The sequence below is a fragment of the Rhizobium sp. LEGMi-198b genome, from assembly GCF_054114205.1.
This window is the reverse complement of record NZ_JBSYVH010000008.1, coordinates 283,988-339,757: the sequence shown is the minus strand read 5'-3', so window position 1 is coordinate 339,757 and position 55,770 is coordinate 283,988. Positions and strand designations below refer to the sequence as shown.

Sequence of the window (55,770 nt, the reverse complement as noted above, 5' to 3'; positions counted from 1 at the left end):
TCGGCGGTGATCTGCCGCGCGGCATTATCGAGGCGCTGATCCATCAGATGTCGATCGAGCGCCGCAATACGACCATTCGTCCATTCATCACGCCATGGATATCGCCCATCAGGCCGGCAAGCTTTGACGGCGGCGGGATTACCATCGGCGCTGCGCTGCTGCCCTTCTTCGACGCTTTGTTGCCATCGCCATCGGCGGGATAAACGGGGTGCCCGGCCGGTTTTTGACTGGGCACGTCGCTGGCTATGCGACCTGTTCGTCCCTATGGCTGAGATCGGAGGCGAGCGCCTTATCGAGCACCTTCTGGATATTGGCGGCGCGGCGGAAGGAGGGCTCCTGCGTCTTGCCAGCCCTAACGGCCTGGACAAAGCGCTGATAATTAGTTTCCACCGGGTCGAACGGGATATCGCGCCATGTGGCGGTATGGACGTCGTCACCGAGGCAGGCGCGCAAGGTCGACTTGCCCGTGTCGTAGATCATTTCGATCGAGCCTGTCTCGCCATAGACACGCAATCGCAACTGGTCGAGCTGGCCGGCCGCCGTGCGGGTTGCCTGAATCGTCCCGATTGCGCCTGACGTGAAGTCGACATTCATGGTGAAGCTGTCATTGGCATCGAGATCATATTCGTCGATCTTGTCGCCCGGCGCCTTGGTGAAGGTCTTCAGCCGGCCGAAGACATGTGCGACGTCGAGCCCAGAGCCGTAAGAGGTGAAATCGACGATGTGGATGCCGATGTCGCCCAGCGCGCCGTTGGAGCCGTGTTTCTTGCTCAGGCGCCACAGCCACTTGCTTTCCGTCTTCCAATCGCCCCAGGCCTTGCCGACCAGCCAACTCTGCAGATGCGACGCCTCGACATGGCGCACGGCGCCGATCTCGCCGGCAAGCACCATCTGGCGGCCTTTCTGCAGGGCAGGCGAGTTGCGATAGGTGAAATTCACCATGCCGACCTTGCCTGATTTCTCCATCGCTTCCGCCATCTCCATTGCCTTGATGGCATCGGTCGCGAGCGGCTTTTCGCAGAAGACATGCTTGCCGGCCGCAATCGCCTGCATGGTGGTGGGATGATGGACGCGGTCCGGAGTGACATTGGCGACTGCATCAAACTCGCCCCAGGCAAGCGCTTCCTCGAGAGAGCCGAAATGATTGGGTATGCCATGCAGGCTGCAGAAGGCCGCCAGCCGCTCGGGCATGATGTCGACGCCGCCGACAACGCTCACGCCCTCGATCGCCTTGAAACTCGAAGCATGTTTATCGGCCATTCCGCCGGTGCCGAGAATAAGTAAGCGCATATTACCCTCCCATAGGATCATCTCTCCGTGGCCGAGCATTCAAACTCGAACCCACAGTGGATTGCGGCAAAACAATTTCTACTTCGCCGTTCAGAAGTTGATGACGTGACGCTTGAACAATGTCGCCGGGCGCTATGTCTTCGCAAAGATCGCCATTTTCCGCTCCTCCTAGTTCCGGCTTGACATCAAAACAAAGTAACTTAATCTAATCAATGCAGCACGGAAATGAGGATAGGTCAACAGATCAAACCTGCTGTATTCGCCAAAATGGGGGAGGAGACCCATCATGATGAAGTCAATTGTCAGCGCCCTGGCGCTGAGCACGATGCTATTTGCAGTGCAGTCCGGCTATGCCCAGGAGTTGGCGACAAAAGACAGGATCGGGTTGGAGAATGCTCCGAAGTCTTTGGTTGTCCGCCTGACGAATGACAGTCCGAACAATGCCGATCCCAAGATTGCCGATGGCTACAAGCAATTGTTCGTGGACTTCATCAAGAAACATCCGGACTGGAAGCTGCAGATGCAGTTCATGTCTGCCGATATCGGCACCGAACAGGCGAAAATGCTCGAACAGGCAAAGGCCGGCAATGCGCCGGATTGTGCGGCGGTCGACTCCTTCGTGCTATCGCAATTCATGATCAACCATGTGCTTGCCGACTTCTCACCCTATTTCAGCAAGGACGAGATTGCCGATCTCTTCCCTTTCATTCGCAATGGCATCACCGACAAGGACGGAACCATCCGTGCCTGGTGGTGGGATACGGACTTGCGCGTTCTCTATCGCAACAAGTCGATCGTTCCCGACGCGCCGCAGACCTGGGACGATCTGAAGAAAGCCGCCCTTGCCTCCAAGGATCAGGGCATGGAAGGCGTTCTCTTCAATGCCTCCCGCTATGAAGGCTCTACCTTCGACTGGCTGGCGAATTACTGGGCTCTTGGTGGCAAGCTGGTGGACGACAGCGGCAAGCCGGTCTTCGGCGAAGGCGACAACAAGGAAAAATTCCTGAAAGCGTTGACCTATTATAAGGACCTCGTCGATACCGGCGCGGCGCCGAAGCGTGTTACGACGATCGGCAATTATGACGACCTGAACGCCGCCGCTGCAGCCGGCACCACTGCCCTGTTCATTGGTGGCAACTGGCAATATGCCCAGTTGAAGGCGACGCTCGACGAAGACGAGTTCAACAAATGGACCTTCTCGCCGATCCCGGGTCCGACGGCGGACAAGCGCTCGACCGGCACCGGAGGCTGGACGATCGCCTCCTTCAGCAAGGACAAGGAAAAGGTCGAGATGTGCGCCAATCTGGCGCGCGAGGTCTATATGGGGCCGGGCAACGCTTTGCAGCAGCAATTGCCGACGCGCAAATCTCTGTTCGACAAATATCCGGTCTTTGCAACTGATGCGAACAAGACGTTCGCGGCTGCGCTCGCCAACGGCCAGGCCCGACCGGGCGCACCGATCTATCCTGAAATCTCCAATCAGATTCAGATCATGATGGGCGACGTCCTGTCCGGCACAAAATCGCCGGAGGATGCCTTGAACGCTGCGTTCAATGCGACGATGGAGGCTTACAAGCGCCTCTAGCGCACCGCATGTTCAATTGAGTGCGCAACGATCGCATACTCTTTTGATTCCGGAGCACCTAGTCAGCCTGCGGGTGAACCACCACAAAGCCGGATGCTCCAGCCGAAAGATGATCGGGGGCGGCGCTCCAACATCGGCGGCGCCGCCAACGTCCATTTGAAACATTTGGACAGAGAGAGCAGATGAGCCCAATTGCAATGGAGGCCCCAACAGGCCGAAAACGCGGGTTCTTTCCGCGTGATTTTGCCGGCGCGCCGCTTCCATGGATCATGCCTGTCATCCTGGTCATCGGCGTATTCTACCTTTACCCGGTGCTCGACGTTTTCCGGCTGTCGCTGACCAACGCGACGCTGATCGGCGAGAATTCGAGCTACACGCTGGATTCAATCAAGAACGCAATCAACTCGCCGCAACTGCCGGACATTCTGTGGGCGACGTTGATCTTCGTCGGCGGCAGCGTGGTCGGTCAGCAGATCCTCGGCCTGGCGGTTGCGGTTGTCGTCATTCGCGGCGAAAAACGCGGATTGTTCGGCACGACCATCCTGCGCACGACCGCGCTCGTCGCCTGGGTCGTACCCGGCATTGCCGGCGGCATCATCTGGCAGATGCTGTTCAGCGAAGCGCCCTATGGCGCCCTCAACAGTATCCTGCGCATGATGCACATTCCGCCGGTGGCCTGGCTCTCCGATCCGGCGATCGCGCCCTGGTCGGCGCTGCTCTCCAATGTCTGGCGCGGCACGGCCTTCTCGATGGTGGTGATGTATGCGGCGCTGAAGGCAGTCGATCCGTCGCTGTACGAGGCGGCAGAAGTAGATGGCGCAACCTCAACACAGCAATTGATCTTCATAACCCTGCCGCAACTGCGTGCCGCGATCCTCGTCAACATGATCCTGATCACCATCATGACGCTCAATACCTTCGACGCGATCATCACGTTGACGGGTGGCGGGCCTGGCCGGGCGACCGAGGTCATATCGCTCTACGTCTTCAACATCGTCTTCCGCAATTACGATCTTTCAGGCGGCAGTGTGCTGTCGGTGCTGATGCTGTTCATCAGCCTCGGGCTCGCCTTCGTTTACGCCTCGTTCCTGCCGAAGGAGGAAGAAACATGAGTATGAGAACAGGCAGCCGCTGGGGCGATGTCGTCAGCTATATCTTCATGCTGATCATGTTCGTGTTTTTCGCGGGGCCGTTATCCTATCTGCTATCGCTTGCCCTGCGCGGTCGGCGGGAGATCTATCTCGGCGTTGCCCGCTATATCCCGAAGAACCCGACCATCGACAATTTCGTCTCGGTGCTCACCAACAGCTACTTCCCGATCTATCTTTGGAATGGCCTGAAGCTCGCGTCGCTGAGCGGCCTCGGCGTCCTGATCGTCGCTTTGCCGGCGGCCTACGCGTTTTCGCGCTTTCATTTTCGCGGCAAGGGCCTCTCGATGATGGGGCTTCTGCTGTTCCAGATGATTTCACCGCTGGTGATCATGGTGCCGCTCTACCGCTACATGAACAAGCTTGGCTTGCTCGACACTCATTTCGCCGTGGTCATGGTCTATATCGCGCTTGGCGTGCCGCTGGCGACGTGGCTGCTGAAGAGTGCGGTGGACGGCATTCCGAGGAGCCTTGACGAGGCCGCGATGATCGATGGCTGCAACCGCTTTTCGGTGTTCTGGCGCATCATCCTTCCGCTCTCGGGGCCGGGCATCGCTTCGGTGTTCATCATCACGGTGATTGCCGGCTGGTCGCAATTCCTGGTGCCGTTCCTCCTGCTGACCCAGAACAACTTGATGCCGATCGGCGTCGGCATCTTCAACTTCAAAGGCATGCAGACGGACTCCTCCGTGCAATTGCTGGCGGCCGCCTGCCTGATCTCGGTGGTTCCCGCCATTGTCGCTTTCCTCTCCCTGCAGCGGCTGATCCTCGGCGCGATGACCAGCGGAGCCGTGAAAGGATGATGTTACGGGCAAGGAGAATTGCGTGTACGAGGCAGGCGAGAGATAGCGCGAGGCTGCTTTGACGATGCGACAATTCGACGATGCCCATAATTTCTTTGACCTGACCGGCGCCAATGTCGAGGATGCCGGCGAACACAACCGCGCCGTCATCCTGCGTTGCATTCATCGGCAGGCGCCGATCTCCCGGGCTGAGATTGCCCGGCAGACCGGATTCACGAAGCCGGCGATCGCGCGCATCGTCGACCGGCTGCTGGATGAAGGTCTGGTGATAGAGGCACGCCGCCGCCATGGGCTGCGCGGGCAGCCGGCAATCGAGCTCGAGATCAATCCCGACGCCTGTTTCTCGATCGGCGTGAATATCGACCGCGATCATTTGACGATATTGGCGGTCGATGCGGTCGGAAACGTCAGGGGGAGGGTGCATCACGAAAAGCGCTTCATTCTTCCGGCCGAATTTGTCGAGCTGACGGCGGATGCCATCTCGCATTTCCAGCGTAGCAAGCTCGTCGACGATGCGCGCATCGCCGGCATTGGCCTTGCTGTTCCCGATTGGCTCGGCGAAATTCCTGTGCTGGGCCGACCGGACGATTATGCGCAATGGACGACTTTCGATGTCCGCAAAGCGATCGAAGCCATCACCGATCACCCGATCTTCATCGACAACGAAGCCAATGCCGCGGCAATGGCGGAGCTGGACTACGGACTTGGCGCCGAAAGCCGCAGTTTCTTCTATATCGCCATCAACGCCTGCCCCGGTGGCGGGCTCGTGCTCGACGGGATCGGCCATCGCGGCGCCATGGGATTGAGCGGCGAAATCGGCTGGCTGCCGATCGCCGATCCGAATGATCCGAAGGGAGCGAAAGTGCAGCCTCTCGGTGAGATCTTCTCGCTGTTCTTCCTTTATGACCACCTTGCCAAGCACGGCATAGAGGTGAGCAGGCCGCAGGATTTGTTGGCGCTCGATGCACGCGGACGCAAGCTGGTTTCATCCTGGCTGAAGCAGATGAGCGTTCATCTTGCCGAAGCGGTCATCCATATCGGCCTGATCGTCGATCCCGACGCGGTGATCGTCGGCGGACGCCTGCCGGTGCGCATGACCGACGAGCTTCTGCGCTATGTGAACGAACACCTGCAGTCTTCGGACCCGAACCTGCCGTCCATTCATCGCGCCTCGCTGACGGAGGATGCCGCCGCCCTCGGCGGCGCGGCGATGCCGACGGCGGCGGCCTTGATGCTCGGTTCGGCCAATCCGCAACAGCGCACGCGCTCGCCCCTGCAGATCATGGACCGCCTGCACGCCACATGAAGAGATCCTAATGTCATTCGATTTGTATGAGGAGGAATTCAGTGAAGATCGGCTTTTACACATCGACATTCAACGATCGCCCTTTTGAGGAGGTTGCCGATTTCGCGAAGGAGGCAGGATTCGACGCGATCGAGATCGACGTCCGCGGTCATATCAAGACGCCTGATCGTGTCGCCGACGTCGTAACCGTCGCCAGGGATCGCGGCCTGTTCGTCGCTTCGATCACCTTGACTGGCAATCAGCTAGACGCCGACATAGGCCGCCGGGCCGAATTGCGCCGCAGCACTCTGGAATTCGCCCATGCGGTCGGCGAGGCGAAAGTGCCGATCTTCGTCATTTTTCCTGGCCGCAACGACGATGCGAGCGAGGAGGAGAATTACGACAATTTCGCAGACCATGCGAACGCGCTGATTGAGGCGACGGAGGCGAGCGGTCTGACATTTGCGATCGAGAACTGGCCCGGCCCGAAGGATAATTTCATCGGCACTACGCCCTACGGATGGCAGCAGCTTTTCGAAAGGATCAGGAGCCCGCGCTTCGGCCTGGAATTCGATCCATCGCATCTGCTACGCATCGGTGTTGATCCTTTCGCAGCCCTTGCCGGCGTCAGGGATCGGATCGCCGTCCTGCACGCAAAAGATACCGCCATCGACCCCGAGCAGCAGCAGGCCGTCGGCTATCATGGCAAGGGCTGGTGGCAATATAAGCTGCCCGGCAAGGGCATGCTCGATTGGGACAAGTTCCTGCGCCAGGCAATGTCCTATGGCTTCGACGGCACGCTCTCGATCGAGCACGAGGATGCTGCTTATGGCTGGCCGGGCAAGGATCTTTCCGCTCGCAAGGAAGGCGAGCGGCTTGGCTTGAGCTTCCTGCGCAATGCGCTGAAATCGATCTGAAGCTGCGCCCAGGGAAGGGGAGGAAGCAATGGCGAATGTATCGGTCAACAATGCGCGCAAGGATTACGGCGCCTTCAAAGCCATCAAGGGCGTTTCGATGGAGATTGAGAACGGCGAATTCGTCGTTCTGGTCGGCCCATCCGGCTGCGGCAAGTCCACGCTGCTTCGAATGATTGCCGGCCTCGAAGGCATCACGTCGGGAGCGATCCAGATCGGGACGCACGTCGTCAACGACTTACCGCCAAAGGATCGCGACATCGCGATGGTCTTCCAGAATTACGCGCTCTATCCGCACATGACGGTAGCGCAGAACATGGGCTTTTCCCTACGGCTGAAGCGCATGCCGCGGCCGGACATCAAGACGAGGGTCGATCGCGCAGCGCGCATCCTTGGCCTGGAAAGCCTGCTTGAACGCTATCCGAAACAGCTCTCCGGCGGCCAGCGCCAGCGTGTCGCCATGGGTCGCGCCATCGTGCGCGATCCGGCGGTGTTCCTCTTCGACGAGCCATTGTCGAACCTCGACGCGAAGCTGCGCGTCCAGATGCGTTCGGAAATCAAGGAACTGCATCAACGCCTGAAGACGACGACGATCTACGTGACGCACGATCAGATCGAGGCGATGACCATGGCCGACAAGATTGTCGTCATGAAGGACGGCAAGATCGAGCAGATGGGCTCACCGCTCGATCTCTACGATCAGCCGAGCAATCTCTTTGTCGCCGGCTTCATCGGCTCCCCGGCGATGAACTTTATCAAGGGCACGATGACGCAGGAGGGTTTTCGGACGGCCGACGGAATCCTGCTGCCGACGCTCAAAAAACCCGAAAATGCCGTCACCTACGGCATCCGCCCGGAAAACATCCATCTCGATCCCCAGGGCATCGACATCAGCATCGTCGTGCTGGAGCCTACCGGATCGGAAACGCTGATCATTGCCAAACTGGGCGAGGAGACCATCACCTGCGTTTTCCGCGAACGTATTCGTGCCAGGCCGGGAGAGACATTGCGGGTTTCGCCCGACATGTCAGCAATCCATCTCTTCGACGATGCCGGTGTGAACATAGGCCACAGTCGCGTCCGATGATCTGGCCTGCGCAGGCGGAAGGCAATGCTGCCTGCACGAGAGGCTGCGCCTATGGTGCTGATGTCGAAGATTCTGCCCGGTTTTATCGGCGGATAACGCCGACCTTTGCGAGCACCTCGTTGGGGATCGCGTAACGTTGTATGATGTCGCGACCGTTTCGCAGGCCGCAGATTTCGCGCTGGATGAAGAAGGCCCACACGGCGTCGGAAGCCTTGTTGATAAGGTTCTCGCGGTCCGCGTCGCTGTGGCTGGTTGCGTCCCATGCCCGCAACTCCGCAAGCGCGGACTCTACCTTCAGGCCGTTGCGACCAAGAGAAGCAGCGCGTTCGGACATGAGTTCGTATTCGAGAACATTGAAGCCGCCACTCGAATTGAACTGCCTCAGAGATTGTGGCGGACGAAGGCTCATGGATGGGTATCCTTTTGCTCTGCGATGATGTTAACCGATCATGTCCGGGAGATCGATAGGCCAGGCTTGTATGGTTCACCGGTGCTATGTCGTGGCAGGTATGCCGCAATCGCATATCGACTATTCAAATGTCGTAAGTGTGCAGGCAAAATTTGGCCCGCAGTTTCAAATTTGCGAAGCGTTTCGATCAATAATCGCGATCCGGCCATCGCGCCAAGCGCGATTCCCCATCTTTATCGTCTAAAAAATATGCGGTCGTCTTAAAGATATGCGCTCATTGCAATGGTGCATTGACCGAACCGCTCTGTTAACCGGCGAGGGCGAGTCTTATATTTCAATCATCGAAAACACGGCGGCGCCCGGATGGCAGCCGCTTTTCCAAACCCGCAGAAAGGGGATGAACATGAACGTAGCGCATTCCTTCAACAACTGGCGCAAGTATCGCCGGACCGTATCGGAACTCGGTCGCATGTCGAACCGCAGGCTCAACGATCTCGGTATCGAGCGCTCGGACATCCAGCGCATGGCTCGCGAAGCACTCGCACGGTAATATTGAATTCTCGCACGGTGACAGTGCGATGTTTGAACGCCCGCTCTCATACAGCGGGCGTTTTGCTTTATAAGGATGGCCGTATTCTCATTAGACCGGCTGGCCGAAAAGTTGGAAATATCCCCAGGCGGCAACGAAAATCGCAATCACGACGAGGATGACAAGCAACTTGCGTAGACCGGGGCGCGGTGTCTTGGGCGGCTTAGGTCTTCGAAATTTGATGACATTGTCGTTCATTTGACCTCGGCTATCGGGCATTATCCAAGCTTCTCTTTCGCTCCAAATCCATGGGTCCATAGATAGAACTGTAAGGCACCCAAGAGCAACCCATTGCGAAACCGAACGCGATGGCAGTAGCAGCCCCCTGTCAGATGGCACGTATCTTTCCGCGTAAAGTCGCGCCTCACAGGTGCGCATGCTCTGCAACTTATTTCCCCACTTTGCCGCGCGAAGAGAAAGTCGTTTCTTATAATACATTTAATCTACGTATTTTATAGATTATAGAGCCGCGCCAAAACGCCGGCACGATAATCGGATGATCCATATGTCCTATCTTCTGAGTCTTCTCGACAAAAGCCCTATCGACGCCGGTAAAAATGCCACGGATGCGTTACGGTCGACCGCCAGACTGGCGGTTCGAGCCGAGGAGCTTGGCTATCATCGTTTCTGGGTGGCCGAGCACCATAATATGGCGAACTTGGCGAGCTCCGCGCCGGAGGCGCTGATTGGCTATTTGCTCGCCAAGACATCGAAGATCCGCATCGGCTCCGGCGGCGTGATGCTGCAGCATTATAGCGCCTACAAGGTGGCGGAGACCTTTAATCTGCTTTCCTCGCTAGGGCCTGGCCGGGTCGACCTCGGCGTCGGAAAAGCGCCGGGCGGCTTTCCGCTATCGACGCGGGCGCTGCAGGCAGCGGTCGATCCAGAGCGCAAGCCGAGCTTTGCCGATCAACTTGCCGACATCAACGCTTATCTCTCAGGCGAATCCTCGGCGGATACCGCCGTTGCCACGCCGCTTCCTGCGGTCGCTCCCGAACGCTATTTGCTCGGTGCCTCCGTCGACAGCGCCAAGCTGGCAGCCGAGAAGGGCTGGGAGCTGGTCTTTGCCGGCCATCTGAATGGCGATCCCGAAAATCTTCGCAAGACCTTCGAAGCCTATGAGGCGGCGAGCGGCGGCAAGAGCCCGATCTTGGCCCTGGCGGCCTTTGCCGCCGAGAGCGAGGAGCAGGCGCGCGCACGTGTCGGCGATCTCCGCATCGTCAAGATCTTCCTTCCCAATGGTCAGACGATCAATGTCGGCAGTGAGGAACAAGCGGCCGAATTCGCCCGCCAGGCTGGCGTCACTGATTACCGGACCGAGGAGAAGGTGCCGAGCGTGCTGCACGGCACGGCAGCGCAGATCCGCAATGAGCTGGACGAACTGCATCGCCGCTACGGCGTCAAGGAATTCATTCTCGACACACCGGCGCTGACGGCTGCCGAGCGCCTTTCCTCCATCGAGCTGCTCGCCAAGGAGCGGCTCTCCCTCGTCGCTTGATAATACAGAAGAGGATTGCACCCATGGCTCAGAAACACGTCACGTTCGGCATCATGCTACAGGGTCCCGGCGGCCACATGAACGCCTGGAAACATCCGAGCGGTCCGGCCGATGCCAGCGTCAATTTCGGCTTCTTTGTCGATACAGCACGCAAAGCGGAAGAGGCCGGCATCGCCTTCGCTTTCGTCGCCGACGGTCTCTACATCAACGAGCAGTCGATCCCGCATTTCCTCAACCGCTTCGAGCCAATCTCGATCCTCTCGGCGCTTGCCGCCTCCACCTCGAAGATCGGCCTCGTCGGCACGGTTTCGACCTCCTATAGCGATCCCTTTACCATCGCGCGGCAATTCGGCTCGCTTGATCTGATCAGCGGCGGTAGGGCAGGGTGGAATGCGGTGACCTCGCCGCTAGAAGGCTCCGGTCGCAACTACAGTCGCGAGCATCCCGAACACGAGCTGCGCTACGAGATCGCCGACGAATATCTGGACGTCATCAAGGGCCTGTGGGATTCCTGGGATGACGACGCCTTCATCCGCAATCGCGAAAACGGCGTCTTTGCGGACAAGACCAAGCTGCGGCGGCTGAACCATAAGGGTCGCTTCTTCCGCGTCGAAGGACCTTTGAATATCGGCCGTTCCAAGCAGGGCCAGCCGGTCGTCTTCCAGGCGGGCGCCTCGGACTCGGGCATCCGGCTCGCCGGTAGGCATGCCGACGCCGTCTTCACCAATGGCGGGCCGATCGAGGAGGCGCAGGCCTTCTATCGCCAGCTCAAGGACAGCGTGATCGCACACGGGCGGTCGGCTGCGGCGGTCGGCATCTATCCCGGCATCGGCCCGATCGTCGGCGCGACGAAGGAAGAGGCGGAAGCGAAATATCAGGCAATCCGCAATCTCGTTACCATCGAAGAGGCGCTGCTCTATCTCGGTCGCTTCTTCGATCATCATGATTTCAGCGTCTATCCCCTGGACGAGCCTTTCCCCGATCTCGGCGATATCGGGCGCAACAATTTCCGCGCGACCACGGACCGCATCAAGAAGACGGCGCGCGAGAAGGGGCTGACGCTGCGCGAAGTCGCGCTCGATTCCGCAACGCCTCGCACCGCTTTCATCGGCACGGCGGACCATATCGCCGGCGAGATCATCCGCTGGGTGGACCAGGGGGCGGCCGATGGCTTCATTCTCGGCTTCCCGGTGATCGCCGAAGGCTTCGACGACTTCGCCCGATACGTCCTGCCGATCCTGACCGCGCGCGGCTATTTCGACCCCGTGCTGAAGGGCTCGACGCTGCGTGATCATCTGGGGCTGCCCTATCGCGAGAGCCGCTATGCGCAGGCCAAGGACGAAGTCGAACAAGGAAGGGCGATCCGTGCCTGAGGCATGGTCGACGCTGCCATGAACGTCATCACCCAGCATCATCGACCGACTGATGATATCGAGAAGGGGATAGCCTCCTTTATCGACGAGATCATTGCTCTCCGTCATGATCTGCATCGCTATCCGGAGCTTGCCTTCCAGGAGCGGCGGACCAGCAAGATCGTCGCCTCCCTGCTTTCTTCCTGGGGCTACGAGGTGGCGACCGGTGTTGGGGGCACTGGCGTCGTCGCAACCCTTCGGGGCGGCGACGGCGGCAGGCGCATCGGCATTCGAGCCGATATGGACGCCCTGCCGATCGAAGAGGCCACTGATCTTCCCTATGCCAGCGACAATCCCGGCGTCATGCATGCCTGTGGCCATGACGGGCACATGTCGATCCTGCTCGCCGCGGCGCGTTACCTCGCTGAATCCAAAGATTTTTCCGGTGTGCTGACGCTGATCTTCCAGCCGGCCGAAGAGATCGGTGCCGGCGCCCGCAAGATGATTTCCGACGGGCTTTTCGAACGATTTCCAGTGGACGCCGTTTTCGGCCTGCACAATTGGCCGGGCGTACCATCGGGTCAGTTCGGTTTCGTCGCCGATGCGGCCATGGCCTCGGTCGATCAGGCCGTGATCCGTATCGTCGGCAAAGGTGGTCATGGGGCTGAACCGCAAAAGGCGGTCGATCCGGTATTGGCATCTGCCGCCTTCATCACGGCTTTGCAGAGTGTCGTGGCGCGCAATGTCGACCCTCAGGATATGGCGGTCGTCACCGTCGGCTCGATTCATGGTGGCTCGGCCTCGAACGTGATCCCGGAAAGCGTAGAGCTGAAGCTGACCATGCGTGCTTTCAGCGAGGCGGTGCGCCAGCAATTGCAAGAGCGTATCCCCGCACTTGCCCGCGCCCAGGCGGAAAGTTTCGGTGCGCAGGCGCATGTGAACTATCGCCTCGGCTTTCCGGCGCTGATCAATCATCGCGAAGAGACGGCCTTCGCCCGCGCAGTGGCGCTGGAGACCTTCGGTGAGGGGCGGATCGTGCAGAATTTCCGGCCGCGCACGGCAAGCGAGGATTTTGCCTTCATGCTGCAGGCGCAGCCGGGCAGCTATCTCTTCGTGGGCAACGGCGACAGCGCCCCTCTCCACAGCGCCCACTACGATTTCAACGACGCGATCATCGCGCCCGCCGCCCGCTACTGGGTGCGGCTGGTCGAGACCTTCCTTTCATGATGACGACAACAGGACGGCTGATGAGATGAGTGACAGCTTTCTCTACACGACCCCTCTCGACCCACGCGCAAAGCCGCTGATCGACGAGCTGATCCATGAATATGACAGCCGCTACGGCACCTATTTCAGCGCCGAGGGTGCGGCGGCGGAGCTCAACCGCTATCCGCCGGAAGCCTTCGCGCCGCCCGATGGTAATTTCGTGCTTTTGATCCGCGATGGCGAAACCATCGGCGGCGGCGCCTTCAAGCGCTATGACGAGCGTACCGCCGAATTCAAGCGCATCTGGACCCGCCATGATCTGCGCCGGCAGGGGCTGGCGCGCAAGGTCCTGATCGAGCTGGAAGCGCAGGCAGCCCGCCAGGGCTATTTCCGCATCTACCTGACCACGGGTTTCCGCCAGCCGGAGGCGGTCGGCCTCTATCTCAACTATGGCTACACCGCCCTGTTCGACCAGGCTGTCGATCCGGAAATCCACCGGACCCTCCCCTTCGAGAAAGATGTCCGCCATCTGGCCGAACCGGAGCTGCGCGTGGCCGGCGGCAACAGGTGAAAACGGTCACGAACCGATAATCCATAAAAGGGAAACATCATGGCACTGACGACAGATTTCGTGGGCATTGCTCCCGGCAACAGGGTCGCCGATCAAAAGCAGGATTATTCCCGCTATCGCATCGTTCCGGCCCGTCATCCCGGCCGTGTGGCGGGAACCATCTTCGCTGCCCTTGTCATCGCCGCCGTGCTCTATTCCACCTTCACCAATCCGCGCTGGGGTTGGAGCGTCTTCGCGCAATGGTTCTTCGCCGAGCCCGTTCTCGCCGGTCTCGGCAGGACATTGCTTCTGACGGTGCTTGCCGCGATTTCGGGCTCGATCCTCGGCACGGCGCTGGCGCTTGCCCGCGTTTCCAAGTCGCCGCTACTGTCAGGCCTTTCCTGGGGCTATATCTGGCTGCTGAGATCGATCCCGATGATCGTGTTGCTGCTGGTGCTGAACAATCTCGGTTATCTCTACGAGACGATCAAGATCGGTATTCCCTTCACCGATACGGTCTTCATCGACTATCCGACGGTGCAGCTATTGACGCCTTTCGCTGCTGCCTTCCTGGGGTTGACGCTCAACCAGTCGGCCTTCTTCGCGGAGATCGTACGCGGCGGCATCCTCTCCGTCGATCAGGGACAACTTGAAGCAGCCTCGGCTCTGGGCTTGTCGCGCCGCCGCCAGGCCTTCCGCATCGTGCTGCCGCAGGCCATGCGCTCCATCCTGCCGACCGGCTTCAACGAGATCATCGGATTGGCAAAGAGCACCTCCGTGGTCTATGTGCTCGCCCTGCCGGAACTCTTCTATACGGTCCAGGTCATTTATCGCCGCAACCTCGAAGTTATTCCGCTGCTGATGGTCGCGACCGTCTGGTATCTGGTCATCATGACGGTGCTGTCGATCGCGCAGCACTATATCGAGCGCTATTTCTCGAAAGGCGCGGTGCGCAACCCGACGCCGCTTCCCTTCCAAGCCTTCTTCGAACGGTTCCGCCGTCCGCTGCCAGCTTTGGACGTTTCGACGGATGCCGCGCTGCGGCCCGGCGTCATCGACGTGGCAAGCTTCCGGGCGGCCGGAGGGGCAGTGCGCATTCACGGCATTTCGAAAAGCTTTGGAGCACTGAAGGTGCTCGATAATATCGAACTCAGCCTTTCGCCCGGCAGCGTGACCGCTATCCTTGGCCCGTCCGGCTCCGGCAAGTCGACACTCTTGCGCGCCATCAACCATCTGGAGCGCGTCGATAGCGGCTTCATCTCCATCGACGGCAATCTGATCGGCTACAGCCAGAAGGGCGACACGCTCTACGAACTCAAGGAGAAGGATATTCTGAGGAGCCGCGCCGATATCGGCATGGTGTTTCAGAGCTTCAATCTCTTTCCGCATCTGACCGTGCTCGAAAATCTCATCGAGGCGCCGATCCAGGTGCGGGGCATTAGCCGCGAGGATGCCGTGCAATTGGCGCAGGAGCTGCTCGCCCGCGTCGGCCTCAGCGACAAGATCAACGCCTATCCGCGCCAGCTTTCCGGCGGCCAGCAGCAGCGCGTCGCGATCGCCCGCGCCCTGGCGCTCCGCCCCAAGGTGCTGCTCTTCGACGAACCGACGTCGGCACTCGATCCGGAACTGGTCGGCGAGGTGCTCGACGTTATCAAGGAGCTCGCCCGCACCGGCACGACGCTCGTCATCGTTACCCATGAGATCGGCTTTGCCCGCGAGGTGGCCGATACGGTGGTCTTCATGGAAAGCGGCCACATCCTCGAGGCCGGCCCGCCGGCCCGCATCTTCAACGAAGCGGAACATCCACGCACCCGCGAGTTCCTGGCAAAAGTTCTCTAGCGAAAACCCGGCCCCTTCGCGAGAGGAAGAAAGTAAACGCAAATACAACTATAGAGAGAAAAAGAGGTAAGCTACATGACTGTCTTCAAGAAAACGAAATCTCTGATGGCCGGCATTGTCGCCGTAGCCGCCATCGGCCTCGGCTCCGCTCATGCGGCGGAAAAGTTCAATCTGAGCCCGGATACGTCGAACCGCGTCCGCGCGGAAAAGGACGATGCGGCGATCAAGGCCATCGCGTCCAGTTTCAAATTCGTCAATCCCGGCAAGTTCACCGTGGCAATCAATCCCTGGGATCCGCCGGTCTCGACCTATGCCACGGACGCCAAGACGGTGGTCGGCACCGATCCAGAGATCGCACAATTGCTCGCGGATTCGCTCGGCCTTGAGCTCGACCTCGTGCCAGTTGCCTGGGAGGATTGGCCGCTCGGCGTCTCCTCCGGCAAGTATGATGCTGTCATCAGCAATGTGACGGTCACCGAGGAACGCAAGGAGAAGTTCGATTTCTCCACCTATCGCAGGGACGTGCTCGGCTTCTACGTCAAATCCGATAGCAAGATCACCGCGATCAAGGAACCGAAGGACGTTGCCGGCCTCAAGGTCATCACCGGCGCCGGCACCAACCAGGAGAAGATCATCCTGGAATGGGACCGGGAGAACGTCGCCGCCGGGCTGAAGCCGATCGAGGTGCAATATTATGATGACCGCGCCGCAGCCGATCTGGCGATCCAGTCTGGCCGCGCCGATGTCGAGTTCAACCCGAACGCCACGCTCGCCTATAGCGCATCCATCAAGGGCGCGACCAAACTGGTCGGGACCGTTAGTGGGGGCTGGCCGGTGTCGGCGGAGATCGCGGTGACGACGCGTAAGGGTGCCGGTCTTGCGGACGCGGTCACCATCGCGCTCAACGACCTGATCAAGGACGGCAAATATGGCGAGGTGCTGAAGCGCTGGAGCCTTAGCTCCGAGGCGGTCGAGAAGTCGCAGACCAATCCGCCCGGCCTGCCGAAAAGCGGCTCGTAATCGTCTCTCGAACGCAAGACGGCCGGCTCGCTCGCGCGAAGCCGGCCATTCATGAAGATAGGATATGGAGAAGGCTCCCATGACAGGTATACCGGCCATCCGGGCATGTTCATTCGCTTTGATGATGACGGCGCTGGCGTCCTTCGGCGCGGCCCGTGCCAATGATCTAACCTTCGACTTGAGCCCCGGGCAGCCGGGCCGCATTCACGTCGGACGGGACGAGACCGCGATCGCCGCTATCCCTAAGGATTTCAAGTTCGTCACGCCGGGCACGTTCACGGTTGCCGTCGCACCCGGCGGGCCGCCGCTTGCCACCTATGCGACGGATGCCAAGACCGTGGTCGGCGCCGATCCGGATATCGCCTATGCTATTGCCGATAGCCTCGGACTGAAGCTGGAACTGGTGCCGGTCGCATGGATCGATTGGCCGCTGGGTCTTACCTCGGGCAAATACGATGCCGTCATCTCCAATGTCGGCGTTACCGAGCAGCGCAAGGAGAAGTTCGATTTCTCCACCTATCGCCAGGGCCTGCACGGCATCTATGTCAAGTCGGACAGCAAGATCGGCTCGATCAAGGAGCCGAAGGATGCGGCCGGGCTCAGGTTCATCGTAGGCGCCGGCACCAATCAGGAGCGCATCCTGCTCGAATGGAGCAAGGAGAACGTGGCGGCCGGGCTGAAGCCGCTGGAGCTGCAATATTACGACGACGATGCCGCAAGCCTGCTGGCCCTGGCGTCTGGCCGCGCCGATGTGATCGTGCAACCGCATGCGCAGCTCGTCTACATCGCCGCCCGCGACAAGAACATCAAAAGCGTCGGTACGCTGAGCGCCGGCTGGCCGGATCGCTCGGACGTGGCGGTGACGACGCGCAAGGGCAGCGGCTTGGCCAATGCACTGACCGTTGCCGCCAACGATCTGATCGCTACCGGCACCTACGGAAAGATTCTCGATCATTGGCATCTGGCGGAAGAAGCCCTGCCGAAGTCGGAAACCAATCCGCCCGGCCTGCCGAAATATTGATCGCCCGACGGCATCGACAGGAGCAAAACATGAGCGGCCGCAAGGTATCCATCAGCCATATCGGTTTCCTCACCCCCGGCAACTATCCGGACGAGGATCCACTGTCGGGGTTGGAGCAGACCCTCCAGCAACTGCGATATGGGGAAGAGCTGGGCTTCGACAGCGCCTGGGTCCGGCAGCGACATCTGGAGCCCGGTATTTCGTCGGGCACCGCCTTCCTGGCGGCGGCAACCCAGCGCACCAGCCGGATTCAATTGGGAACGGCGGTCATTCCGATCGGCTATGAAAGTCCCTATCGGTTGGCGGAGGATCTTGCCACCGTCGATGTCCTGTCGCGCGGGCGGCTGAATATCGGCGTCAGCGCCGGACGTCCACTGCACGCCGACCTGATCGCGCCGCTGGTCTTCGACGGCGACTGGACGATCAACGATTTTTCCCACGATCGCGTCCTGCGCTTTGCCGACAATCTGCGCGGTACCCATCTCGGCGACGAGCGGACCTTCATCAAGACGCCCTTCGGTCCGATCCGGCCGCGTCTACAGCCCTATGCCAAGGGGCTGATCGACCGGATTTGGTATGGCGGTGGATCTCAGCGCTCGGCCGAATGGGCCGGCCGCAATGGCTTCAACCTTTTGACCGGCAATGTGATTACGGGCGAGGGAACCGATGATTTCTTCGTTGCCCAGTCGCGATTGATCGAAACCTATCGTGCCGCCGCCGGGCCAAAGCGCCGTATCGCGCTTGGGCGCGTCATCGTACCCTTCGACAGCGCCGATGCCGCCACCCGCCGCCGGTATCAGGACTATGCCGCCGGCCGCGACGGGCGGACGCTATCACCGCAAGGTGAGAAGCGCACCCTGTTTGCCCGCGATATCGTCGGCACCTCGGACGAAATATTGGAACGGCTCTTTGCCGATCCGCTGCTGCCTGAGGTCAGCGAGTTGCGGCTGGAACTGCCTTACGAATTCGAGCACGAGCAGTACCGCCAGATCCTCCACGATTTCGTCACCCGGATCGCGCCGGAACTTGGCTGGCCGGGTGCACCCTCGAGCGCGCATGGCGGAGAGGAAAGACGCTCCGCCTAACTTGCCGGCAGGTAATTCGGCGCTTGCATCGGTGCGGAGGTCCGCGCTGACGGCAGCGCTGCGCGCCCAATCAGACACTGATTTCCCCCAACCAGCGCTTAAAGTGCTTGAAACCTGTCGATGTCCTGTCCCTGTGTCCTCCAAGGCACGGTCCAGGGATAGCCGACGCGCGCGCCTTGCCAAATCAAACTCATCATACATGTTAGCGATATCCGTTTACAAGTTTGGCAGGTTGCAAGTATGGGCACCAACTTGACATACGACTTCGCGCAGTGCTTTTCTCACCGCCTACGCCCAGCAAGAGAGGTATCGACGTGGCCGTTCAGCCAAAGTCCCAGACTGAAGCCAGGTCGCAGACGCTGGTTGCGCGTCTCAGCAATACGCTGCGTCGAGCCATCGCCAGCGGACAGTTTCCGCCCGGAAGCAAGTTGCCGAGCGAATCGCAGCTCACGGAGACCCACGGTGTCAGCCGCACGGTCGTGCGCGAGGCGATCGCAGCGCTGAGGGCCGACCGATTGGTCGAGGCGCAGCAGGGGGCAGGGGTCTTTGTGCTCGAATCGCCGGCGTTGCCGGTCCTCTCCTTCGGAAATCTCGACCAGGCCCGGGTTTCGTCCGTCATCGAGCTTTTGGAGCTTAGAACCGCTGTAGAGGTCGAAGCCGCCGGGCTTGCCGCGTTGCGGCGGTCGCCGGCGCAGGAAGAGACGATCTTCGAGCGGCATCAAGCGCTGCGCGACTGTCTCAATGCAGGCGTTCCGACGAGCGAAGCCGATTTCGCTCTCCATCTCGCCATCGCCGAGGCGACGAACAATTCGCGTTTCCGGGAATTTCTTTCGATGATCGGGCCACGGATCATTCCGCGCGCGGCCATGCGCGAAGGCGAGCTCGAGTCCGATCAGGATGCCTATATCCTGTTGATCGACGAGGAGCATCGTCAGATCGTCGTGGCGATATCGAATGGCGACGAAGAGGGCGCCCGCGAGGCCATGCGCAGGCATCTGCGGGGCAGCCAGGAGCGCTATCGCGCGCTTCTGCGCGAACAGCGCAAACCTGTATGATGAGTCGTTGACAGGGAAGCGTCATACATATATGACAACTTCTGCCTGAGGAGGCAGAAGAGGAATTCCTGATGACGCCGCAAGAAATCAAGGCCGCGCTGGGCGCAGGCTTGTTGTCCTTTCCTGTTACGCATTTTGATGCGGAGGAGAAATTCCGCTCCGACAGCTATCAGCGTCATATCGAGTGGCTGTCGGGCTATGACGCGCCGGTATTGTTTGCAGCCGGGGGTACGGGCGAGTTCTTCTCACTGTCGCCGAACGAGATCCCGACCATTGTCAGGGCAGCCAAGGAGGCGGCCGGCAAGACGGCGATCGTGTCCGGCTGCGGCTTCGGCGCACATGTCGGTGTCGAGCTGGCGCAGGCGGTCGAGAAGGCAGGCGCCGACGGCATCCTGCTTTTGCCGCATTATCTAATCGATGCGCCGCAGGAAGGGCTTTACGCCCACGTCAAGCGCATCTGCCAATCGGTCGATATCGGCGTCATGGTCTATAACCGCGACAACTCGGTGCTTTCGGTCGATACGCTGAAACGCCTGTGCGACGAATGCCCGAACCTGGTGGGTTTCAAGGACGGCACCGGCGACATTGGCGGAGTACGTCAGATCACCGCGACTATGGGCGACCGGCTGACCTATCTTGGTGGCATGCCGACAGCCGAACTTTTCGCCGAGGCCTATCTCGGGGCTGGCTTCACCACTTATTCCTCGGCCGTCTTCAATTTCGTGCCAGCACTTGCCGTCGAGTTCTATAAGGCGCTTCGCGCCGGCGAACGTGCGCGCTGCGAGACGATCCTGAAGGACTTCTTCTATCCCTTCATGGCCATCCGCAACCGCCGCAAGGGCTATGCTGTCGCTGCCATCAAGGCCGGCGTCAGGCTTCAGGGTTTCGAAGCCGGCAGGGTACGGCTGCCTCTCGATGATTTGACCGCCGAGGAAGAGGCCATGCTCGACAAGCTCATCGCGCCCTGGAGGCGGTGAGATGATGACCGTCGCCCGTTCTTATCGCCTCGAACATCGCTGGCCTCTGTACTCGGCAGAGATTGCCTTCGATGCGGCGGCGGTTGAATTTCGTACGGAGGACAAGTGACATGCTGGTGCGCACGCTCTCAAGCACTCCGCCTCACATCACCCTTCCCAAGGGAACGGTAGACACGCAGATGCACATGTATCTGCCCGGTTTCCCGGCGCAGCCCGGCGGCCCCGATCTGCCGGCGGGCAGTCTGCCGACATCAGACCAATATCGCCAGGTGATGGGCTGGCTCGGCATAGACCGCGTGGTCATCACGCAGGGCAATGCCCATCAGCGCGACAATGGCAATCTTTTGGCCTGCCTTGCCGAAATGGGCGATATCGCCCGCGGCGTTGCCGTCATCGACGCCGAAACACCGGAGGCCGAACTCGACAGGCTCGCTGAGGCCCGTGTCGTCGGCGCGCGCATCATGGATCTGCCGGGCGGCGCGATCGGCCTTGATGCGCTCGAAACCATCGATGACAGGGCGAGCGCGCGTGGCTGGATGCTGGCCGTGCAATTCGACGGCAGCCATATTCTCGAACACGAGCCCCGGCTGGCGCGGCTGAAATCCCGTTGGGTGCTCGATCATCACGGCAAGTTCTTTGCCGGGGTGACGCCGGAGAGCCCGCAGGTCAGGGCTGTGCAGCGGCTGATCGACAAGGGCAATTGCTGGTTCAAATTCGCTGGCTGCTACGAATCCTCGAAGAGTGGCGGCCCCGCTTATGAAGATATTGCCGCTGTCGCGCGCGATGTGGCCGCCCACGCGCCGGAACGGATCGTCTGGGGCACGAACTGGCCTCACAATCTGGCGCGGCAAAACGCTGACTATCCCGACGACGCAATGCTCACGGACACCGTGCTCGGCTGGCTGCCGAATGCGGACGGCCTCAGGCTTGCCCTTGTCGACAATCCCGAGGCGCTTTTTGGCTTCGCGCCCTTCCGGGGCGCAATGCAGTGAGATTTCGGCCGGGACGGGGAGGTTCCGGCCTTCGTTGAGGAGGGGAGATGATGAATATTGCCGGCATCTTGGGAGCCCGAGGCGGCTGCGCTCTTGTTGGACCGGCCGCTGGGCCCAACTCAGCATTCCAAAAATAACAACCGTTTTCAGCCCGCCGGTGACTTGAATTTCCAGGCACGAAAGCGGGCGGCCATTCTTGTTTAGTGATTAGGAGAGAGGGAAACAATGAAGCGCAGCACCAGAATCATTACGACAGCATTCGCCGGCCTTCTTGCACTCGGCACGTTCACGATGGGACAGGCCCGTCAGTTCCGTTCGGCCGATGTGCAGCCGCCGGATTACCCGACCGTCAAGGCCGTGCAGTACATGAGCGATGAACTCAGCAAGGCAAGCGATGGGAAATATACGATCAAGGTCTTCCCGAACTCGCAGCTCGGCAGCGAGAAGGACACCATCGAGCAGGTCAAGCTCGGGGCACTCGACTTCATCCGCGTTAACTCCGGAACGCTGAACACCATCTGCCCGGCAATGATGGTGCCGGTCCTGCCGTTCCTCTTCCACGACAAGGCCCAGATGCGTACGGTTCTCGACGGGCCGATCGGCGATCAGATCCTGGCGGACTGCGACGCCCACGGCCTCGTCGGCCTCGCCTTCTACGATTCTGGTTCGCGATCCTTCTACACCACCAAGCCGGTGCGGAAGATGGAGGATCTCAAGGGCCTGAAAATCCGCGTGCAGCAGTCCGATATCTGGGTGGCGATGATGAAAGCGCTCGGTGCCAACGCCACGCCGATGCCAACGGGCGAAGTCTTCACCGGCCTCAAGACCGGGCTTATCGACGGCGCGGAGAATAATTGGCCGAGCTACTATAATTTCCATCACTACGAACTCGCCAAGTACTATTCGTTGAGCGAACACTCGATGGCTCCCGATGTCCTGCTGATGTCGAAGCGCGTCTATGACAGCTTCACCCCGGAAGAGCAGGTGCTGGTGCGCAAGCTCGCCAAGCAGTCGGTCGTCTATATGCGTCAGCTCTGGGACGCGATGGAAACGACGTCTGAGGAGAAGGTGAAGCAGGCAGGCGTCGAGGTGATCCCGCTGGACAAGGCGCCGTTCGAAGCCGCCATGCAGCCGATCTATGACCAGTTTGTCACCGATCCGGCGCTCAAGGACATGATCACCCGCATCAAGGCAACGAAGTAGCGAGGTCTGCCGGGGGCGCCGGTTGCGCCCCGCATCGCCTGCGATCACCTTCCCCGACGTCCAGAGGATGGCGAAGCGGAGGGGATCGATCAGCATCACATTGTCAATCCGAGGAGACACGCAATGGGCGCGCATATGCATGCATTGCCGGCAGATCCCGCCGTGCGTTCGCAAATGGTCCGCACCACCACCAATACCACAGGCTTGCTCGGCGCCTATTTCGCCTTCCACGCGTGGCTCTCGCGCATCTGCCTGATGATTGCAGTCATCGGGACAATTCTCATCGTTGCAGCCGTCCTCTATCAGATATTCGGGCGCTACGTGCTCAACGACTCCCCGGCCTGGACCGAGATATTCGCGCTTGTGGTCATCCTTTACGTCACCTGCCTGGCGGCAGCGGTCGGTGTCCGCGACGGACGCCATATCGGCATGGACTCGCTCCTGAATTTCGCGCCCGAAGGGGTTCGTCTGGGGGCCGAGGTTATCGTCTATCTCGGCATGGTCGTCTTCGGCCTGTCGATGGCCTGGAGCGGTGGCGAACTCAGCATCGAGATGGCGCCTTACATCAATCCCGGCCTGCCGATTTCACAGGCCTGGAGCTATGTGCCGCTCGCGGCCGGCGGCGTGCTCATCGCCCTGTTTGCCGTCGAGCGCATCGTCGCCGCCGTCCTGAAAATCAAGGTTATACCCTCATGGCATTGATCATTCTCTGCGCAACCTTCGTGGGCGGGCTGGTGCTCGGCATGCCGGTCATCTTCGCCATCGGCCTGTCGTCGATCGCCACGGTGCTCTATGAAGGGCTGCCGCTGGCCGTCGTCTTCCAGCGCATGGCGTCGGGCATGGGCACGTTCTCCTTCCTCACCATTCCGTTCTTCATCTTCACCGGCGAGCTGATGATGTACGGCGGCATTGCCGACCGGATCATCCGCAGCTCCAAGGCGATGGTCGGCCATGTGCGCGGCGGGCTCGGTATGACCAACGTCGTCGCCTGCACCATGTTCGGCGGTGTCTCCGGTTCGCCGGTCGCAGACGTTTCGGCCATGGGCTCGGCGCTGATCCCCCTGATGAAAAAGGAAGGGATCGATGCGGATTACGCGGTCAACGTCACCACCTATTCCTCGCTCGTCGGCGCGCTGATGCCGACCAGCCACAATATGATCATCTATTCGCTCGCCGCCGGCGGTCTCGTGTCGATGAACGCCTTGATCATGGCAGGCGCTATTCCCGCGCTGATCCTGACGGTTGCCAATGTGTTGACCGCCTATTTCGTCGCGCGATCGCGCGGCTATAGCCGCGGCGAGTTTCCGGGCTGGGCGGAAGTCTGGCGCAGTCTCGCAGCCGCAGTTCCCGGCCTTTTCATCATAGTCATCATCGTCGGCGGCATCCTGTCCGGCGTCTTTACCGCGGCGGAGGCCGGTGCAGTCGCTGTCCTCTACGCGCTGCTTTTGACGATTTTCGTCTATCGCAGCCTATCCTTCGAAAACTTTCTGAAGGCGGTGGCGAAGGCGACCAAGACGACGGGCGTCGTGCTGCTTTTGATCGGCATCTCGACGATGTTCGGTTATCTGATGAGCATCTACGGCGTTGCCGACATGGTCGGTGAGGCGCTCAGCCATGTCAGCACGCAGCCATGGGTGATTTTCATCCTGGTCAACATAGCGCTGTTCATCTTCGGCATATTCCTCGACATGGCCGCGCATATTCTGGTGTGCACGCCGATCTTCCTGCCGATCGTCACGCAATACGGCATGGATCCGGTGCAGTTCGGTATCATCGTGTTGTTGAATTCGACCATCGGGCTCAACACCCCGCCGGTCGGTGCTGCCTTCTATCTCGGCTGTGCCATCGGCGAGGTGCCCGTCAGCAAGGTGATCCGCTCGATCTGGCCGTTCATGGTCGCGCTCTGGACCACGCTCATGATCGTCACCCTCATCCCGGAAACCTCCATGTTCATCCAGGATCTCTTCCGGTAGGCTAATCGGCTGCTGTCAGGCTGCGCTTATCAGGCCAGGGTTAGCCGCCCTGGCCTGCACCTTTTGCGTAGCTTCCCGCCGGCTCACGACCCATGGCACGCTATCCCCGAGGTTTGGGCGACAAGCGGAAGACAACTGCGAAGATCATATCCGACCCTGTAGAAGAAGCTGCCCACAGGTTCGCCATGCTTCGTAACCTGCTGTTCTTTGATGTCGCTTATCCGGGAAAACAGCGGATCAAGAGAAGCCCGCTCCAGGTCGCCCCTTTTCAGTCCGAAAAGAATGACGGTGCGGCCCTGCAGGTCGGCGGGTTTGAACCAGTAGCTATACATCAAGCTATCCTGGCCGAGTGCGCCCCGTCCCACGGAGGTCTGAACGGTATCGTCGTCGGTGCGATTGTAGAAAGCGATCTCGCTTGCCACGAAATACTTGTCCATTCCGGCGAGCAGGACCTGCTTACCCGTTTCCTGCTCGATACTATGCTCGATCAATCCTGTTTCACGACCGAATTCCTGCCATGCGACAGGTAGCGTCCGGATATTGCCGAAGTGACCGACCATCGGAAATCCGAGGACGAGATAATGCAAACCAAGCCCGTAGAGCACGAGCATGGTCATCACCGTCGGAACCCATAGCCGCCGCAGTAGACCGTCGAATTTCGATACGCTGCTACCGGCCGCGACGATGGTCGCCGAGATCGCCGGCAGAAGGGCAAGCCAGAGCGGCCCCGTCCAATTCAGCTTGACCTCGTGAAACAGGCTGAATGCGACGAAGACCAGTAGCGGAACGATCGTATAGATCTTGATGAAGAGAGATCGGCGGGCAGCTTCCGCGTCCGTCTTCGTCGCAAATGTCACGCTGTTTCTTGTCACCAGCGCGGCCAGCGCTGCTACCAAACCTACTGGCGTCAGCAGGATCGCGACACTGCTGACCAGCAAGGGAAGCGAGAAGGTCTTTGTGCTTTGCAGACGGTCCGCACTCTGGAAGGCGAATGATGCCCAGCCATGCGTCGCATTCCAATAGATCACCGGTGAGAAAAGTACGGCAGCGAGCACGGCGGCAAGATAAGGTTCTGGCCGCAGTAGCCAACGTCGCGCCCTGGGATCGAGAAGGAGAAAGATTAGCGTGGCGGGGCCGAGGAGCGCGATCGTATATTTGGAGAGCATTCCGAGGCCGACACACAGGCCGACTCCCCACCAGGCCCGACGCTTTCCCGCTATCAGCGCACGCTCCAGAAAATAAAGCGTTCCGGCCCATGCGGCCGTCAAAGGTACGTCCGGCATCATCATGAAGCCGGTGGAAAAGAAAAATGGCAAGATGGCGATAAGCAGCACGCTGACGAAGGCTGCCGACTTGCCGAACAGATTGCGCGAGAAGCCGAAAGCGAAGAAGCCGGCCACGATCCAGGCGAGATAAGCGCCGATGCGGACGCCAAATCCTGTGTTGCCAAACAGGCTCGTTCCGGCCCATATCAGCCAGGCAACCATCGGTGGATGGTCGAGATACCCGATGTCGAGATGCTGCGCGTAGTTCCAGTAATAGGTTTCCTCCGGCACGAGATCGACAAGCCCGAGATAAACCAGTCGCAAAGCGAGGACATAACCCAGCACGCCGATTGCGGCCACGCGCCACCGGACGTCGGATGGCATGCGCGGGTTCTCAGACGGGAACACGAAGAAGGCATTGCCGAGATAATTGACGACAGAGGCGGCCCCGACGCCGAGAATAATGGCGGCCTGAGCGGGCCATCCTAGAAGGTCGACGGCGCCGGCAAGCACACCGCCCCGCAAGGCAAAAGCAAGCAGGCAGATGGTCATGAAGCGGATGTAGCGTCGCCAATCCCGCTCATGAAGCCGTGGTCCATTGCTTGCAAATGCCCATCTGGAGTTCAGAATGTAGTTGGAGATCGTGGCGACGGCAAAGCTGACGAGATGGGCCGTCACCAGACCGAATCCCGCCCCGAAGAGAATCTGGAAGATCAGTAGGTCGAGAGCCAGGCCGATGAGGCCGACGCCCGCAAAACGGGTCGCGTTCCCAAAGGAAACCGCGCCTCCGGCAAGGACCAGCAGACGGCGGGCATAGTCTATCATGTGCCCCCATCCGATTTTCGTTTGCCCGTGCACTCGATCACGAAAGACGATCGGGATCTCGGTCAGTCGAAGTGCGTCACCACCTTCAGCGATGATCTCCAGGCCGATCTTGAAGCCGATTGCCTTTGGATCGATTGCCAACAGCCGCTCCTTGCGCACGGCGAAGAAGCCGGACATCGGATCCCGCATATCGGTCAATGGCCATGCCAAGGCGCCGCCGAGGCGCGAGAGGAGCCGGCGGGAGCGCGGCCAATCCGGCGTGGCGCCGCCTGGCACATAGCGGCTTCCAACCACCATGTCGCTGGTCCCGTCGATAATGGGACGAACGAGGTTGCCGATCTCCTCCGGCGGATGGCTGAGATCGGCATCCATGACCACGACGATGTCGCTACGGGCATATCTCGCAGCCCACAGCACATCTCCAGCCAGACCGCCCTTACCGCCCGAGGAAATGAGCCTGACGGGCGCCTTGCCTTCCCATGCCCGCACGCGCTCGATCGTGCCATCGGTCGATCCGCCATCGGCGATCAGGACCTCCAGCGCGATATCTTCACCGGACTGCGACAACAGGGAGGACAGGAGAAGATCGATATTGTCGGTCTCATTGAGGGTCGGAACGATAACCGAGACGGATTGCGAATATTTTATCGCCTTGTCAGGAGAGCCGTCGGGCTCGGAAACAAGAGCTTTGCCGGTCGCCGTCAGTGACCGATCCGAAATATTGCGGGAATAGTTCACAGGCTTACAGACGATGACAAAGCGCTGGAGCGAGGAGACGTCAGTACAGCCCTAAACCAATACGGTGGGATCTGAACGCGCGAATAATAACTTTGGGTCTGCACTTGCTTCATGGGAGATGGCTTTCTGTTCCGATGCGGCGCGACTATCGGCAATGACGCTGACAGCCACCTGAAGACCGTTTTTAAGTCTTTGCTGAAGCGGTAGGACCCAAACCGCGCCGAGCCGCCGGCCGGCGTCGAGCCAGGGTTCCGTAACGTGATGGTCATTCAAAAGCCATAAAGCTGGGGAGGCTCGGGGCGGTATAGACAGATCAAACGTCTCTTCGCCACCCATCGGCAGCATGTCTGTGACAGCAGCTTTTCAGCTTTGGAGAGTTGCGCTCGCCGGACCGGGTTTCAATCCACAGGACCTGAATGAGTAGGTTCGCCGCGACCAAAGCAGATTTGCGAGGTTCAATGCGATGCACCCCATCACAGACCGTGTTCCAGTTTCCATTATCATTTCGAACTACAATTACGCACGCTTCCTGCCGCGCTGCATCGACAGCGCGTTGGAGCAAAGTTACGACAATACGGAAGTCATCGTTGTCGACGATGCCTCGACCGACGATACGGTCGGTGTCCTGGCCTCCTATGGGTCCCGAATCAGGACCTGCTTGAAAAAGACGAACGGCGGGCATGGAGCGGCGTTCAACACCGGTTTTGCAGCGAGCCGGGGTGAGGTCGTCCTCTTTCTCGACGCCGATGATTATCTCTACCCGAACGCCATATCGGAGATCATAGACGCCTGGGAAGACGATGCCGTCCAGGTGCAGTTCAGATTGCACATGGTCGATGAGGACATGCAGGTAAAGGACGTATTCCCACCTCCGGAGCTCCCGTTCGACTCCGGCGACGTCACCCCAAAGCTGCTGCAGAGGGGACGGTATCAGACGACCGTTACCAGCGGCTTGGCGTTCAAACGCTCGGCTCTGGAGGTGGTCATGCCCGTTCCGGAGACGGATTTCCGCCAAGGCGCCGATGGCTATCTTGTCACCGTAACGCCTCTTCATGGAAAGGTGACGTCGATTGAAACCTGCCTTGGAGCTTATCGCATCCACGGTGCCAATCACTCCGTCTTTGCGGAGAAACTCGGCCAGCGCGCGCGCTGGCGAATGGAGCATGACTTCCATCGGATCGACGCCTTGTCGGATCAGGCGGCCGAGATCGGCTTGACGGTGCCGGAGGATGTCAATCTCCATGATCCCGTTCATTTGGAAGAGCGGCTGGCATCGCTTTGCATGGACAAATCCAAGCATCCCATGGTCAGCGATTCCAGATTTGCGCTCGGTACCGCCGGTGCCGTCGCCAGCCTGGAAATGAATGCCTCACTCCGGCGGCGCGCGATGCTGGCGGCATGGTTTCTTTCCGTCGGCGTTCTTCCCGGCCGCATGGCGAAGGCGATCTTGTCGTGGAAGCTGGTCGCCTCATCGAGGCCCGCCTTCCTGTCGCGCCTTTCGAAAACCATCCGCCACGCCATCGGGTAGGTTTTTGCAGAGCATGGCGCAATCCGGTCGTCGGTATTACATTGCGTCGATCTGAGACGGAGTGCGATGAACTTGGCGCAAAGAGCTGGCAACGCTGATCTTCCCCTGCATGGTGGGCGGGTGCCGAAATGGCTTGGCGACCGGATGACGCGCCTGGGCGCCGTGATTACCGAGGCGGTGGTCCAACATTATGGGCGCGACGAACTGCTGCGGCGGCTCGCCAGCCCTTTCTGGTTCCAGTCCTTCGGCGCCGTCATGGGCATGGACTGGCATTCCTCCGGCATTACCACCAGCGTTCTCGGCGCGCTGAAACGCGGTCTGACACCGCTCTCCGGCGAACTTGGAATTCACGTCTGCGGCGGCCGCGGCGCTCAGTCGCGCAAGACGCCGGACGAACTTGCGGCCATCGGCAATCGTGTCGGCATCGACGGTGCAGCACTCGCGTCGACAAGCCGACTTATCGCCAAGGTGGATAGCGCTGCACTTCAGGATGGGTTCGATCTCTATCTGCACGGTTTCATCGTGACGGACGACGGCAAATGGGTCGTCGTCCAGCAGGGCATGAACGGCGATCGACGGCAGGCGCGGCGGTATCATTGGCTGTCCGAAGGGCTGACGAGCTTTCTCGATTCCCCGCATGCGGCCATCGAGGGTAGAGATCAGGGGCGGATCGTCAATCTTGCCGATCGGCGCGCCGATCGGTCGCGAGCAGGTCAGCTCGATCTGCTGTCATCGTTAGGCCCGGACAGGATCGTGCGCGAAGTCGCCGCGCTGGAAGGAGAGCCGAAGGCAGTTGCCAAAAATCCCACGCAACCCATGTTGCCACATCTGATTATGCCGGCCCATCACGATGTTCGCGAAACCGATGTGAACATGCGGCGCCTGCACGGGAACCTGGCGGCAGCCGCCGATCGCGGGCCGGTGGATTTCGAGAGCTTGCTGCTGACGCCCGGCGTCGGCGCCAGAACGGTCAAGGCACTGGCAATGGTTGCCGAGGTCGTGCATGGCGCTCCCTATCGCTTCTCCGATCCCGCCCGCTTTTCGCTGGCGCATGGCGGCAAGGATCGCCACCCGTTCCCAGTTCCGTTGAAAGTCTACGACGAGACCATCAAAGTGATGAAATCGGCGGTGCGGAAAGGGCGGCTCGGCCGTGACGAGGAGCTACAGGCGCTGAAGCGCCTGGACGATCAGTCCCGCATGCTGGAGCGATATGTCACTGGTCCCGACCTCAAGGAGATCGTTGCCGGCGAATTCGACAGGTCCGCTTTTTACGGGGGACGCAGCGTCTTCGGCTGGGAGCCTCCCGCCCATCCCGAAGACGAGACGGAAAGGCGCCGGCAGCCTTCAAAAGGCTGACAAGGGGCTTCCGCGCCAAAGGGAACATAATCCCTGCTCGATTGTTGACGTTCATATGATCGGCGCAAGGAGCAGGACGATGATGACGAATGCTGCAAAAGAACTGGCGACGGAATATTTGCGGTTGGGCGGCCATCGTTTGCTGGTGATGGACGACAACATCCTATCGACGAATTGCTGGGAGCCGGACACGCCTGAGGCGGAGAGCTTCTGGAGCGAGCGCATCGAGACGCTGAGCCTCAGACGCCGCAATGAGGTGCTGTCCTTCCTGCCGTCAATCAACGCCGTCTGATCCAGGCCGGCCATCGGCAATCTCTGAAACGCGCAGTGTCCGCACAGCGCCAGCGAAAGACGATTGTGGCCGACCGGCGGGATCTCATTCTCAAACCGTGAGGAGAGAAACGATGAGCGTCATGAAAGCTGTGCGCATCCACGCATTCGGCGGTCCGGAAGTCCTTCGCCTCGAGGAAATCGAACGTCCTGAGCCTAAGATCGACGAAATCCTGATCCGGGTCGAAGCGGCCAGCGTCAATCCTGTCGACTGGAAGATGCGCGAAGGAAACTATCCGGCTGTCCAGGAAGAGGATTTGCCCTACGTGCTCGGCCGAGACGTCTGCGGAACGGTCGAGAAGATGGGGGACGGGGTCGCTGCATTTCGGCCAGGCGACGCGGTCTACGCCTTTCTCAATCCGAGGCACGGCGGCTATGAACAATTCGTCATCGCCAGGCCGGAAGAAATAGCGCCGAAACCGCGATTGATGAACCCGGTGCAGGCTGCCGCAATTCCGCTGGCGGGCATCACTGCATGGCAGGGCCTGTTCGATCATGGCGAGCTCCAGGCCGGCCAGCGTGTCCTCATCCATGGCGGTGCGGGCGGCGTCGGCCATTTGGCGATTCAATTTGCAAAGGCAAAAGGCGCCTGGGTCGCGACGACGGTTTCCAGCGCCGACATGGATTTCGCGCGCTCCCTCGGGGCCGATCAGGTCATCGATTATAAGAGCGAGCGGTTCGAGGACGCGATAGAGCCCGTGGACATGGTGTTTGATCTGATCGCTGGCGAAACCCAGGATCGGTCGTTCGGTGTGGTAAAGCCGGGTGGAATCCTCGTTTCGACGCTGACCCAGCCCGACAAGAACCGTGCCAGCGAGCTCGGGATACGCGCCGTTCGCTATACGGCGCAGCCGAACGGCGCGCAGCTTGCCGAAATCAGCCGCCTGATCGAAGAGGGAAAGGTGCGCGTGGAGGTTCGCCGCGTCTATGCGCTCGAACAGGCCCGCGCGGCGCAAGAGGCAATTCAAAACGAACATAATCGCGGCAAAATCGTCTTGCGGGTCGAGCATTGAGGCACGCCTCATCGGTGAGACGCGCCTAACCTGCGTGTTTACCCAATGCCCCAATCTTATGGAGATTCGTGCATTTTCGATATGCGCGGCAGTTCGTCTTAAAGTTTGGTCTGATCGGCTAGCCGGTCTTGGTCATATTGCTCCGCTCCCGGCAGAGGCTTCAGCCAGCTTTCGCGCCGCTTTACCCAAAGTTCGTAGGTCGGAACCATGTCGGTCGGCGCGATATCGAGGCTTCCGAGCTTGATCTCGGCTTCGACGTCGTCAATCGCAAAAACATGCGATCCACATTGAGGGCAGAACCTCCGCCCTTCGTAGACGGCTGTCTCGCCCGTCGTCGAGAAAGCTTCAGCCTTCCATATTCCGAAAAACGTAAAGGCCGAGCCGCTTTCCTGTCGGCAGTCGGTGCAATGGCAGATGCCGACGCGGTTCGGCTCGCCGCTGACGGAATAGCGCACCCTTCCGCAGCGGCATGCTCCATGTCGCAAAGTCATTTCAAAAGCCTCCGTTCGCTTTTTTTTGGCCAGGACAACATGAGCGCAACCTGACACCTCATGTGAACGGGAAACACGCGACATTGGCGAAATGTTCCCGGTATCGACAACCGACGCCGACGACGCAGCCCCATGGCAAAAATTGACCGATCACCCAAATTGATTAACGAACGTAGTTAATTTTTTAATAATTTTGTGTTTACTCATGGAACTAAGCGCGGGGCTAGCCGTTTCCGCGCCGCACCGGAGGAAACATGATGAATTTCAAAATCGTCACCGCTCAGTCCGAAGTGGAAACCGAAGACACCGGAACCTATCCGGATGGCATGATGGAACACGATCGTATCGACTTTTCCTCAAGTCGCGAGAAGCGTAACCGCAGATCTCACGAGCGCGATTACGGTGCCAGCAAAAAGCTTGCGCCTATTCCGGTCGGCTTGGTGTAAGCCGGCCGTTCGGTGATACCTGGATCGCTTCGGGACCACATCTCGCGGCGATAAAGCCTCCGCGGGTCTAGCTTCGGCCGCTGCTCTGGCCGGTCGTCAAATGTACAGCGCCGCCATTTTACGCCAGGCACCGGCCCGATGGGCACGCCCGCCCCAGACATACAGTTGATGTCCGACCTGTTTGTCGACGAGAAGCCGGCTCAGGTTGCGGTTGTTGTCGAGGAAGGGATCGGCGTCCCCGATGGTGAGGACGATGTCGATCTGGCGCAGCCTTTCAAGCTGCCACTCGCAGGCAAGCCCTGGAAGGAAGTGCATCGGCGTGTGAAAATAGATATCGTCGTCGTAGTAACCCTCGAAGAGATCGCCAAAGGATTCGACCTTCATCGTCAGATCGTAACGGCCTGAAAAGGCAACCAGCTTGCGAAAGAGGTGAGGGTGGCGAAAGACGAGGCTGGCGGCCTGGAAAGCGCCGAGGCTGCAGCCGTGTACGATGGTGCAGTCATGAGGGTTTTTCTGCGCCATCAGCGGCAGAACTTCGTTCAGAATATATTCCTCGAACGCGGCATGCCGGCGAATGCGCTCGGCCGGATGGTGCCGGGATCCGTAAAAGGTCTCGGTGGCGAGACCCTCGATACAGTAGAGCTGCAGATGACCGGCCTGCAATTTGTCGGCAAGGCTGGCAACGACGCCAAGCTGCTCGTACTCCCAGAAACGCCCGTCCCTCGTCGGAAACATCAATACCTTGGCGCCGGCGTGGCCGAACACCAATAGCTCCATCTCTCGATGCAGGCGCTGGCTGTACCAGCGCAGGTATTCCCGATTCATGGCACCTTGAAAAATCGTCGGACTTTTTCATGAAGGAGCGCATTCTGCTCGCTGCTGCCAACATAATCGAAATGGCCAGCGTCGAGGATGAAGATTTCGTTAAATTTTGCCAACGAATTCGCGACAGCGAATTGGCAAGGCGGAGCCACCGCCGGATCGAAGAGTGCCGGAGCGACGAGCATCGGAACCTTGATGCGGGCAGCCGCGCTCGCCGCATCGAACAGGCGCAAGGTCTCAAGCACGCTTTCGTGCTTCTTCTGGTATGCCTGGACGGATTGGGCGCTGCCGATTGTCGGCAAGGTCATCCACAGCGACCGGTGCCCGAAGGTCGGGACCACGAGATGCCCGCGATCGATCCGGGTATCGAAAGGGATCGCCAGCGCCCCGATACCGCCGCCGAAGCTGATGCCGCTATAGCCGATATGCCCCGCCAGCCAGGGATAAAGGGCAACAAGCGTCGAGACGGCAAGCCACAGATCGTCGACGCAGCCGCCGATAATGTAGGAATCCGGCTTTTCGATACCGTAGAGAACATGCCCGCCGGGATCGTTCGGAATCGGCGGATGAGCGCTGAGGGACAGCCCGCGAAAGCAGGGGAATAATACGGCCGTATCTTTCACCGGCAAATCGAGGTCGGGCAGATCTCGCCCGCCATAGCCGTGCCCGACGACGAGGCCGCGCCGCACCGGCCCATCACGGGGAAGAAGCAGCCAGCCGCCGATCTGAAACGCGCCGGTCGATGTGTAGGTCATGTCGAGAACATGCCAGTCGGGATGTTCGATTTTGCTGCGAAGGAGTTTCGGCTGAGGATCGACCGCAGTCGCGCGCCGATACCGCTCGCTCCAAAAATCGTCGAAACCCGGCGCCGCCTCCGGCGGTTCGATCGCGAGGAGCTGTTTAAGCTTCATGCCATAGGTTGGATCGAAGGCGAAAGGATGTGTCGTTGGAACGCTCATGTGATGCTTGTCCCGTGAAAGAATGGGCGAAGCAAGGCCGGAACGTTCGCAATACTGACAAAACCTCTTTCGATCACATTAGCAGTCGAAGATATAGAGTGCTAAAATCTTGCTCGTCTCCTTGAAAACGCAATTTCCGGAGCCAGATCAAATTTCACCGGAAGCTGGAGGGCTTCGGCACCTATCCGGACGGTTGTCCGGCCCGGTCAAGGGGCATTGATCATCATTGTTTGCCATGGAGGAGAACATGACGTTCCGACCGCTTCACGATCGCATTCTCGTTCGCCGCGTCGAGTCTGAAGAAAAGACCAAGGGCGGCATCATCATCCCCGACACCGCCAAGGAGAAGCCGCAGGAAGGCGAAGTCATTGCCGTCGGTCCCGGGGCTCGCAATGAGGCCGGTCAGATCCAGCCGCTCGATGTCAAGGCGGGAGACCGCATCCTGTTCGGAAAATGGTCCGGCACGGAGATCAAGATCGACAATGAAGACCTGCTGATCATGAAGGAAAGCGACGTTTTAGGTATCATTGATGTCCAAGCGGCAGACCAGAGGGCCGCCTAAGCCGTTTTCTTTCAAGCATTAGTCAAAACTGTGCCGCCTATGGAGGAGTAAAAAAATGGCTGCCAAAGAAGTCAAATTTCACACCGATGCTCGTGAACGCATGATGAAGGGGGTGGATATTCTCGCCAATGCGGTCAAGGTGACGCTCGGTCCGAAGGGTCGTAACGTCGTCATCGACAAGTCCTTCGGCGCCCCGCGCATCACCAAGGATGGTGTCACCGTCGCCAAGGAAGTCGAACTGGAAGACAAGTTCGAAAACATGGGCGCCCAGATGCTGCGAGAAGTCGCCTCCAGAACAAGCGATATCGCCGGCGACGGCACGACGACCGCAACCGTTCTCGCCCAGGCCATCGTTCGCGAAGGCGCCAAGGCGGTCGCCTCAGGGATGAACCCGATGGACCTGAAGCGCGGTATCGACCTTGCCGTCGACGCCGTCGTCAAGGAACTGAAGACCAACGCCCGCAAGATATCCAACAATTCCGAGATCGTTCAGGTCGGCACCATCTCAGCCAATGGCGACCCGGAAATCGGACGCTATCTCGCCCAAGCGATGGAAAAGGTCGGCAACGAAGGCGTCATCACCGTAGAAGAAGCCAAGACTGCGGAAACCGAACTCGAGGTCGTTGAAGGCATGCAGTTCGACCGCGGCTACCTCAGCCCCTACTTCGTGACCAACCCGGAAAAGATGCGGGTGGAGTTGGAAGATCCTTATATCCTGATCCACGAGAAGAAGCTCTCCAATCTTCAAGCCATGCTGCCGATCCTGGAGGCTGTGGTGCAATCCAGCAACCCGCTTCTGATCATTGCCGAGGATGTCGAAGGCGAAGCGCTTGCGACGCTCGTCGTCAACAAGCTGCGCGGCGGCCTGAAGATCGCCGCCGTCAAGGCTCCTGGCTTCGGCGATCGCCGCAAGGCCATGCTGGAAGACATTGCCATCCTGACGGGCGGCACGGTCATTTCCGAGGATCTCGGCATCAAGCTGGAAAGCGTCACGCTGAATATGCTCGGCCGTTCCAAGAAGGTGATGATCGAAAAGGAGAACACCACCATCATCGATGGAGCCGGAGCGAAGAGCGAGATCGATGGGCGTGTCACGCAGATCCGTGCCCAGATCGAAGAAACTACCTCCGACTACGACCGCGAAAAGCTGCAGGAACGCCTTGCCAAGCTCGCCGGCGGCGTCGCCGTCATCCGCGTTGGCGGCTCGACCGAAATCGAGGTGAGGGAAAAGAAGGATCGCGTCGACGACGCTTTGCATGCGACACGCGCCGCCGTTGAGGAAGGTATCCTGCCAGGTGGTGGCGTGGCGCTGCTGCGCGCCGTCAAATCGCTCGACGGGCTGAAGGCAGAAAATGACGACCAGCGCGTCGGTGTCGAGATCGTCCGCCGCGCAATCGAAGCGCCTGTCCGCCAGATTGCCGAGAACTCCGGCGCTGAGGGCTCGATCATCGTCGGCAAGCTGCGCGAAAATGCCGATTTCTCGTTCGGCTGGAACGCTCAGACCAACGAATATGGCGACCTCTACGCCATGGGCGTGATCGACCCAGCCAAGGTGGTGCGCACGGCGCTGCAGGATGCAGCCTCCATTGCGGGGCTATTGGTGACGACAGAAGCGATGATCGCAGAGAAGCCGAAGAAGGACTCCGCACCGGCCTTGCCCCCCGGCGCCGGAATGGACTTCTGAGAATTCCGAGGTGGCTCGCCCGCTCGGGCGGGCCATCGTCGCGGAGATTGACGAAGACGCTCGGACAACCGTTTGGCTCTGTCCGGGACTTTGTATGCCTATGCTCTTGGCGCCTCGGGGAGGTTGGGCGCTATGCTGGTCTGACTTACAATGGAACTAGTTGCTTCCATCGTTCTTGCGCGCTTTGGCGCTGTCATTGCTGGATGACGAGATTGTCTTGCCGTCAGGCTGCTGACCAAAATAGGTTCCGCCTAGATGGCCACCGGCGCTGGTGTTTTTTACTTGTCGTTCGGCTCGCTTCTGGAGCTTGTGAACGTCGCTTTTGCTCATTTTTTGTCTCCATTGTTCAAGTCGTACATTGGAACAACTGAGACAGACGGGATGGGTTCCCCAGATTTTCGAGATCGAAATCTTCAAAAGGTCTTGCGAGGAAGGGCGGGAACCGGCAAGTCCGCTTCTCGCTACCGGCTCTATTATCGGCAATATGGCAGCTTCATCCCCTATTGGCCGGCGCCGAAAAAGGCGAGCCGGTTAAGCGCCGTATAGTGCGATTCCGATACCATCAGAGCGACGAAGACAAGCACCAGGACCGGCGGAACCAGGATGGCGTAGATCAACGCCAGCCGTTCCCACGCCATGTGCATGAAGACAGCGACGATCAGCCCCGCCTTCAGGATCATGAACAGCAGGATCAGAAACCATCGGAAATAGCCCTGAATGCCGAGATAGTCGACGAGATAGGAGAAGGTGCTGAGGACGAAAAGCAGTCCCCAGACCACCATGTAGAGCCTGATTGGATGCTGCTGTCCGGAATGTGCCTGCGTCTGTGCCATGATGCCATCCTCACCACAGATAGAAGAATGCAAAGATGAAGACCCAGACCAGATCGACGAAGTGCCAATAAAGCCCCATGATCTCGACGATTTCATAATGGCCCTTGCGGCTGGTGAAAAACCCGCGTCTTCCTTGATCGAAATCTCCCCGCCATACCTTGCGTGCCATGATCAGGAGAAAAAGGACGCCGATCGAGACATGGGTGCCGTGAAAGCCGGTGATCATGAAAAAGGACGAACCGAACTGCGCCGCACCCCATGGGTTTCCCCAGGGGCGGACGCCCTCCGTAATCAGTTTGGTCCATTCGAATGCCTGCATTCCGACGAATGTCGCGCCAAGGGCTGCCGTCACCAGCATCAGCACAGCCGTCTTGCGGCGATCATGGCGGTATCCGAAGTTGACGGCCATGGCCATCGTGCCGCTGCTGCTGATGAGGACGAAGGTCATGATTGCGATCAGGATCAGCGGGATTTCCTGGCCGCCGATCTTGAGCGCGAAAACCTCGCTGGGATTGGGCCAGGGGACGTTGGTCGACATGCGCGCCGTCATGTAGGCCAGCAAAAAACACCCAAAAATGAAGGTGTCGCTCAGGAGGAAGATCCACATCATCGCCTTGCCCCAGGAGACGTTCTTGAACGCCCGCTGGTCCGATGACAGATCGGCCGCGACGCCGCGCAATCCCGCTGGTCGCAGAAGTGGATCGTGTACCGGTCTTTCTATGGATTCGGTCATCGTCGAAGCTCCTCAGGTGACCAATTGACGGCAGAGATCGGCGAAACTGTTTGCCCAGCCGGCGAAGAGCGCAAAAAGAACCAGCCAGACAACGAGCATGAAATGCCAGTAGATGGCGCAGAGATCCACGCTCAGGCGGATTCTCGCCGGCGCGCGGTTGGCGGCTTGGGCGCGGATTGTCGTCCGTCCGAGCACGAAAAGGCCGCCTAGAATGTGCAGGCCGTGCAGCCCGGTGATCATGTAGAAGAAACTGTTCGATGGGTTGTCCGCAAGGAAGTAGCCGGCCGCAACCAATTGCCGCCATGCCAGAAGCTGCCCGGCAAGGAAGAGCACAGCCAGCACGAACGCCACGGCTAGCGCCGTGTTCAGCATCTCGCTGCGCCCAAGACGGGCTTCGGTTTTTGCCCATTGCAGTGCGACGCTGCTGGCGGCAAGCGCGGCGGTATTCACCCAAAGCAGCCGAGGGATCGGGATGCTCCACCAATCGGAGCCGCTGAGGCGTGTAAGATAGGCACTGATGAGGAGCGTGAACAAGGCGCCGACGACGGCGAGAAAGATGCCGAGGCCGACTTTCGCCGCTGTCGCCGGCGATCCCCGCATCTCCGGCGCATCGCCTGCCAAACCCGTCTCCAACCAGGGCTTCGAGGTCAGCCGCTGCCGCGCCATCCACCACGCGATGATGCCGAAAAGCCCAGCCATGAAGATGAGAATGGCGCTCATGACGGCGCCCTTTCGGGCAATCTGCTCGGCGCCGGCTGGTTCTGCGGCAGGAAGTCCTGATCCGCGCCGGGGACGCTGTAGTCATACGGCCAGCGGTAGACGATCGGCAGCTCCTTGCCCCAATTTCCGTGCGCAGGCGGCGTCTGCGGCGTCTGCCATTCCAATGTCGTTGCCCGCCACGGATTGCCGCCCGCCTGCCGGCCCCAGCGAAGGCTCCAGGCGAGATTGAACAGGAACAGAAGCTGAGCAGCGCCGACGATCAGTGCGGCGACGGTGATGAACATGTTCAGCGTATGCGCCGACGGCGGAATGAAGGCCGTTTCGCCCAGTTCGTAATAGCGGCGCGGCACGCCCATCAGGCCGAGATAGTGCATCGGGAAAAAGATCGCATAGGCGCCGAGGAAGGTGATCCAGAAGTGGATATGGCCCATCGTCACGTTCAGCATGCGCCCGGTGATTTTCGGATACCAATGATGGATTGCGCCAAAGATCACCAGGATCGGCGCGACCCCCATCACCATATGGAAATGGGCAACGACGAACATGGTGTCGGACAGCGGCACGTCGACGACGACATTGCCGAGAAAGAGGCCGGTCAGCCCGCCATTGATGAATGTGACGATAAAGGCCAGGGCAAACAGCATCGGCAATGTCAGATGGATATCGCCGCGCCAGAGGGTCAGCACCCAGTTATAGACCTTGATTGCCGTCGGAATGGCGATGATCAAGGTTGTGGTCGCGAAAAAGAACCCGAAGTTCGGATTCATTCCGCTGACATACATATGATGCGCCCATACGATAAAGCTCAGCGCGGCAATGATGACGATCGCCCAGACCATCATCCTGTAGCCGAAGATGTTCTTGCGCGCATGAGTGCTGATCAGATCCGAGACGATGCCGAAGGCTGGCAGCGCGACGATATAGACTTCGGGGTGACCGAAGAACCAGAAGAGATGCTGGAACAGGATGGGGCTGCCGCCCGCTTGCTGCAACTGCTGGCCCATCTCGACGATGGCGGGCATGAAGAAGCTCGTACCGAGCAAGCGGTCGAACAGCATCATGACGGCGGCGACGAAAAGCGCCGGGAAGGCGAGCAGCGCCATCACGGTTGCGGTGAATATGCCCCATACCGTCAGGGGCATCCGCATCAGTGTCATGCCGCGGGTGCGTCCCTGCAGCACGGTGACGACATAGTTCAGCCCGCCCATGGTAAAGCCGATGATGAAGAGGATCAGCGACGAGAGCATCAGGATGATGCCCCAGTCACGCCCTCCAGGCGTACCCGATAGAAGAGCCTGTGGCGGATACAACGTCCAGCCGGCGCCGGTCGGCCCGCCGGGCGCGAAGAAACCGACGACCAGCACGATGACCGCAAGCAGATAGAGCCAGTAGCTCAGCATGTTCGCGTATGGAAACACCATATCGCGGGCGCCGAGCATCAATGGGATCAGATAGTTGCCGAATCCACCGAGGAACAGCGCCGTCAGCAGGTAGATCACCATGATCATGCCGTGCATGGTGATGAACTGATAATAATGCTCCGCGTCGATGAAGGAGAAATAGCCGGGAAAGCCGAGCTGCAGGCGCATCAGCCAGGATAGCACGAGCGCCACCATGCCGATCGAAATGGCGGTCAGGGAATACTGAATGGCGATGATCTTGGCATCCTGACTGAAGACATATCTCGTCCACCAGCTTTTCGGATGATAAAGCTCTACATCCTCGACTTCAGCGGGCTGGATGACCTGCTCGGTGCCGGACCCAATATCGACCATATTCCATCCTCCCTATTCCTTCGACGCGGCCTTCCTCCTCAAGTGCCGATGGCACTTACTTGGCCGCCGACTTTTCCACGGACGCTAGCGATTTCGCGAAAGTCGGCTGCTGCTGCAGCCAGGCTTGATAAGCGGTATCGGTATCGACGACGACCGTGCCGCGCATCTGCGGATGACCGACGCCGCATAATTCCGCGCAAAGAACTTCGAAGGTTCCCGTCCGTGTTGGTGTGAACCAGTAATAGGTCACCGTGCCGGGGATCATGTCCATCTTGGCCCGGAATTCCGGTACGTAGAAATCGTGCAGAACGTCGATCGAACGCAGAAGCATCTTGACCGGCTTGCCGGCGGGGATATGCAGCTCGCCACCTTCGACGATGACGTCGTCCAGTCCCGCGGGATCGCTCTTGTTCAAGCCGAGCGGGTTGTCCGGGGTCACATCGCGCGTGTTCGCCCGCCCGAGCTTTCCGTCCGCGCCCGGCAGCCGGAAACTCCATTGCCATTGCTGACTGACGACTTCGACTTCGCTGGCGTCGGGCGGCACCGTGACGAACTGTTTCCACACGAACAAGCCCGGCGCGAGCATTGCCGCTACGCCGATTGCCGTTCCGGCGGCGAGCCACCATTCCAACCGCTTGTTTTCGGGCTGGTATGCCGCCCGGTTTCCGGCGCGGTGCCTGAAGCGGAGCACGCAATAGGCGATGAACAACACGACGACCGTGAAAACCACGCCGGTGATCCAGAACGTGATGACGATCGTGTTGTCGATATAGCTCCAATTGGACGCGATCGGCGTCCACCACCAAGGGCTCAGCAGATGGAACCCGATCGATCCCACCACCAGCAGAACGAGAATCAATACGACAGCCATCGTCTCCTCCCTGACCCGGCCGCGAACGTTTCCACAATCTCATCGCGAAACGTTTTAGTATTATCTCATGAACAAATCACCCGGGCAATTGCGGCAAAGGTAGTGGTTGATCCAGCCGAACCGCACGCAGCATACCCACGCCGCGGACTGGAAGGGGACGTGCCATATTGAACCGAACTTCCGCCGATCCGACCGGCGACGCAGAAAACAGCTCGTCCATATCAGGCATCTCGCTATTTGGAGTATTGCTTCAGATAGGCGATCAGATTGGTAATCTCGGTATCGTCCTTCAGGCCGACGAAGGTCATTTTCGTGCCCTTCACCTTCGCCTGGGGGGCGTGCAAATAGTCGCGGAGCGTCGTCTCGCTCCACACCAGGCCGCCCTTGCCCGCCTCCTGCATGGCCGGCGAATAGGCGAAATTCGGGTGTGTTCCGGCCGTCCTGCCGAACAGGCCGTTCAGCGACGGGCCGACCTTGTTCTGATCCGTTTCGGCTACATGGCAGATGGCGCATTTCTTGAAGACGGTGGCGCCTGCCGTGGCATCACCCTCCTGCGCGAGGGCATCAAATGAAAAAGAAACGGCGAAAAGCAGACAGATCGGAAGAAAGCGGTAAGACATGGCAATCCTCATTCTCTTCATCGCTATCCCAACCAAGGCGACTGACATGTGGCAGCTCGCAACGGCTTGGAGGATGATGCCGGAGTAAATTTCCTTTGCGAATTCAAGGCGTGCGGTTCGGGTAGGCGGGGGCAATCAATTTTCGATACAGGTGCCAGGTCGAATGCCCGAGGATAGGCATGACGACTGCAAGGCCGGCAAAGATCGGGATGGTGCCGACGACGAGCAATGCCGCGACGATCAATCCCCAAAGGGCGACCGGTCCTGGATTGGCAAGGGTTGCGCGTATGCTTGCGTCGATGGCTGCAACGGCGCCGATATCCCGGTCCAGCAGCAACGGGAAGGTCACCACCGTCGTCGCCAAAACAATGATTGCGAAGATAAAACCGGCTAGGTTTCCCCACAGCATCAGCGAGAAACCGCGCGGGGTGGTCAGCACGTCAGACAGGAAGGTGGAGATCGAGGTCAGACCGGCCTCATCGAAGGTCATGGCGTAGATGAGCTGTGCGACGATCAGCCACGCGACGAAAAGCACGAGCAACATGAGGCCGACTGCAACGATGGACGGCAGCGCCGGCGAGTGGCGAACCTCCAAGGCATGATGCCAGGAACTATCCAGGCCCTGCTCACGGCGTCGACTGATCTCATAGAGACCGATGGCCGCGATCGGACCAATCAGCGCAAAGCCCGACATCAAGGGATAAAGCAGCGGCAGCAGGTCGGCACCGGAGCTCCACATGACCAGAAAGATGCCTGCTATCGGGTACATAAGACAGAGAAAAACATAATGGGATGGTTTCTCTCTGAAGTCATCAAGTCCCGACCTCAGTGCATCCATAAGGTCCGCGATACCAATCTTGCGGACCTCGGGGCGCGTAAATTCGCCCTTCGCACCGGCCATGACATGGAACGCCGCCATAGCAACTCTCCTCCTCCACCATGGTCCGGTTGGCGGTGCGAAGGCGCCCGGCAAATTTTTGCCGACACGTCAAACCGCAACCGGTAGTCTAGTTTTATCAAATCTAAATGCCTTTGTCGCCTATTCCTTAAATTAGATGTTCGTCATTTCTTGCGGCACCGGCGCGGCGACGATGCGTGCCGCTGCATGCGCCTAGTCAGGGGCGCAGATCGGTGCTGGAGCGGCAAACCCAAATGGCGCAATTCCGCTGGTCCCTCGATGGCACAGAACTTCGTTCGCCAAAACCGTTGCCAAGGCACACATCGGAATTGGCAACGGCGCGATCATAAAGCAGGGCACCGGAACCCCGCGCCGACGGATATTGCAGGATGACCGAGCGGTTTGCCTGAACGAAGGATTGAATTTCGGAACACGACCTTGAGGCCGTTTGCAGCCGCTGGATAGCGGATGCCGGAGAGGCTGCGAAGATCGCGAATGCGACAAGCACGGTGATTTGAGCTTTCATCTGCGTTCTCCCTCTGTAACAGGCGAACTTTCCCACCGATCCGGTCGGCCGGCACCCCGTTCCTTGCTTTCAAACTCAAGCATCTCTCTTTACGTGTCGTCTGTCATCATGCGCGGCCGTAAAGCACGCGTTGGACGGATTCGATTGCGGAGCAAGAACCGGAGTTTTGACGCTGGCGGATCGGCCTATCCCTTTGCTCAGGTCGTCGATCGAGATCGATGATCCCCAATGGATACATCAAAAAGGAACTTCACATGAGCAAAGAACAGGACAACAAGGCCATCGTCGCGCGCTGGTTCACCGAATTCTGGGGTGAGACCTGCAACCTGTCTGTAGTCGCTGACCTCGCCACACCGGACATGCTGTTGAAGTATTCGCTGCATGAGCCGCGTCGCGGCCATGAGGACATCAGGGATTTCATGACCGGTTTCCGCGCGGCATTCCCTGATCTCAATTTCTGGGGCACCGCCGACCTCATTGCCGAAGGCGACTATGTCGTCGGCCAGTGGGAGGGCGGCGGCACGCATACCGGTCCGGCGTTTTCCGACTTTCTGGTCGGATCGCTGCCGGCTGCGACTGGTCGCAAGATGCACTTCACCGGCACCACCATCCTGCGCATCGAGAATGGCAAGATCGCCGCGGAAATCGGCCTCGACGACGGTGTGACCGCGCTCACGCAGCTCGGCCTCATCAAGGCCGCCTGATGGCAGGTCGCCGCCCATCTTTCGGGCGGCGACCTTCGGATAATCCGCTCACGCAGGAATCGGGTGGCTGTGCGGCTCTTCCGCTGCCAAGAATGATGTTCTTACTCTGGATCGCACAGGGACGAACGACATGACCGTGATGCCCCGAAACCGGACAGCTTTTACACAAACGGCAGTGGCCGATGATCCGCGCTGGGCATGTATCGTCGCCCGCGACCGAACCGCCGATGGCCATCTCTGGTATTCGGTGGCAACGACCGGTGTCTATTGCCGGCCCTCCTGTCCATCGCGAACCGCAAACCCCAAGAACGTGCAACTGCATGATTCACTCCAGGCCGCCAAAGCGACGGGCTTTCGGCCCTGCAAGCGATGCAGGCCGGACGGTCTTTCCTCAGACGGAGAGAATACCACCATCATTGCGCGCGTTTGCCGATTGATCGAAGAGAGTGAGGAAGAACCGTCCTTGCACGAGCTCGCGGAGGCGGCCGGACGCAGCGCCAGCCATTTCCATCGGCTGTTCAAATCGGCAACCGGCCTGACGCCCAAGGACTACGCCTCGGCACACCGCGCGGCGAAAGTCCGTGAAGGCCTTGCGAACGGCAACAGCGTGACCGAGGCGATCTACGATGCCGGGTTCAATTCGAGCGGCCGCTTTTACGAGAAATCCACCGATATGCTCGGAATGACGCCGACCCAGTATCGATCGGGAGGTACCAACGAAGATATCCGCTTCGCCGTCGGTCAGTCGTCGCTGGGGGCGATCCTGGTTGCGTCGAGCCGGAAAGGCGTGGCGTCCATTCTCCTCGGCAGCGACCCGGACGCGCTGGTGCGCGATCTTCAGGATCGTTTCCCCAACGCCAACCTGATTGGCGCCGACGGTGACTACGAAGCCCTTGTGGCGTGTGTCGTCGGCCTGGTGGAGGCGCCAGGTCTTGGGATCGACTTGCCGCTCGACGTTCGCGGTACGGCATTTCAACAGCGGGTTTGGCAGGCGCTGCGGGAAATCCCGGTTGGCCGGACCGTCTCCTACATGGAAATCGCCCGCCGGATCGGTTCGCCCAAGGCGGTGCGGGCCGTCGCCGGAGCATGCGCGGCCAACAATTTGGCCGTCGCAATCCCATGCCATCGCGTGGTGCGGAACGATGGTTCGCTTTCCGGCTATGCCTGGGGCGTAGAGCGAAAACGCGTTCTGCTCGACCGTGAAGCGCCCGAAGGCCGCTGAAGCCCCGATGAGCATTTCTGTCATGCCGCGATATCTGTGGCGCACGCCACGCGAGCGAGGCAATATTCTGCCATGAGCACTCCCCTTCAGAATCGTGTCACCCCCTTCGGCGATATCGTGGCGATTTCGCAACGGGGACTGTTCACCGGCAACCGCGGCATCATCCACGATCCGGCGACCAAAACGCTGCTGAACAAACGCTGGTCGAGCAAGGCATGGCTGGTTTGCACTTGCGAATACAAAGACCGCCGCCGCGATGTCATGGCCAACAGGAGCTGGACCGAACTGTTCTTTCTGGACGAAGCGGTGGCGCTGGCCGCCGGTCATCGCCCGTGTTTCTTCTGCCGGCGGGAGGCGGCCAAGGCATTTCGCGCGGCATGGGCCGGCGCGAGAGGGCAGGCTGAACCCTCGGTTGCCGTTATGGACGCTGTCCTGCACGGCGAACGCATGGACCGCGGGCGAAAACGGATACATCCGCTTCCGGGACCGCTCTCCGAGCTGCCGGACGGTACGGTTGTCGTGGCATCCGGTTCGGCCTGCACGATCGCCGGTGGCCACGCTTATCGCTGGACCGAGCATGGCTATGAGCCGCCGCAGGCGCTCAGGCACGCCGAAGGCATGTTGACGCCGCCCTCCACCTTCACGGCCCTGCAGGCCGGCTATCGGCCGATCCTTCATCCGATGATCGGGACATTGCGATCGGATCGGCACCACCGAAAATGAATTGTTTTTCCCACGGCCGAGAAACTTGCTGATTTGAAAGCAAGGACCGGAGTGAGGAGGAATGGCCGCGGCTCTATGGTCATCAGAAAGATCATGGAGTTAAGCCAATGAACGTCATCAACATGGAAACCGCCTCGCGGCCCAAGCTCTCGACGAAGAGCGTAGAAGCTTCAAACGATATCGCCTATTCGATCGGCGATAGTGAATTGGGCAAAATTCTCGTTGCTCGCAGCGCCCTCGGCGTCTGTGCTATCCTGATCGCGTCGGATGGTGAGGAACTGACCGAGGATCTCGCCGCCTGCTTTCCGACGAGCAAACTGATCTCAAACGAAGCGCGCCTCCGCGACGATATCGACAAGGTTGTTCGGTTTATCGAGAGACCGGATGCCGGGCTTGATCTGCCGCTCGACATGCGGCGCGGCACACCGTTCCAACGCCGGGTGTGGGATGCCCTTCGGGCAATCCCCTGCGGGGCCATGGTCACCTACGCTGCGCTTGCCCGACGCATCGGTAAGCCGGAGGCCGTTCGCGCCGTCGCCAGTGCTTGCGCGGCAAACGCGATCGCCTTGGGCATACCTTGCCATCGGGTCGTTCGCAGCAATGGTACGTTGTCCGGCTATCGCTGGGGCATCGAACGAAAGCGCGCTCTCATCGAGAAGGAAGCCAAGTCGTGAACGCTCATTCGAAGCTCAATCCATCGGCCTCCGCGGCACGTTCCGCAGAGGCGCGTGTCGCCGCGTATAACTGGCAGAAGCTATCAGAGGAGCTGAGCGGGTTTGGCTGCGCTATCATGGAAAAGCTTTTGTCGCCCGAGGAGTGCCGGGAGATTGCCGGCCTTTATCCGCAGGAAGAGCGTTTTCGCAGCCATATTCATATGGCGCGGCATGGCTTCGGCAAAGGAGAATACCGCTATTTCAAATATCCGCTGCCCGATCTGCTTGGCGGTTTGCGCACCGCGCTCTATCCGCGGCTGGCCGAGGTTGCCAACGACTGGAACGGCCGCATGGGCATCGATCAGCGTTACCCCGCAGATCATGCGGACTTCCTCAAGCAATGCCATGATGCGGGCCAGACGCGGCCGACGCCGCTGCTGCTGCAATATGTCCCAGGCGATTTCAATTGCCTGCATCAGGATCTCTACGGCGACCTCGCATTCCCGTTGCAGGTGGCGATCCTGCTTTCCGAACCGGGGAGGGATTTCACAGGCGGCGAGTTCGTTTTGACGGAACAGCGTCCGCGGATGCAAAGTCGCGCCGAGGTGGTGCCGCTGCGCCAGGGTGATGCGGTGGCCTTCGCGGTCCACAATCGTCCGGTCCAGGGCTCCAAGGGGAATTACCGCGTCAACCTCCGGCATGGCGTCAGCCGTCTTCGTTCAGGCATGCGCCATACCGTCGGCATCATTTTTCACGATGCAAAATAGTGGTCCATCTGGCCTATCGAAGGCAGCTAAGCCCGGTTTCCGCGTCGAAAAGATGTATCGCTTCATCGCCGAAGAATAGCGTGAGCTTGCCATTGTGGTCGATTGGCGTGCGGGGAGGGAGGCAAGCCGTCAGTCGCTGATCTCCGGCGATGGCGGTGACGACGAGTTCGGGCCCGGTCAGCTCCGCAATTTCAGGCACGACTTCGATCCATAAAGCGGCTTGTTCCAGGCGCAATGCCTCCGGCCGTATGCCGAGAACAAGTTGTTGGCCCTCTTTGACCTTGCCTTTGAAGCGTTCGGGGAGCGGCAGGCAAGTGCCTGCGCCTTGCAACTGCAATCCTTCGGGGCGAACCGTGGTCTTCAAGAGGTTCATCGGCGGTACGCCGACGAAGGTTGCCACATAGAGCGTTGCGGGACTGTTGTAGATCTCCTCCGGCGTGCCCAATTGTTCGATCCGTCCGTCCCGCATGACGGCGATCCGGGTGGCGAGCGTCATTGCCTCGATCTGATCGTGGGTGACGTAGACCACTGTGGTCTTCAGCATCTGATGAAGACGCTTGAGTTCCGTGCGCATTTCCATGCGCAGCTTGGCGTCGAGGTTCGAAAGCGGCTCATCGAAAAGGAAGACTTCCGGCTTGCGCACGAGCGCGCGGCCGATCGCAACACGCTGCCGCTGGCCGCCGGAAAGCTGGCTTGGCTTGCGCTCCAGCAGATTTTCGATCTGAAGCAGTTTAGCAGCCTCGCGCACGGCCTTGTCGCGCTCTGCCGCCGGCACTTTGCGCATCTCAAGACCGAAGCCGATGTTGCGGTGGACCGTCAAGTTTGGATAGAGCGCATAGGATTGGAACACCATGGCGATATCGCGGTCCTTGGGATGCACGCCAAGTACCGAGCGCGTACCAATCCGCACATCGCCGCTGGTCGCCTCGGCAAGACCGGCGATGATGTTCAGCAGCGTGGACTTGCCGCAGCCGGAAGAGCCGAGCAGCACCAGGAATTCGCCGCTTTCCAGCGCGATATCAATGCCCTTCAGCGTTTCGACCTGGCCGTATGTCTTGCGGATATTCTGGATCTCGAGCGCGCTCATCGTGCGGCCTCCTTGGTAGCCTTGAGCTCGCCATAGCTGCGGGGAAGGGTGGAAATGGCGCGCGATGCGACCTCCGTTCCCGCAGCTAAACAGGTGGAAAGCATCTCACCGCGGGCAAGCGCGGCCAGAAATGCAGCATTGAAGACGTCGCCGGCGCCGATCGTATCCACGACTTTCACCTGAGGTGCAGGGACCACAACGAGTGCGCCGTCTCTGCCGATGGCAATTGCGCCATCGGGGCCACGTTTGACGACGACGATCGCTCCGTCCGGCATATGCGAGCGAAGATGGCGCGCGGCGTCTGCCGGGTCGTCCAGACCAGCGAGCGTGGTCGATTCCACCTCATTCAACAGGGCAATACCGCAGCGCGACAGCCAGCCGCGCGTGGCGGCGCAATTTTCATCCGTCCAGCCATCGAGCGGCCATCCGGTGTCGAGTGCGACCGTGATCCCGTGCTTATCGGCCCACGCGAACAATGCGTCGTAATCCCGCGTCAGATCGTCGGTCAGGAAGGGGCCGCAAAGAAGGGCGTAACCGCCGGAAAGCGTTGATCCGTCAAGAACGGCAAAGACATCGGCAAGACTGAGACGTGGCAGGTGGCCGCGCGTCGTGAAGAACGTGCGTTCGCCGTCCGGATGGGTGATCCCAACCGAAAGCGTCGTGCCTTCCGGTCGCACCGGCCATTTCGCAGCCCGTTCGCCGAAGGCTTCGCTCAGCCAGCGGCCGAACTGATCGTTGCCGACATTCGCCGCGATCTCGAAATTGACGCCCATGCCCTCCCAGGCAAGCGCGCTATTTCCTGCCGCGCCGCCGACACGCAATTCGTCATGGTCGACGATGATCTCGGTGCCCGCCTTCGGCCAAGGTGCGGCCGGCCCAAGGATCAAGTCGACATTGACATTGCCGATGACTGCAAGCGGCTTCATTCATTCACTCCGCGTAATTTTCGTCGAGCGGACGGGCGTTCCGGCATTGTCGACGCGGGCTTCGGCAAAGGCGATCATCAGACGTTGCGCGACGGGCAGCATCGCGAAGATTGCTGCAAGGCCGGTCGCCGGCTCGAAGCGAAGCGTCACTGCTCCCGCCACCGGCTCCTCGCCGGATGCATCAAAGACGACGGTCGACGCACCGGTTTCGACCGCGGAAGCGATCATCGCGGTGACGAGGCCTGCCGTATTGTCGCGCCCGCGGAACAGAACGGCGCCAATGTTTGGCCCGAGCATTTCCATCGGTCCGTGCCGAAGCTGTCCGCCTTCGAGCGAAAAGCACGGGCGGCGGGACAGCTCCGTCAAACCCAATGCAAGCGCTTCGGCGACGCCCTGCAATCTGCGACCGGACGTCACGATCGTTTCGACATTCGCGAGTGCGGCGAGTGCGGCCGCGATATTGATGTCCTGAGGCGCTTTCAGCACCGCAAGTGCGGCCGCCGGGTCTTCGCCAAGCGCGGCAAGGACGGCGAGATGCAGGGCGAAGGTGACGGTCAGGCTGCGGGTGGCGGCAAAGGCCAGTTCCGTGCCGCCCGCGCCGACCAAGGACGATGCAGCCTTTGCCAGGAAAGAGTTGCCTTCGAGCGTTAGCCCGAATGTCTCGTCCGTGCCGCCGGTCTCATTGAACCAACGAACCACTTCGGCGCTTTCGCCGGATTGGGAGGTTACGAAGATCGTCCGCCCCTCCAATGACAAGGGCTGGCCGAGCTGTTCGGAAAGCGGCGCTGCGATCGCATCGATACCCAAAGCGCGATAGAGTGGTTCCACCGCGCGATTGACGGCATGCGATCCTCCCATGCCGAGAAGCATGAGCTTACCCGTCTTCTGCAGCGAGGCGGCGGCCTTGGCGGCCATTTCGCCAGCGCCTTCGTAGGACGCGATGGCGTCCGCATGCTGGCGTGCCATTTCGCGATCGATCGCAACAAGCCCCGTCGGTCGTGTCTTTTGTCCGGTCATGGTCATCCCTTGACGCCGCCGCTTGTCAGCCCCGAGATCAGGGCACGTTGCATGACGAGACCGACCAGCACCGGCGGCAGGGCGGCAAGCACACCGGCGGTCGCAATCAGTCCGTAATCGGATACACGTCCGCCCGCCAAATCGGCGATGGCGACGGTCAGAGTCTTCGCTCGCTGGTCCGAAGTGAAAAGCAGCGCATAGAAGAATTCATCCCAGGCCAGCAGGAACGCGAAGAGCGCCGATGTCGCGATGACCGGCATGGCAAGCGGCAGCGTGATGATCTTCAGCGTCTGGAACAGGCCGGCACCGTCGATCATGGCGGCGGATTCGATTTCTTTCGGAATGGAGTCAAATCCGGATTTCATGAGCCAGGTCGTGAACGGAGCGAGGATCGTGAGATAGACGAGCGCAAGCCCGAAGACATTGTTGAGCATGCCGAGATAGGCAAGGCCCATATAGAGCGGCACGGCGAGCGCGACCGGCGGCAGCATGTAGGTGGCGATCACCAGGGAAAGCGACCAGCCGACGGACGGCGTGCGCGATACCGCCCAGCCCGCCGGAATGGCAAGCGCGATAGCCGCGATCGTTGCCATGGCGGCGATTTCGATGCTGTTGCGCAGCGAGGAGGTGAAGGCGGCGCCGGTGCTATTCTCGATCGTCGAGAACAGCAACCGGTAGCGGGAAAAATCGGCCGTCTGCGGCCACCAGCGCAGCGGTTTCGCTGCGAGATCAGCGGCCGGCGAGATGCTCATGACGAACAGCCAGAGGATCGGGGCGAGGATGACGGCGGCCAGCAGCACGGCCGCGACGTAGATGAAGATGGTGAAGATCGGGTTCCTGCGCTCCATCAGGCAGCACTCCCCACTGTCTTGCGCACCAATGCGGCATAGCCGGCGGCGAGCACGGTCACCAGCAGCGTCACCATCAGCGCCAGCGACGCGCCGGACCCGGCACGCTGAAAGGAGAAAGCCTCCTGATAGACGAGGATCGACAATGTGCGCGTGCTATTTGCCGGACCGCCGCGCGTCATGACCCAGATGATGTCGAAGACCTTGAAGGCTTCGATGGTTCGCAGCACCAGCGCCACCATCAGCGGTCCCGCGAGATAGGGGAGGATCACAAAGCGAAAGCGGGCGATCGGTCCGGCGCCGTCGACCAGCGAGGCGGCGGTGATATCGCGCGGAACCGCCTGCAAGGCCGCCAGTGCAATCAGCGCGACGAGAGGAAAGTTCTTCCAGCAATCTGCGACGATCAATGCCGAAAGTGCGGTGCCGGGTTCTCCCAGCCAGGAGCGATAGGCGTCGATCAGGCCGAGTTGCGTCAGCGCTGCGTTCAGGGCGCCATATTCCGGATTGTAGATCAGCCGCCAGAGTGTCGCGTTCACGACGGTCGGCAGAGCCCAAGGCAGGATCATCAATGCGCGAAGCGCAGTGCGGCCGCGGAATTCCTGATTGAGCAGCAAGGCGGCAAGCACGCCGATCACCATCTCGGCGGCAACGGAAATGATCGCAAACAAGGCGGTCGTGACGAGGGTCCGCTGGAAATTCGAACCGGAAATCATCTTCGTGTAGTTCTCGATCCCGACGAAACTGCCTTCTGTGCCGACGAGCTTGGCATCGGTGAAGGAGAGACGGACGGTATCCACCAGGGGCCATCCGATGACGGCGATCATCACCACGAGGAGCGGCAGCATCAAAAGCCACGCGCGGGTTGTCATCCAGGTGCCGGACATTTTTAGGCCACCCTTTTTATTTGTCGGACTGGATTGGAAACGGGCGGCGCTTTGCGTCGCCCGTTGACGACGATCTTAGAGACCGCTGTTGTCGGCAGCCGACTTCAACGCATCTTCCGGCGAGGACTGGCCGAGCAGCGATTCCTGGATCGCCTGCTGAAGTGCTGTCGAAAGCTCCTGATATTTCGGCGTCGTCGGGCGCGGGTACATGGCTGCAAGGCCGACCTTTGCTGCCGCGATCAGTTCTTCCTGTCCCTTGGTGACAGCCGGATCCACATAGGAGGATGCCCAGATCGGCAGGCTGAGCTTGGCGTACTGGTTCTGTGTCGCCTGCGAGGTCATGAAACTGATGTATTTCCAGGCTTCGTCCGGATGCTTGCTGGCGGAGGTGATGCCGAGGCCCATCGAACCGTTCACGGCAGAGGCTTCGCTCTTACCTGCAACGCCCGGCGCCGGCACGACACCGACCTTGCCGGCCACTTTGCTGTCCTTTGGATCGTTCGCCATGTTGTACATGTAAGTCCAATTCAGCGCGAAAGCGGCATCGCCGTTTTCGAAGACCTTGCGGACGTCTTCCTCCAGGAATTCCTTGGAGTTCGGATTGGTAAGCCCGGACTTGTAGCTCGAAACCATGTATTTCAGGGCGTCAAGACCGCCGCCGGTCTGGAAGGCTGGCTTGCCGTCCTTCAGGAAATCACCCTTATAGGCGCTGACGAGCGTCGTGTAGTCGCAGATCGCGGCTTCGGCCTGCGACCAGCTCCAGGCGATCGGCGTTGCGAGCAGGCCCTTGTCCTTGATGGCCTTTGCCTGTTCGGTCAGCTCGTCCCAGGTCTTCGGCGGGGTCTTAATGCCGGCCTTTTCCAGGATCTCCTTGTTGTAGAACAGATATTTCGTATCGAGAATCCACGGCATGCCGAAATATTTGCCGTCGTACTGAACGGTGGTCCAGGCGCCGGGCAGCACCCCCTTCTTCATGTCGTCGGTAATGCGCGAGGACACGTCGACGAGCACTTTGTTCGTGGCATATTCGGCGGGCCAGATCACGTCGAAGAGGACGACGTCATAGCCGCCGCCGGAGCCCTGTGCCAGCACGGTCTTGTCGTGCAGGCCCTCATAGGGAACGAATTCGAGATTGACCTTGATATCGGGATTAGCCTTGATGAAGGCATCGGTCATGGCGCGCACGTCGGCTTCGCTATAGGCGGCCTGGGCCATGAAAAGTGCGTTGATCGTCGTTTCGGCAAATGCATGCGATGCGAAGGATGCGCCGATCAGCGCGGCTCCGAACAACGTCTTGCTTATGGATTTCAACATTCCACCCTCCAGTTTTTGACTGTCACGTCGTTTCCGATGGCGGCTTGCGTCGCGATCGGTTGTTGAGAAGGCAGCCGGTATCGGATGCCTGATCTCTTCGGATCATAGTCGGGCCCTTGTTCCCACGAAACTCTCCGGTTTCTTATTAAGTCAATTGTCTTGACTTAATTACTTCTTCAATATTCTACTGGTGTCAAGAGGGAATTGCACATGAACGATACGCGCCCGATCCGCGCCAAGAGCGGCACCAATCATGAAGGCACCAGCGCCCATAACCGGCGAGTTATGATCGATGCATTGCGCATCAATGGAGCGCTTTCACGGGCGGATCTGGCGCGCGCGACGCGGCTGACGAAGCAGACGGTTTCCAACATCATCGACGAACTTGAACGCGACGGCCTAGTGACATCGCAGCAGACGGTCCGCAGGGGGCGTGGGCAGCCTTCGACGCCCTATGTTCTGGTCCCGGAAGGTGCATTTGCGATCGGCCTGCAAATCGACCGGCACATGACGAGAGCAATTGCCGTCGATCTCATTGGAAATGTGCTGATCCGGCTGGAGGCGAAGCTTCCCTCGGGTGGACCGGCGACGGGCGCAAAGGTCGTACTCGATCTTGTTGCTGATGTCCGGCAGCGATTGGCGGAGGTCGCGACGCAATCCGAGCAGCGGCTAGTCGGCCTCGGTGCGGCGATGCCAGGCCCCTTCGGCCTAGCCGGCAACGGCGACGATCCCTGGATGATGGAGGCATGGCAGAAGTTTCCGTTGCTTGAAACCCTCGCCGTCGGCACCGGCCTCGACGTCAGTATCCAAAACGACGCCGCCGCGGCGACGATTGCCGAACGAATGGTCGGCGCGGCGCACGGGCTGGATCACGCGGTTTGCCTCTATGTCGGCTACGGCATCGGTGCCGGCCTCATTCTTGGCGGCGAGCTCTATACCGGCGCGAACGGCAATGCCGGCGAAATCGGGATGGCCTTGCTTACGGTCGGAGGCAAGTCGACCCCGCTCGAGCATCGCGCGTCGCTCGCTTCACTCTATCAATATCTGTCTCTCGATCCGGCCGATCCGGAGCTTTATGCCAAGATCCGTGATCTCGTATCGGCCGATGACCGCAGGATCATTGAATGGATCGAAGCCGCTGCCTCGGATCTCAGATGGAGCGTGCATCTAATCGAAACCATCTTCGATCCGCAGACCGTCATTTTATGCGGCAGCGCACCGCGGATTTTGGTGGACCGGCTCATAGCGGCCATGGGGCCGTTGCTGCCGTCGATCGCCGAGCGTCGGGATCGTACGGTTGCGCGCCTGCAGATCGGGATAGCCGACCCTTGGTCCGTCGCACTTGGAGCGGCCGCCGGACCGATCAGCCGGGAATTCGATCCCCGCTATGCTGCGATTTTGAAAGACTAAGCATCCACAGCTTTAATCGATTAAAATAAATTCAATCGTTTAAACTTTTTAATGCTGTGATTTACAAAGCATTTCTCCCGTGGCATTCAAAGATCATCAACGTCAGGGAGAACTCGATGCAAGAGCGTGAAACGGTGCGGAAGGAAATACCCGTGCATGTGGTCGATCGTCTGGAAAACGAGTGGCGGGTGATGCAGGCCGAGCGCTCGCCGAAGCTCGAGCCGGAGATTGAGGGAGCCGATAAGATCGCCTCCGCACCGGCCAACGGCCTCAGCACACGCTAAGCACCACCGCGCATAGCTGCGTCGATCCTCAGGGTGGGCAGACTCCATCTTAAAT

General features: G+C 59.9%; 57 protein-coding genes (1 of these 57 running past the window's edge). 36 read left to right on the top strand and 21 right to left on the bottom strand.

Features of this window, described 5'->3' with window-relative positions:
- Positions 1–203: the end of an ROK family protein gene (locus ACXHXG_RS27225; RefSeq protein ID WP_457901345.1), read on the top strand. 943 nt of this gene lie to the left of the window's left edge; 203 of the gene's 1,146 nt are visible here — the last part of the coding sequence; the start codon falls outside the window, past its left edge; its stop codon occupies positions 201–203.
- 40 nt (positions 204–243) lie between these two features.
- Here ACXHXG_RS27225 and ACXHXG_RS27220 read toward each other — a convergent pair whose 3' ends face one another.
- Entirely contained in the window at positions 244–1,290 is a 1,047-nt protein-coding gene (locus ACXHXG_RS27220) for a Gfo/Idh/MocA family protein (protein ID WP_457901344.1), read from the bottom strand.
- A 286-nt stretch (positions 1,291–1,576) separates the two neighbouring features.
- Between ACXHXG_RS27220 and ACXHXG_RS27215 the strand changes: the two genes are divergently transcribed.
- The 6 genes from ACXHXG_RS27215 (at position 1,577) to ACXHXG_RS27190 (ending at position 8,112) form a co-directional block, all read left to right on the top strand.
- Entirely contained in the window at positions 1,577–2,875 is a 1,299-nt protein-coding gene (locus ACXHXG_RS27215) for an extracellular solute-binding protein (RefSeq protein ID WP_285169834.1), read from the top strand.
- A gap of 182 nt (positions 2,876–3,057) precedes the next feature.
- Positions 3,058–3,987 (top strand): carbohydrate ABC transporter permease, encoded by a 930-nt coding sequence (locus ACXHXG_RS27210; protein ID WP_260304286.1) that lies wholly within the window; start codon positions 3,058–3,060, stop codon positions 3,985–3,987.
- A complete protein-coding gene (locus ACXHXG_RS27205; RefSeq protein ID WP_260304285.1) occupies positions 3,984–4,826 on the top strand; it encodes a carbohydrate ABC transporter permease in 843 nt (280 codons plus the stop codon). The genes ACXHXG_RS27210 and ACXHXG_RS27205 overlap by 4 nt, the downstream gene beginning before the upstream one ends.
- Positions 4,827–4,890: 64 nt before the next feature.
- Positions 4,891–6,132: an ROK family transcriptional regulator gene (locus ACXHXG_RS27200; RefSeq protein WP_260305254.1), complete on the top strand. Its 1,242-nt coding sequence runs from the start codon at positions 4,891–4,893 to the stop codon at positions 6,130–6,132.
- 41 nt (positions 6,133–6,173) lie between these two features.
- A complete protein-coding gene (locus tag ACXHXG_RS27195) occupies positions 6,174–7,028 on the top strand; it encodes a sugar phosphate isomerase/epimerase family protein (protein ID WP_457901343.1) in 855 nt (284 codons plus the stop codon).
- Between the two features lie 28 nt (positions 7,029–7,056).
- Complete coding sequence (locus ACXHXG_RS27190) at positions 7,057–8,112, top strand: ABC transporter ATP-binding protein (RefSeq protein WP_457901342.1); 1,056 nt, start codon at positions 7,057–7,059, stop codon at positions 8,110–8,112.
- Positions 8,113–8,194: 82 nt separating this feature from the next.
- Here the strand turns inward: ACXHXG_RS27190 and ACXHXG_RS27185 are convergent, their stop codons facing one another.
- On the bottom strand, positions 8,195–8,521 hold the full coding sequence (locus ACXHXG_RS27185; RefSeq protein WP_260304282.1) for a DUF6665 family protein: 327 nt from the start codon (positions 8,519–8,521) through the stop codon (positions 8,195–8,197).
- A gap of 403 nt (positions 8,522–8,924) precedes the next feature.
- Between ACXHXG_RS27185 and ACXHXG_RS27180 the strand changes: the two genes are divergently transcribed.
- Positions 8,925–9,071 carry a DUF1127 domain-containing protein gene (locus ACXHXG_RS27180; protein WP_457901341.1) on the top strand — a complete coding sequence of 49 codons (147 nt, stop codon included), beginning with the start codon at positions 8,925–8,927 and terminating at the stop codon, positions 9,069–9,071.
- Between the two features lie 90 nt (positions 9,072–9,161).
- Here the strand turns inward: ACXHXG_RS27180 and ACXHXG_RS27175 are convergent, their stop codons facing one another.
- A complete protein-coding gene (locus ACXHXG_RS27175) occupies positions 9,162–9,308 on the bottom strand; it encodes a hypothetical protein (protein ID WP_260304280.1) in 147 nt (48 codons plus the stop codon).
- A 307-nt stretch (positions 9,309–9,615) separates the two neighbouring features.
- Here ACXHXG_RS27175 and ACXHXG_RS27170 point away from each other — a divergent pair, with 307 nt between their 5' ends.
- The 14 genes from ACXHXG_RS27170 to ACXHXG_RS27105 all read left to right on the top strand — a co-directional run bounded on the left by ACXHXG_RS27170 (position 9,616) and on the right by ACXHXG_RS27105 (position 24,881).
- Positions 9,616–10,608: an MsnO8 family LLM class oxidoreductase gene (locus tag ACXHXG_RS27170; protein WP_260304279.1), complete on the top strand. Its 993-nt coding sequence runs from the start codon at positions 9,616–9,618 to the stop codon at positions 10,606–10,608.
- A 23-nt stretch (positions 10,609–10,631) separates the two neighbouring features.
- Complete coding sequence (locus ACXHXG_RS27165) at positions 10,632–11,981, top strand: LLM class flavin-dependent oxidoreductase (RefSeq protein ID WP_260304278.1); 1,350 nt, start codon at positions 10,632–10,634, stop codon at positions 11,979–11,981.
- A gap of 18 nt (positions 11,982–11,999) precedes the next feature.
- Positions 12,000–13,187, top strand: coding sequence for a M20 aminoacylase family protein (locus tag ACXHXG_RS27160; RefSeq protein ID WP_260304277.1), 1,188 nt, complete (start codon positions 12,000–12,002; stop codon positions 13,185–13,187).
- Positions 13,188–13,212: 25 nt separating this feature from the next.
- On the top strand, positions 13,213–13,737 hold the full coding sequence (locus tag ACXHXG_RS27155) for a GNAT family N-acetyltransferase (protein WP_457901340.1): 525 nt from the start codon (positions 13,213–13,215) through the stop codon (positions 13,735–13,737).
- Between the two features lie 39 nt (positions 13,738–13,776).
- Positions 13,777–15,555, top strand: coding sequence for an amino acid ABC transporter permease/ATP-binding protein (locus ACXHXG_RS27150; protein WP_457901339.1), 1,779 nt, complete (start codon positions 13,777–13,779; stop codon positions 15,553–15,555).
- Positions 15,556–15,630: 75 nt separating this feature from the next.
- On the top strand, positions 15,631–16,575 hold the full coding sequence (locus ACXHXG_RS27145) for an ABC transporter substrate-binding protein (RefSeq protein ID WP_457901338.1): 945 nt from the start codon (positions 15,631–15,633) through the stop codon (positions 16,573–16,575).
- 79 nt (positions 16,576–16,654) lie between these two features.
- A complete protein-coding gene (locus ACXHXG_RS27140) occupies positions 16,655–17,596 on the top strand; it encodes an ABC transporter substrate-binding protein (protein ID WP_457901337.1) in 942 nt (313 codons plus the stop codon).
- Between the two features lie 29 nt (positions 17,597–17,625).
- Positions 17,626–18,681, top strand: coding sequence for an LLM class flavin-dependent oxidoreductase (locus ACXHXG_RS27135; protein ID WP_457901336.1), 1,056 nt, complete (start codon positions 17,626–17,628; stop codon positions 18,679–18,681).
- Positions 18,682–18,995: 314 nt separating this feature from the next.
- The gene (locus ACXHXG_RS27130; RefSeq protein ID WP_283051871.1) at positions 18,996–19,736 is read left to right on the top strand and encodes a FadR/GntR family transcriptional regulator; all 741 of its coding nucleotides are present in this window, start codon (positions 18,996–18,998) and stop codon (positions 19,734–19,736) included.
- Positions 19,737–19,807: 71 nt separating this feature from the next.
- Positions 19,808–20,713: a 5-dehydro-4-deoxyglucarate dehydratase gene (gene kdgD, locus ACXHXG_RS27125; protein ID WP_283051870.1), complete on the top strand. Its 906-nt coding sequence runs from the start codon at positions 19,808–19,810 to the stop codon at positions 20,711–20,713.
- 110 nt (positions 20,714–20,823) lie between these two features.
- Entirely contained in the window at positions 20,824–21,705 is an 882-nt protein-coding gene (locus ACXHXG_RS27120; protein ID WP_283051869.1) for an amidohydrolase family protein, read from the top strand.
- Between the two features lie 225 nt (positions 21,706–21,930).
- Positions 21,931–22,908: a TRAP transporter substrate-binding protein gene (locus tag ACXHXG_RS27115; protein ID WP_457901335.1), complete on the top strand. Its 978-nt coding sequence runs from the start codon at positions 21,931–21,933 to the stop codon at positions 22,906–22,908.
- Between the two features lie 123 nt (positions 22,909–23,031).
- Positions 23,032–23,610 carry a TRAP transporter small permease gene (locus tag ACXHXG_RS27110; RefSeq protein WP_260304269.1) on the top strand — a complete coding sequence of 193 codons (579 nt, stop codon included), beginning with the start codon at positions 23,032–23,034 and terminating at the stop codon, positions 23,608–23,610.
- The gene (locus ACXHXG_RS27105) at positions 23,601–24,881 is read left to right on the top strand and encodes a TRAP transporter large permease (protein ID WP_260304268.1); all 1,281 of its coding nucleotides are present in this window, start codon (positions 23,601–23,603) and stop codon (positions 24,879–24,881) included. Before ACXHXG_RS27110 ends, ACXHXG_RS27105 begins: the two co-directional genes overlap by 10 nt.
- Before the next feature lie 83 nt (positions 24,882–24,964).
- Here the strand turns inward: ACXHXG_RS27105 and ACXHXG_RS27100 are convergent, their stop codons facing one another.
- Positions 24,965–27,709 carry a glycosyltransferase family 39 protein gene (locus ACXHXG_RS27100; protein ID WP_457901334.1) on the bottom strand — a complete coding sequence of 915 codons (2,745 nt, stop codon included), beginning with the start codon at positions 27,707–27,709 and terminating at the stop codon, positions 24,965–24,967.
- Positions 27,710–28,172: 463 nt separating this feature from the next.
- Between ACXHXG_RS27100 and ACXHXG_RS27095 the strand changes: the two genes are divergently transcribed.
- The 4 genes from ACXHXG_RS27095 (at position 28,173) to ACXHXG_RS27080 (ending at position 31,936) form a co-directional block, all read left to right on the top strand.
- Complete coding sequence (locus ACXHXG_RS27095; protein WP_457901333.1) at positions 28,173–29,237, top strand: glycosyltransferase family 2 protein; 1,065 nt, start codon at positions 28,173–28,175, stop codon at positions 29,235–29,237.
- Positions 29,238–29,309: 72 nt separating this feature from the next.
- Positions 29,310–30,593 carry a DUF763 domain-containing protein gene (locus tag ACXHXG_RS27090; RefSeq protein WP_457901332.1) on the top strand — a complete coding sequence of 428 codons (1,284 nt, stop codon included), beginning with the start codon at positions 29,310–29,312 and terminating at the stop codon, positions 30,591–30,593.
- A 79-nt stretch (positions 30,594–30,672) separates the two neighbouring features.
- Positions 30,673–30,885, top strand: coding sequence for a hypothetical protein (locus ACXHXG_RS27085; RefSeq protein WP_457901331.1), 213 nt, complete (start codon positions 30,673–30,675; stop codon positions 30,883–30,885).
- Positions 30,886–30,997: 112 nt separating this feature from the next.
- Positions 30,998–31,936, top strand: a complete 939-nt coding sequence (locus ACXHXG_RS27080) for an NADP-dependent oxidoreductase (RefSeq protein ID WP_260304263.1) — start codon at positions 30,998–31,000, stop codon at positions 31,934–31,936.
- A 98-nt stretch (positions 31,937–32,034) separates the two neighbouring features.
- On the opposite strand, the gene ACXHXG_RS27075 is transcribed toward ACXHXG_RS27080, so the two are convergent.
- Complete coding sequence (locus tag ACXHXG_RS27075) at positions 32,035–32,427, bottom strand: GFA family protein (RefSeq protein ID WP_260304262.1); 393 nt, start codon at positions 32,425–32,427, stop codon at positions 32,035–32,037.
- 254 nt (positions 32,428–32,681) lie between these two features.
- Here ACXHXG_RS27075 and ACXHXG_RS27070 point away from each other — a divergent pair, with 254 nt between their 5' ends.
- The gene (locus tag ACXHXG_RS27070; protein ID WP_245464099.1) at positions 32,682–32,873 is read left to right on the top strand and encodes a hypothetical protein; all 192 of its coding nucleotides are present in this window, start codon (positions 32,682–32,684) and stop codon (positions 32,871–32,873) included.
- A 96-nt stretch (positions 32,874–32,969) separates the two neighbouring features.
- Here the strand turns inward: ACXHXG_RS27070 and ACXHXG_RS27065 are convergent, their stop codons facing one another.
- Positions 32,970–33,698: an esterase family protein gene (locus tag ACXHXG_RS27065; protein ID WP_457901330.1), complete on the bottom strand. Its 729-nt coding sequence runs from the start codon at positions 33,696–33,698 to the stop codon at positions 32,970–32,972.
- Positions 33,695–34,654: an acetylxylan esterase gene (locus ACXHXG_RS27060; protein WP_457901329.1), complete on the bottom strand. Its 960-nt coding sequence runs from the start codon at positions 34,652–34,654 to the stop codon at positions 33,695–33,697. The genes ACXHXG_RS27065 and ACXHXG_RS27060 overlap by 4 nt, the downstream gene beginning before the upstream one ends.
- Positions 34,655–34,901: 247 nt before the next feature.
- Here ACXHXG_RS27060 and groES point away from each other — a divergent pair, with 247 nt between their 5' ends.
- Both groES and groL read left to right on the top strand, forming a co-directional pair.
- A complete protein-coding gene (groES, locus tag ACXHXG_RS27055) occupies positions 34,902–35,216 on the top strand; it encodes a co-chaperone GroES (protein ID WP_104827297.1) in 315 nt (104 codons plus the stop codon).
- Between the two features lie 55 nt (positions 35,217–35,271).
- Positions 35,272–36,900: a chaperonin GroEL gene (gene groL, locus ACXHXG_RS27050; RefSeq protein WP_104827296.1), complete on the top strand. Its 1,629-nt coding sequence runs from the start codon at positions 35,272–35,274 to the stop codon at positions 36,898–36,900.
- Between the two features lie 156 nt (positions 36,901–37,056).
- Here groL and ACXHXG_RS27045 read toward each other — a convergent pair whose 3' ends face one another.
- The 8 genes from ACXHXG_RS27045 to ACXHXG_RS27010 all read right to left on the bottom strand — a co-directional run bounded on the left by ACXHXG_RS27045 (position 37,057) and on the right by ACXHXG_RS27010 (position 43,371).
- Positions 37,057–37,230: a hypothetical protein gene (locus ACXHXG_RS27045; RefSeq protein WP_181316012.1), complete on the bottom strand. Its 174-nt coding sequence runs from the start codon at positions 37,228–37,230 to the stop codon at positions 37,057–37,059.
- 170 nt (positions 37,231–37,400) lie between these two features.
- On the bottom strand, positions 37,401–37,733 hold the full coding sequence (locus tag ACXHXG_RS27040) for a cytochrome C oxidase subunit IV family protein (RefSeq protein WP_104827295.1): 333 nt from the start codon (positions 37,731–37,733) through the stop codon (positions 37,401–37,403).
- A 10-nt stretch (positions 37,734–37,743) separates the two neighbouring features.
- Positions 37,744–38,466: a heme-copper oxidase subunit III family protein gene (locus ACXHXG_RS27035; RefSeq protein WP_260304258.1), complete on the bottom strand. Its 723-nt coding sequence runs from the start codon at positions 38,464–38,466 to the stop codon at positions 37,744–37,746.
- Positions 38,467–38,478: 12 nt separating this feature from the next.
- Positions 38,479–39,186 (bottom strand): cytochrome c oxidase subunit 3, encoded by a 708-nt coding sequence (locus ACXHXG_RS27030; protein WP_285169819.1) that lies wholly within the window; start codon positions 39,184–39,186, stop codon positions 38,479–38,481.
- The gene (locus tag ACXHXG_RS27025; RefSeq protein ID WP_104827292.1) at positions 39,183–40,961 is read right to left on the bottom strand and encodes a cytochrome c oxidase subunit I; all 1,779 of its coding nucleotides are present in this window, start codon (positions 40,959–40,961) and stop codon (positions 39,183–39,185) included. The genes ACXHXG_RS27030 and ACXHXG_RS27025 overlap by 4 nt, the downstream gene beginning before the upstream one ends.
- A gap of 55 nt (positions 40,962–41,016) precedes the next feature.
- Positions 41,017–41,832, bottom strand: coding sequence for a cytochrome c oxidase subunit II (locus ACXHXG_RS27020; protein ID WP_283051843.1), 816 nt, complete (start codon positions 41,830–41,832; stop codon positions 41,017–41,019).
- A gap of 233 nt (positions 41,833–42,065) precedes the next feature.
- Entirely contained in the window at positions 42,066–42,452 is a 387-nt protein-coding gene (locus ACXHXG_RS27015; protein ID WP_104827290.1) for a c-type cytochrome, read from the bottom strand.
- 103 nt (positions 42,453–42,555) lie between these two features.
- On the bottom strand, positions 42,556–43,371 hold the full coding sequence (locus ACXHXG_RS27010) for a DUF2189 domain-containing protein (RefSeq protein ID WP_457901328.1): 816 nt from the start codon (positions 43,369–43,371) through the stop codon (positions 42,556–42,558).
- A 759-nt stretch (positions 43,372–44,130) separates the two neighbouring features.
- Here ACXHXG_RS27010 and ACXHXG_RS27005 point away from each other — a divergent pair.
- From ACXHXG_RS27005 to ACXHXG_RS26985, 5 genes are all read left to right on the top strand, one after another.
- Positions 44,131–44,580 (top strand): ester cyclase, encoded by a 450-nt coding sequence (locus ACXHXG_RS27005; protein ID WP_457901327.1) that lies wholly within the window; start codon positions 44,131–44,133, stop codon positions 44,578–44,580.
- 130 nt (positions 44,581–44,710) lie between these two features.
- The gene (gene ada / locus ACXHXG_RS27000; RefSeq protein ID WP_457901326.1) at positions 44,711–45,802 is read left to right on the top strand and encodes a bifunctional DNA-binding transcriptional regulator/O6-methylguanine-DNA methyltransferase Ada; all 1,092 of its coding nucleotides are present in this window, start codon (positions 44,711–44,713) and stop codon (positions 45,800–45,802) included.
- A 72-nt stretch (positions 45,803–45,874) separates the two neighbouring features.
- Positions 45,875–46,525, top strand: a complete 651-nt coding sequence (locus ACXHXG_RS26995; protein WP_457901325.1) for a hypothetical protein — start codon at positions 45,875–45,877, stop codon at positions 46,523–46,525.
- Positions 46,526–46,632: 107 nt separating this feature from the next.
- Positions 46,633–47,199, top strand: a complete 567-nt coding sequence (locus ACXHXG_RS26990; protein WP_457901324.1) for a methylated-DNA--[protein]-cysteine S-methyltransferase — start codon at positions 46,633–46,635, stop codon at positions 47,197–47,199.
- Positions 47,196–47,945: a 2OG-Fe(II) oxygenase gene (locus ACXHXG_RS26985; RefSeq protein WP_457901323.1), complete on the top strand. Its 750-nt coding sequence runs from the start codon at positions 47,196–47,198 to the stop codon at positions 47,943–47,945. The genes ACXHXG_RS26990 and ACXHXG_RS26985 overlap by 4 nt, the downstream gene beginning before the upstream one ends.
- A 13-nt stretch (positions 47,946–47,958) precedes the next feature.
- On the opposite strand, the gene ACXHXG_RS26980 is transcribed toward ACXHXG_RS26985, so the two are convergent.
- The 6 genes from ACXHXG_RS26980 to ACXHXG_RS26955 form a co-directional block, all read right to left on the bottom strand.
- Complete coding sequence (locus tag ACXHXG_RS26980; RefSeq protein WP_457901322.1) at positions 47,959–49,032, bottom strand: ABC transporter ATP-binding protein; 1,074 nt, start codon at positions 49,030–49,032, stop codon at positions 47,959–47,961.
- Entirely contained in the window at positions 49,029–49,958 is a 930-nt protein-coding gene (locus ACXHXG_RS26975; RefSeq protein WP_457901321.1) for a PfkB family carbohydrate kinase, read from the bottom strand. The genes ACXHXG_RS26980 and ACXHXG_RS26975 overlap by 4 nt, the downstream gene beginning before the upstream one ends.
- Positions 49,959–50,981 (bottom strand): SIS domain-containing protein, encoded by a 1,023-nt coding sequence (locus ACXHXG_RS26970; protein WP_457901320.1) that lies wholly within the window; start codon positions 50,979–50,981, stop codon positions 49,959–49,961.
- Complete coding sequence (locus ACXHXG_RS26965; protein ID WP_260304244.1) at positions 50,978–51,823, bottom strand: carbohydrate ABC transporter permease; 846 nt, start codon at positions 51,821–51,823, stop codon at positions 50,978–50,980. The genes ACXHXG_RS26970 and ACXHXG_RS26965 overlap by 4 nt, the downstream gene beginning before the upstream one ends.
- A complete protein-coding gene (locus tag ACXHXG_RS26960; RefSeq protein ID WP_260304243.1) occupies positions 51,823–52,707 on the bottom strand; it encodes a carbohydrate ABC transporter permease in 885 nt (294 codons plus the stop codon). The genes ACXHXG_RS26965 and ACXHXG_RS26960 overlap by 1 nt, the downstream gene beginning before the upstream one ends.
- Before the next feature lie 75 nt (positions 52,708–52,782).
- Complete coding sequence (locus tag ACXHXG_RS26955; RefSeq protein WP_260304242.1) at positions 52,783–54,021, bottom strand: extracellular solute-binding protein; 1,239 nt, start codon at positions 54,019–54,021, stop codon at positions 52,783–52,785.
- 210 nt (positions 54,022–54,231) lie between these two features.
- On the opposite strand from ACXHXG_RS26955, the gene ACXHXG_RS26950 reads away from it, so the two are divergent.
- Both ACXHXG_RS26950 and ACXHXG_RS26945 read left to right on the top strand, forming a co-directional pair.
- Positions 54,232–55,431 carry an ROK family transcriptional regulator gene (locus ACXHXG_RS26950; protein WP_260304241.1) on the top strand — a complete coding sequence of 400 codons (1,200 nt, stop codon included), beginning with the start codon at positions 54,232–54,234 and terminating at the stop codon, positions 55,429–55,431.
- A 116-nt stretch (positions 55,432–55,547) separates the two neighbouring features.
- Entirely contained in the window at positions 55,548–55,715 is a 168-nt protein-coding gene (locus tag ACXHXG_RS26945; RefSeq protein WP_260304240.1) for a hypothetical protein, read from the top strand.
- The last annotated feature ends 55 nt before the right edge of the window (positions 55,716–55,770 follow it).

Bases quoted from the DNA above. Each gene is read 5' to 3' on its own strand.
- ACXHXG_RS27220 (WP_457901344.1), bottom strand. From the start codon at position 1,290: ATGCGCTTACTTATTCTCGGCACCGGCGGAATGGCCGATAAACATGCT.
- ACXHXG_RS27060 (WP_457901329.1), bottom strand. From the start codon at position 34,654: ATGAGCGTTCCAACGACACATCCTTTCGCCTTCGATCCAACCTATGGC.
- ACXHXG_RS27145 (WP_457901338.1), top strand. From the start codon at position 15,631: ATGACTGTCTTCAAGAAAACGAAATCTCTGATGGCCGGCATTGTCGCC.
- ACXHXG_RS27030 (WP_285169819.1), bottom strand. From the start codon at position 39,186: ATGAGCGCCATTCTCATCTTCATGGCTGGGCTTTTCGGCATCATCGCG.
- ACXHXG_RS26975 (WP_457901321.1), bottom strand. From the start codon at position 49,958: ATGAAGCCGCTTGCAGTCATCGGCAATGTCAATGTCGACTTGATCCTT.
- ACXHXG_RS27065 (WP_457901330.1), bottom strand. From the start codon at position 33,698: ATGAATCGGGAATACCTGCGCTGGTACAGCCAGCGCCTGCATCGAGAG.
- groL (WP_104827296.1), top strand. From the start codon at position 35,272: ATGGCTGCCAAAGAAGTCAAATTTCACACCGATGCTCGTGAACGCATG.
- ACXHXG_RS26945 (WP_260304240.1), top strand. From the start codon at position 55,548: ATGCAAGAGCGTGAAACGGTGCGGAAGGAAATACCCGTGCATGTGGTC.
- ACXHXG_RS27205 (WP_260304285.1), top strand. From the start codon at position 3,984: ATGAGTATGAGAACAGGCAGCCGCTGGGGCGATGTCGTCAGCTATATC.
- ACXHXG_RS27215 (WP_285169834.1), top strand. From the start codon at position 1,577: ATGATGAAGTCAATTGTCAGCGCCCTGGCGCTGAGCACGATGCTATTT.
- ACXHXG_RS27150 (WP_457901339.1), top strand. From the start codon at position 13,777: ATGGCACTGACGACAGATTTCGTGGGCATTGCTCCCGGCAACAGGGTC.
- ACXHXG_RS27200 (WP_260305254.1), top strand. From the start codon at position 4,891: ATGCGACAATTCGACGATGCCCATAATTTCTTTGACCTGACCGGCGCC.
- ACXHXG_RS27075 (WP_260304262.1), bottom strand. From the start codon at position 32,427: ATGACTTTGCGACATGGAGCATGCCGCTGCGGAAGGGTGCGCTATTCC.
- ACXHXG_RS26960 (WP_260304243.1), bottom strand. From the start codon at position 52,707: ATGTCCGGCACCTGGATGACAACCCGCGCGTGGCTTTTGATGCTGCCG.
- ACXHXG_RS27020 (WP_283051843.1), bottom strand. From the start codon at position 41,832: ATGGCTGTCGTATTGATTCTCGTTCTGCTGGTGGTGGGATCGATCGGG.
- groES (WP_104827297.1), top strand. From the start codon at position 34,902: ATGACGTTCCGACCGCTTCACGATCGCATTCTCGTTCGCCGCGTCGAG.
- ACXHXG_RS27175 (WP_260304280.1), bottom strand. From the start codon at position 9,308: ATGAACGACAATGTCATCAAATTTCGAAGACCTAAGCCGCCCAAGACA.
- ACXHXG_RS27025 (WP_104827292.1), bottom strand. From the start codon at position 40,961: ATGGTCGATATTGGGTCCGGCACCGAGCAGGTCATCCAGCCCGCTGAA.
- ACXHXG_RS26965 (WP_260304244.1), bottom strand. From the start codon at position 51,823: ATGGAGCGCAGGAACCCGATCTTCACCATCTTCATCTACGTCGCGGCC.
- ACXHXG_RS26995 (WP_457901325.1), top strand. From the start codon at position 45,875: ATGAGCACTCCCCTTCAGAATCGTGTCACCCCCTTCGGCGATATCGTG.
- ACXHXG_RS27135 (WP_457901336.1), top strand. From the start codon at position 17,626: ATGAGCGGCCGCAAGGTATCCATCAGCCATATCGGTTTCCTCACCCCC.
- ACXHXG_RS27185 (WP_260304282.1), bottom strand. From the start codon at position 8,521: ATGAGCCTTCGTCCGCCACAATCTCTGAGGCAGTTCAATTCGAGTGGC.
- ACXHXG_RS27115 (WP_457901335.1), top strand. From the start codon at position 21,931: ATGAAGCGCAGCACCAGAATCATTACGACAGCATTCGCCGGCCTTCTT.
- ACXHXG_RS26955 (WP_260304242.1), bottom strand. From the start codon at position 54,021: ATGTTGAAATCCATAAGCAAGACGTTGTTCGGAGCCGCGCTGATCGGC.
- ACXHXG_RS27190 (WP_457901342.1), top strand. From the start codon at position 7,057: ATGGCGAATGTATCGGTCAACAATGCGCGCAAGGATTACGGCGCCTTC.
- ACXHXG_RS26950 (WP_260304241.1), top strand. From the start codon at position 54,232: ATGAACGATACGCGCCCGATCCGCGCCAAGAGCGGCACCAATCATGAA.
- ACXHXG_RS27015 (WP_104827290.1), bottom strand. From the start codon at position 42,452: ATGTCTTACCGCTTTCTTCCGATCTGTCTGCTTTTCGCCGTTTCTTTT.
- ACXHXG_RS26970 (WP_457901320.1), bottom strand. From the start codon at position 50,981: ATGACCATGACCGGACAAAAGACACGACCGACGGGGCTTGTTGCGATC.
- ACXHXG_RS27095 (WP_457901333.1), top strand. From the start codon at position 28,173: ATGCACCCCATCACAGACCGTGTTCCAGTTTCCATTATCATTTCGAAC.
- ACXHXG_RS27005 (WP_457901327.1), top strand. From the start codon at position 44,131: ATGAGCAAAGAACAGGACAACAAGGCCATCGTCGCGCGCTGGTTCACC.
- ACXHXG_RS27035 (WP_260304258.1), bottom strand. From the start codon at position 38,466: ATGACCGAATCCATAGAAAGACCGGTACACGATCCACTTCTGCGACCA.
- ACXHXG_RS27170 (WP_260304279.1), top strand. From the start codon at position 9,616: ATGTCCTATCTTCTGAGTCTTCTCGACAAAAGCCCTATCGACGCCGGT.
- ACXHXG_RS27040 (WP_104827295.1), bottom strand. From the start codon at position 37,733: ATGGCACAGACGCAGGCACATTCCGGACAGCAGCATCCAATCAGGCTC.
- ACXHXG_RS27105 (WP_260304268.1), top strand. From the start codon at position 23,601: ATGGCATTGATCATTCTCTGCGCAACCTTCGTGGGCGGGCTGGTGCTC.
- ACXHXG_RS27155 (WP_457901340.1), top strand. From the start codon at position 13,213: ATGAGTGACAGCTTTCTCTACACGACCCCTCTCGACCCACGCGCAAAG.
- ACXHXG_RS27070 (WP_245464099.1), top strand. From the start codon at position 32,682: ATGATGAATTTCAAAATCGTCACCGCTCAGTCCGAAGTGGAAACCGAA.
- ada (WP_457901326.1), top strand. From the start codon at position 44,711: ATGACCGTGATGCCCCGAAACCGGACAGCTTTTACACAAACGGCAGTG.
- ACXHXG_RS26990 (WP_457901324.1), top strand. From the start codon at position 46,633: ATGAACGTCATCAACATGGAAACCGCCTCGCGGCCCAAGCTCTCGACG.
- ACXHXG_RS27080 (WP_260304263.1), top strand. From the start codon at position 30,998: ATGAGCGTCATGAAAGCTGTGCGCATCCACGCATTCGGCGGTCCGGAA.
- ACXHXG_RS27160 (WP_260304277.1), top strand. From the start codon at position 12,000: ATGAACGTCATCACCCAGCATCATCGACCGACTGATGATATCGAGAAG.
- ACXHXG_RS27165 (WP_260304278.1), top strand. From the start codon at position 10,632: ATGGCTCAGAAACACGTCACGTTCGGCATCATGCTACAGGGTCCCGGC.
- ACXHXG_RS27210 (WP_260304286.1), top strand. From the start codon at position 3,058: ATGAGCCCAATTGCAATGGAGGCCCCAACAGGCCGAAAACGCGGGTTC.
- ACXHXG_RS27110 (WP_260304269.1), top strand. From the start codon at position 23,032: ATGGGCGCGCATATGCATGCATTGCCGGCAGATCCCGCCGTGCGTTCG.
- ACXHXG_RS26980 (WP_457901322.1), bottom strand. From the start codon at position 49,032: ATGAGCGCGCTCGAGATCCAGAATATCCGCAAGACATACGGCCAGGTC.
- ACXHXG_RS27180 (WP_457901341.1), top strand. From the start codon at position 8,925: ATGAACGTAGCGCATTCCTTCAACAACTGGCGCAAGTATCGCCGGACC.
- ACXHXG_RS27120 (WP_283051869.1), top strand. From the start codon at position 20,824: ATGCTGGTGCGCACGCTCTCAAGCACTCCGCCTCACATCACCCTTCCC.
- ACXHXG_RS27085 (WP_457901331.1), top strand. From the start codon at position 30,673: ATGATGACGAATGCTGCAAAAGAACTGGCGACGGAATATTTGCGGTTG.
- kdgD (WP_283051870.1), top strand. From the start codon at position 19,808: ATGACGCCGCAAGAAATCAAGGCCGCGCTGGGCGCAGGCTTGTTGTCC.
- ACXHXG_RS27045 (WP_181316012.1), bottom strand. From the start codon at position 37,230: ATGAGCAAAAGCGACGTTCACAAGCTCCAGAAGCGAGCCGAACGACAA.
- ACXHXG_RS27010 (WP_457901328.1), bottom strand. From the start codon at position 43,371: ATGGCGGCGTTCCATGTCATGGCCGGTGCGAAGGGCGAATTTACGCGC.
- ACXHXG_RS27140 (WP_457901337.1), top strand. From the start codon at position 16,655: ATGACAGGTATACCGGCCATCCGGGCATGTTCATTCGCTTTGATGATG.